Genomic DNA, 56,796 nt, shown 5'->3' on the forward strand with positions numbered 1-56,796 from the left:
GCTGCCTTTCCTGGTCCTCTTCGTTGTCCTGGTGTTCTCCAGGCGCGGCCGACTGACCGCACAGCCCCTGCGGCCTCCGCACCGGGCTTCGTGGCGAGCGCCGTGGCCGGTGCAACTGGCCGGAGGCGCGGTCCTGCTCGCCCTCCTGCTCGCCGTCCCGGAGTTCGCGGATTATCACATCGCCGACTGGACCCTTTTCCTGACGGCGGCGATCGTCTTTCTGTCGCTGGGCCTTCTGGTCCGGACCTCCGGGCAGGTCTCGCTGGCGCATGTCGCCTTCATGGCCATAGGAGCGGCTGCCTTCTCGCATCTCACGGAGGGCGGCGGCGTCCCCTGGGGGGCAGCGCTGGTCATCGCCGGTCTCGTCGCCATCCCGATCGGCGCCCTGCTCGCGATCCCCGCAATCCGGCTCTCCGGGCTCTACTTGGCCCTCGCCACGTTCGGCTTCGGCATCCTGCTCGCCTTCATGTCGTACACCCAGTCCTATATGTTCGGCGAAGAAGGCATCGGACTGACGGTGCCCCGGCCTTCGCTGGGGAACCGAACGCTCGACGATCAGCAGTACTACTACCTGGTGCTGGCGTTGGCGCTCGCGGTGACGCTGGGCATGGTCGCGCTCCACCGCAGTCGGCTCGGACGGCTGCTGCATGCGCTGGCAGACAGTCCGCAGGCACTGGCCACCACCGGGACATCCGTCAACGTCACCAGAGTGCTGGTGTTCTGCCTGTCCGCCTTTCTGGCAGCCGTCGGCGGCGCACTGGCCGGTGCCGCACAGGGCAATGTGTCAGGGGACTCATATCCTCCGCTGCTCTCCCTGACCTTTTTTGCTCTGGTGGTCATCAACCCGGGCGGAGTGCCTTGGTTCGCCGTGCTCGCCGGCGCCGGATACACGCTGATCCCGTCGTACTTCCCCGACAGCGACACCAGCACCTACCTCGAGTTGCTGTTCGGTGTGTTCGCGCTCCTTTACGCGATCACTCCCGATGAGATGCGCGGAGTCCCCGACCGACTGGCCCGGCTCGTCGACAGGGCGGCCAGGCCGACCACGGCGCCCGCCGCGGAGCACGGAGCCGAACCCAGCGTGCTCACCAATGCCGCGGCAGGTGAGGAGAGGTGACGATGGAACTCAAGGTGACCGACCTGCAGGTCAGATTCGGCGGCGTCATCGCGGTCGACGGGGTGTCCCTCACCGTGCGCACCGGGAGCATCACCGGACTCATAGGCCCCAACGGGGCGGGCAAGACCACGACATTCAACGCGATCTCCGGCCTGCTCCGGCCCTCGTCCGGGCGAATGACCTTGGCCGGTCGTGCCCTCGGCCGACTCGGCCCTGCCGCCCGGGCGAGGCGAGGGCTCGGTCGGACGTTCCAGAAGATGGAGCTCTTCGACTCGCTCACGGTCGCCGAGAACGTACGGCTCGGCAGGGAGGGGTCCTACGCGGGCAGTAACCCGCTCAGTCATTTCCTGCCGGCCAGGGGACAGCAGGAACAGACCCACACGGCCGCCGCCGAGGCCATGCGGCTCTGCGGGATCGAAGAGCTCGCTCATGAGGTCGCCGGTTCCCTCTCGACCGGGCAGCGACGGCTGGTGGAACTCGCCCGCTGTCTGGCGAGCCCATCGCGGATCATGCTTCTCGACGAGCCTTCGTCAGGGCTCGACCGCGCGCAGACCGGGCGGTTCGGAGAGATCCTGCGGAAGGTCGTGGAGGAACGCGGCCTTGGCATCCTCCTCGTGGAACACGACATGTCGCTCGTGACGAAGGTGTGCGACTACATCTACGTGCTCGACTTCGGCAAACCGATCTTCGAAGGCACGTCGCCGGAGGTCATGTCCTCGCCGGTCGTACGGGCCGCTTACCTCGGCGACGAGGAAGCGGAGGATGCCGCCGACGGGGCCTCGGGAGCAGCGGCGGACAGCGGCAGTGCGGCGGGAGCCGCCACGCGCAAAGAGAGGTTGTCATGACCGTACACACCCAGCCGGCGGACGCCGAGACGGACGGCAGGGCAGCGGGCCCTCCGCCATCCGCGGTCCTTGAGCTGGACCGGATCACGGCCGGATACCACCGGACGACCGTGCTGCGTGACGTCAGCGTCGTCGTGCCACGCGGCAAGGTGGTGGCCTTGCTGGGGCCGAACGGAGCCGGGAAGACCACACTGCTGCGGACCGCCGCCGGTACGCTCCGGTCCCAGCGCGGCACTGTGGTCGTGGACGGAGCGGACATGACCCGCACCGCACCGCACCGGCGGGCTCGGCAAGGTCTGTGTCTCGTACCGGAGGGCCGCGGCGTCTTCCCGGCACTCACGGTCCGGGACAACCTGCGGATGTTTGTCCCGCCGTGGTCGGCGGACGACTCCGCGCTGGAGCGCGCGATCTCCGCCTTCCCCGATCTGGGCCGGCGCCTCGGCCAGATCGCGGGCAGCATGTCAGGAGGGCAGCAGCAGATGCTGGCGCTGTCCCGCGCCTGGCTCGCACGGCCCCGCGTCGTGCTGCTGGATGAGGTGTCCATGGGGCTGGCCCCACGGATCGTCGACGAGATCTTCATGGCCCTGCGCCGCCTCGCGGCCGAGGGCACCGCCCTGCTGATCGTGGAGCAGTACGTCAACCGTGCCCTGGAGATCGCGGATCACGTCTGCCTGCTGGAGAAGGGGAAGATCAGCTTCAGCGGCCCCCCGAGTGCACTGCGGCAGGACGCGCTGCTGAGCGGGTATCTCGGCTTGGAGGACAAGGGTGGCACTGGGATGACCTGAGCGGTCCGCCCCAGTGGATGGTCGGTCCCCGTCTTGCGCCCTGCCGGCGCGGACGGGGACTTTCCGCTGTGTGAGCGTGGGCGCATCGCCCGTGCCGCCCGGGGCCGGGCTCAGGCAATGGTGGGTACCAGGAGCATGACGGGGATAAGCCGCTCGGTTTTGCGCTGGTAGTCGGCGTACTCGCGCCAGACCGCGACCGCTCGGCCCCACCACAGCGCGCGTTCATCGCCGGTGAGTTCGCGTGCGGTCATGTTCTGCTTCACGGCGCCGTCCTGGAGATCCGCCACGGGGTGTGCCAGGAGGTTGTGGTACCAGGCGGGGTTGCGCGGCGCTCCGGCCAGGGACGCCACCGCGGCGTAGCATCCGCCGTGCTCCACGCGCATGACGGGCGTCTTGCGCAGCTTCTTCGAGCGCGAACCCACGGTCGTCAGTACGACCACTGAGACGCCGTCGACCGTCGTTCCCCTCGTTCCGCCAGAGCTCTCATACAGCTCCACCTGGCGGCGGCTGAACGCGGACCCGCTCGGTTCGTACTCCCCGGACAGTGGCATGAGGCTCCATCCTTGGCATCCTCGGCCGGAACACCGCCCGTCCGCACGGGTCAGACGGGCAGCGCCGCGCCGATCTTTCTGGCCCCCTCGGTGAGGGTTCGGGCGACGCCCGGTACATCGTCGGGCTGCACGCGGGACAGGGGTGCAGCTATGGCGAGCGCGGCACGTACCCGGTTGCGCCCGTCCGTGACAGGCACGGCCACAGCGCTCACCTCGTCCTCGCTCTCGCCGAAGTTGGCGGCATAGCCCTGGTCGCGCACGGTCTGCAGTTGCTCCTCGAGTTCCCGGCGGCTGGTCACCGTCCTGGTCGTGCTTGGGGCGAGCCGGACGCCGGGATACAGGGACCTCAACTGCTGCTGGTCGAGCCCTGCGAGCAGCACCTTTCCCGAAGCCGTGGCGTATGCGGGCATCCGCTTTCCGGTGCGTGCTCCGATCCGCAGGGATCGTGTCGACTCGATCGAGTCGACGAAGAGGATGTCGGTCCCCTGCAGGATGCTGATGTGTGTCGTCTCCTCCAGGGCACCGACCATCTCCTCCATGATCGGCCGGGCCGCGGTCCGCAGATCGAGACCACTCACCACCGAGACCGCCATACGGATCAGCTCAGGGCCTGCCTCGTACGCTTTGGACGCCGAGTCCTGGACGACAAACCCGTGATAATTGAGCATCTGCATCAGGCGGTGAGCCGTGGAGCGGGCCACACCGATCTCCCGGCCCGCTTCCGCGACCCGGACGGACCGGTACTCGCCGAACATCCGGAGCAGGCGCAGCGCGTTGTCCACCGATCCGATCGGGTAGTTCGGTGAGTCATCCGACCCGGGGGGCTTCGCGGCCCCGTCGCCGTTGTCGATCAGTTCGGAAGCCATAGCGCGCGAACGCCCCCACATCGATTCCAAAGACAGCAGTGACGCAGGAGTCTAGCACGCAGAACTGCTTCCCTTTCTGTAGAACACCGGGCAGGTCATGGGATGAGAGTCAGCCCCGTGGTGTCAGCCCTGCACAGCGGCCGCAGCCGCCTCGGCGATCGCCACGTCCTGGTCCACCGTTCCCCCGCTGACCCCCACGGCCCCGAGAAGGACGGCACCGTCGAACAGCGGGACTCCGCCCCCGACAAGCGTCACTCCGGGCTGGGATGGAAGCGCGGCCAGCAGGGCGGGAACCTGGGAGACGAATTCGAAGGTCTTCCCCGTCGGAGCGCCGCCGAGGGCCACCGCCGTGTACGCCTTGCGCGAGGCGAGGTCCACGGCGATCAGCGCGGAACCGTCCATCCGCAGCAGGGCCTTGAGGGTTCCGGCCGCGTCGACGACCGCGATGACGCCCGCGACACCGAGCTCTCCGGCCTTCGCCGTTCCCGCAGCGATGACGGCCTGCGCTCCCGCCGCACTGACGGTCTTGAGTTCGTTGCTGTTCGTGGTGGCGGTCATGTGTTCACACTCCCGTGTCGGGTCAAGGGTCCGGATGGTCGGAAAGGAGGGGGCGGAGAGGGAGGAAAGGACAGGGAGAGGGGTGCGCCTGGGTCACGGGGCGTACAGCCAGTCGAGGTGGCGCCGATCCGCCGGGTCGCGATCCCTCAGCATGGTGTTGCGCAGGGTCCGTGCCATCCCGTCGCAGTGCCACAGCTCACCCCAGAAACGGGCCCGCTCCTGCACCTGAGCGGTGCGCGATGCGCGTGCCTCGTTGTAGGTGCGCAGGATCGTGTCCCATTCGAGGGGCTCGTGATCCGTCGAGGCCGCGGACTGCTTCGTGGCCAACGTCGCCAGGCAGTGCGCGTCCTCCAGAGCCTGGCACGCACCCTGGGCGAGATACTGGAGCATGGGATGGGCGGCGTCGCCAGTCAGCGCGAGCCGGCCCTCGACCCACCTGCTGATGGGCAGGCGGTCGAACATCGGCCACTTCCGGTCCCGCCACAGGGCCGTCAGGGCGGAGCGCACCTGAGCGCACATCCCTGCGAACGCCTCGTCCAGTTCGTCCGGGCCACCCCACTCCGGTGCCCCGGCCAGCGCGGTCGGCGAGCGGAACACCGCGACCTGATTGAGCATCGCTCCCCCGCGCAGCGGGTACTGCACCAGGTGGCACCCCGGTCCCACGTAGACGACGACGTCGTCGGCGGACAGCCCGTCCAGATCGCCCACGGCGGACATGGGAAAGGCGCCGCGGTAGGCCACGTACGCGGAGTTGACCGGGGTGTCCGCACTGAGCCTGGCCCGAAGGCCCGACTGGAGCCCGTCGGCGGCGAGTACGAGCGCGGCCGGGTGCCGGTGCGCTCCCTGCACGGCGGTCGCCCCGATGTCGGTGACCTCAACGTCGTCCACATGCGCGTCGGTCACCAGCTCGACTTCGGCCGCACGGCAGGCATCGACGAGGATCGCGTGCAGATCGCTACGGTGGATCACGACGTATGGGGCGCCGTACTGCCGGGCGGCCCAGGCCAGGTCCAGATGGGTGAGCTCCTTGCCGTCCACGGCGTCGCGCAGCACCAGCCGGCGCGGCAGCACTCCGCGGTCGACGACCTCGTCGAGCAGCCCCCACTCCCGCAGGATGCGCGTCGCGTTGGGTGCCATCTGTAGTCCAGCACCGACTTCGCCGAACGCGGGCGCCTGCTCCAGCACGCGCACCCGCTGGCCGGCCCGGGCCAGCGCCAGCGCACTGCCGAGCCCACCGATCCCGCCGCCGACCACGACGACGTCGTGGTCGGCCGACGAGACGGCCCCGGACTCCTTCGCGGGAGTCATGGTCCACCTCCTTCACTCCTTGGAAAACCGCTGTGATGGGTCACAACCAGCGTGGAAGCACCGGGAGCCGGTCGCCGTGATCGACGCGGACACCGTCCTCACCGCGCCCGACGAGCCATCGGGCCAGGTCCGCGGCCGTTGCCCGGACCTCGGTGGCGGTATCCGCGCCCCCCACCGTCCACGTGCGCTCGGTGTCCGTGGCGTACAGCCGCACGGCAGGCCCGGACGCCAACGCCGACCGGTGACGGACGACGTCGTCGATCAGGGCGAGGCAGAAGTCGTGCGGCAGGTCCGCGAACTCGACTCCGGCGGCCAGGTCGACGGCGTGCACCCCCGTCTCGCGGGAGCGCAGCCACGGCAGCTCGGTGCACGGCACCGTTCGGCCCTGGATCGTCACGACCTCTGCCCGCCAGGCTTCCGGCGACAGCGAGTCGAGATCGGCGTTGAGTCGCTGCGCGGACGTGACAGCCCAGCGGCGCAGGTCCGCGACCCCCAATCGTGCTCCCCGCTCGATGTCGGCGTCGCGCTGCTCCCGAGAGGCGTACATCGGGGTCGGCTCGCCTGTCCGGGCCCACGTCGCCAACCGTTGCAACGCCTCGGCGTTCGACGCGACGTGCGCGACGATGTGGCGGCGGGTCCACCCGGGCAGGGCGGTGTCCGCGTCCATGTCGTCGTTGTCCAGACCGGCGAGGGCTTGGAGGAACAGGGCGGTGCCGCGTTCCATCCATGTGCGCGCGGTCGGCGCCGTGTTGCTGCTGACGCCGGTGCTCCTCATGCCGGTGCTCCTCGCTGTGCCGGCTTTTCGGCTTCCGCGGAGTTCTCCAGCCGCCCGATATGGCTGATCTCGGTGACGAGCCTGCTGCCGGCGGTGAGGTAGCGCGCCGGAGCGCGGGCATGCCCGACGCCGCCGGGGGTGCCGGTGGCGATGACATCCCCGGGGCGCAGGGTGAGAACGGTGGACGCGTACCTCACCAGCGCGACCGGATCGAAGACCAGGTCGGCTGTCGAGGCACGCTGGACGGTCTCGCCGTCCACCGACGTGGTGAGCTCCAGTGCCGGGCGAGTCCCGCCGGGTAGTTCGTCGGGAGTCACCAGGTGCGGACCGAACGGCGTGCTGGCCTCGAACGTCTTGCCTTGCAGCCACTGGGCGGACCGGTACTGCCAGTCGCGCATGGTGACGTCGTTGAGGACGCTGAATCCGGCGATCGCCGCCGCTGCCTCGGCCTCGTCGGCGCGTCGCACCGCGGTGCCGATGACCACCGCCAGCTCGCCCTCCCAGTCGACGGCCGCCGATTCGGGGGGCAGCAGGATCGGGTCGGCGGGGCCGATCAGCGACTCGGCGAACTTGGCGAAGAGCGTGGGATGCTCCGGCAGCTCACGACCCATCTCCAGGATGTGGTTGCGGTAGTTGAGACCGACGCACAGGATCTTCCGCGGGTACGGGACGAGCGGCGCCAGGTCCGCGCCCGCCCGGTCGTGGGCCGGTCCGTCGGCGGTGGCCGCCCGACGCCAGTCCGGCCGGGCGAGCAGTGCTCCCACGTCCGGCGCACCGACCTCGACGAGACGGTCCTCTTCGACCCGTACGGCTCGGGTGGCGGAGGCGACCCGGATAGTGGCAAGTCTCATCGGGTCGGCTCCTCTACCAGTACACGGTCGGCGTGCAACCGCTCCATCACCGGAGCATCGCTGAATCGGAAGAGATCAAGTGGTTCGTCGGCGGCGAGCACGAGCGGTACCCACGAGGGGACGACGAACACGTCGCCCCGCTCGACACGGTGTTCACGGTCGCCGGTCCAAACCGTGCCGCGGCCGTCGAACACCTGCCACACCGACGAACCGACCTCCCGGCGGGACGCTGTGACGGTACCGGCCCGCAGGCGGTGGAACTCGGCCCGGATGGTGGGCAGCACATCACCGCCGGTCGTGGGGTTGGTGAAGCGTACGGCGGCGTGGCCGGGCTCGACGGTCCCGGGATGCCCTTCGGCCTCCAGCGCGAGTTGGTCGGCCAGCGCGGCGTCGGTGTGCTCCCAGCGGTAGGCCGACAGCGGGGAACTCGTCCGCGGGCGTGGGCCCGCCACCGGGCGCAGACCGGGGTGGCCCCACAGCCGCTCGGCACGGGACACGGCGGGGGTCGAGGTGTCCTCCAGCGTCTCCGGGCCGAACTCGAAGAATGCCGAGCCCAGGGTGTCCACCAGGGGGATGTCGAGACCGTCGAGCCACGCCATCGGCTCAGTGCTTGTGTTGTGGTGACCGTGGAAGCACCAACCGGGGGTGAGCAGCAGGTCTCCCCGCCGCATGGCGACCGGGTCACCGTCCACGACGGTCCACACGCCCTCGCCCTCGACGACGAAGCGGAATGCGTGCTGGGTGTGCCGGTGGACGGGCGCGACTTCGCCTGGGCCCAGGTACTGGATCGCCGCCCACAGGGTGGGTGTGGCGAAAGGCGCCCCACCCAGTCCGGGATTGGCGAGCGCGATGGCGCGCCTCTCCCCGCCACGGCCTACCGGCACCAGGTCTCCGGCCTGCTGGGCGAGCGGGAGCAGCGAAGCCCACGACCAGCGGTGGGGCAGTGCCGCCGGCCGGGGGTGTATGGGCATCAGATCGCCGATCTCGGTCCACAGCGGGACCAGTGACTCCCGCTCGAAGTCCCGGTACAGCGTGTGCAGCTCCGGTGTCGGCTCCGGCTGGCCCGGGCCTGCTGTTCCGGCCGCCAGCCTCACCGGGCTTGCCGGCAGGTCGGAGATGCTCATGGATGGCGCTCCTTGTCCGTCGTCCGGTCGTCCCCCCGACCCGTCCCGCGGGGCGGGTCGGGGGGACGACCGGAAGAACCCGCTTGTCAGGTACGAAGGTAGCCAATTGATCTGCATAGCGGTCTATTATTCTGCTATGAAGAATCGTCCGGCCTATGCGATCGCGTCTGTCGACCGTGCGCTGCATCTGGCGCAGCTGCTGCGGCAGGAGGGGCCGTTGCACCTGGCCGAGGCTGCGGAGCGGCTTGGAGTGGCCCGTTCGACCGCCCATCGACTCCTGGCGATGCTGGTGTACCGGGGCTTCGCCGAGCAGGACGACGACAGGCGGTACGTCGCGGGTGCGCTGCTCGGGCCGGCCGCGATCAACCCCGAACCCGTGTCACTTCTTCGCAGTGCGGCGTTGCCTCATCTGAAGGCGCTGGTGGACGATGTCCGCGAGACTGCGAACCTCGTGATCCGCGTGGGCGACGAGGTGCGCTTCATCGCGTCGGTCGAGTGCGACCGGAGTCTGCGGGTCGGTGATCGCAGCGGACAGACACTTCCCGCGCATCTCGCCTCCGGCGGGAAGGCCCTCCTGGCCACCCTGCCGGACGACGAAGTCGATCGGCTGCTCGCGCGTCCGCTGGCCGTCGACGAGCGCCACGCGCTCATCCGTGAGCTGAGGCTGGTCAGGCGCAGAGGGTTCGCGGTGAACGACCAGCGGACCGAGAGCGGCGTGACCGCGCTCGCCATGGCCGTGCGCGGTGGCAGCGGCGCGCCCCGGGCGGCGATATCCCTCGCGCTGCCCACCGTTCGTTTCTCTCCGGCCCGGATGCTGCACCTCGCGGAACGCCTGGCGGTCGTGGCCAGGGCCGCCGAGCGGGACATCGACGCGGTCGCCCCGTCCCTGGCGGGTGGATGCGGCGACGGTGAACACCCACTGTCGTTCCGCGTGCAGGGCCCGCCCCGGGATTGACCCGGTGCTCTACCTGCAGTACGTTTCGCGTGTTCTTTACTGTGGGCAAGTGTTCTGCTCGCCGTGACGCCGCCTCGTTTTGGTGACCTGGCTGTTCGACGTCACGTGAAGATTCTGCTGACCTGCTGGGTGCACGGCCGGTCTGTTCCCATGGAGATAGCGCGATGTTCAGTTCGCAGTTGTCCGCAAACCCCACCCGGCGGAGCCCCGGTGATGAGTGAGCAGCCCGTGTTCGCCGAAGAGGTCGATGTGATCGTGGCCGGGTCCGGGGCCGGTGGCCTGGTCGCTGCCCTCGCCGCCCACCACGAAGGGCTCGACGTGCTCGTGGTGGAGAAGTCGCGTTACTTCGGTGGGTCGTCGGTGCTGTCCGGGGGCTCGATCTGGATTCCCAACGCCCCCGCGATGACCCGCCGCGGGTACTCGGTCCCGCCCGAGAGCGTGGTGGAGTACCTGCAGGCCATCACCGAGGGGAAGGTGTCCGCGTCACGTATAGAGCGGTTTGTCCATGCCGGACCCCAGATGCTCTCCTTCCTGGAAGGTCTCGGACCGCGGCTCCGGTTCATCTGGCGCCCCGACTACCCGGACTACCACCCCGACGCTCCCGGAGGCTCCGCCACCGGACGGTCGATCGAGGCGATTCCGCTCGATCGCCGTGATCTGGGTGTCGACGACCACAACATGCGTCAGCCGGTGCTGCGTATTCCGCGCGGGATGTGGATGACCTCGGCGGACTTGCACTCGCTTCTGCGGCTGCGCCGCAGTTGGAGGGGCAAGGCCACCTTCGTCCGGCTGCTGACAAGGATGGTCCGGGGGGTTCTGACGGGAGCCAGAGTGGCCACCCGTGGCGAGGCACTGGTCGGACGGCTCCGCCTGGCCCTGCGCGACGCCGGTGTGCCGCTGTGGCTCGGCACGCCTCTCAGCGGACTGATCGCCGAGGACGGCGCGGTCACCGGCCTGGTGGTCGAGCGCGCGGGTGTCCCTGTGCGGATCAGGGCCCGCCGCGGTGTGGTTCTTGCCACCGGAGGCTTCGATCACAACCTGGAGCTCAGACGGCGCCACCAGCCCCTCGTCACGCATGACTGGAGCATGGGCGCGCCGGATGACACGGGCGACGGCATCCTCGCGGGTCTTGCGGCCGGTGCCGACAGCGAGCTCATGGATGACGCCTGGTGGATGCCCGCCATTCCGTGGGGCGGGGGCAAGCTGGGACTGCTGCTGTTCGAGCGCCAGATCCCCGGACAATTCGTGGTCAACGGCGCCGGTCGGCGGTACACGAACGAGGCCGGCCCTTACACCGACTTCGTGCACGACATGCTCGCCGGCCAGGCCGCCGGAACCACGCACATTCCGTCGTGGCTGATCATCGACGACCGATCGTGGCGGCGGTACATGTTCGCCGGGCACCTCCCCCTGCCGAGACTGCCCGGTGCGCCGGTTCCCACCGGGCGGCGGTTGCCGAAGGAGTGGGCGGAGTCCGGGTCGGTGCAGATCGCCGAGACGTGGGCCGAACTGGCGGCTAAGATAGGCGTTCCCGCCGGGGAACTGGCGCGGACCGCCGCCCGCTTCAACGACTTCGCCCGGCAGGGACGGGACGACGACTTCCACCGGGGCGAGAACGCGTACGACAACTACTACGGTGACCCCTCCTATCCGAACCCGAACCTGTGCGAGGTCGTCACCCCGCCGTACTACGCGTTCAAGATCGTGCCCGGGGACCTGGGGACCAAGGGAGGACTGCGCACCGATGCCGACGCACGGGTCCTCGACCGCGCCGGTGCGCCGATCCCCGGCCTGTACGCGGTGGGGAACGCGGCGGCGGCCCTGACCGGGACCAGTTACGCCGGGCCCGGCGGGACCATCGCCCCCGCGATGACCTTCGGCTACATCGCGGCCAAGCACATCGCAGGGCAGTCGTCGGCGGATCCCGGAACGCCGGACACGGGGCGGCCGGCAGGCGGCACCAGCGGACCCGGCTGAGGCTCGCCGAGCCCGCGGCGCAGCGGACGGGCGCCGCGGGACCCTGGCCTGAGGAGCCGGGCAGAGGACGGCGCCCTCCGCCCGTGTCGGACCTCGAATCCGGCCTCACCATCATCTGCTCACGCGTCCCGGCCGGTCGCGTCCAGGAACCGTCGTCAAAGAGCGAGACCCGCCCGAAGGGCGGGTCTCGCGGTATCCGGTGCGGTGCGTCGCACGGCGGAGGATCGTCCTCGTAGCGACAGGGCCCAAGGCGCGGAGTCCCGCCGCGTACCGTTGAGGTCCGGCGGGACCGCCGCCGCTGCCCGGCAGGGTGGCCGTGGTCCACCGCCGCCCGATTCCGCGGATCAGACGAGGAAGGACTCGCGCACCTGGGGCGGGAACAGGTCCTCCGGTGCCAGCAGACGCGGAGCGAGTCCCTGCTCGTGGGAGTAGCGCAGGAACGCCTCGATCGTGGTGCGGTTGGGCTCGATGCCGTAGGGCCACGAGTCACGGCCGAACACCCGCTCCGCGGCACGGGCGTGCTCGGGCCCCCAGGGCAGAGGGAAGTGTGGTGCGGTCGGGTCCAGCAGCCGGGCGAGGCTGCGTTCCTTGGCCTCCGTAAAGGCTTTGAGCAAGCTCATCGCCGCCCATGGATGGCGCTCGTGGACATCCGCGCGGAGCACGACGAGGTGCATGATCGGGAAGATCCCCGTGCGATTGTAGTAGTCCTCCTCCACAGACCGGCTGTCACTGAAGAGCTGCACGATGCGCCCGGACCGGTCCTCGAAAGCCGAGGGCGGATGCGGGACGCAGATCGCGTCGAGGTCTCCGTCGAGCAGCATCTGGTTGAGCGAGCGGACACGCTCCGGCCTGACGCGCACTCCCGCGGGCAGGCCCACCGGCAGCGTCTCGACGCGTCCGGGTTCGTTGATGCCACCTTGGACCCAGTCCACCCCGGCCAGGTCGATCCCGTACTCGTGCTGCAGCAGCGCACGCTGGTACACCGTGGCGGTGACGGTCCACTCCGGGATGCCGATGCGCCCGCCCGCCAGTGCGGAGGGGTCGTCCACGGGACCGTCCTCGCGGATGAAGATCCCGGAGTGCCGGAACGACCGGGACAGGAAGACCGGGATGCCGACGAGGGAGTCGTCGCCGCGGGCGCGCAGGGCGCAGTACTTGCCGAGCGACATCTCCGAGACCTCCCACTCACGGAACTTGGTGAACCGGAAGAAGATCTCCTCGACCGGGAGGAGGAGGCAGGACAGCTCGGCGCCGTCCACCGGGACCCGGCCGGTGACCAGGTCACGCACCTGGTCGGAGTCGTTGACCGCCAGGGTCAGTCGCAGAGGGGAACCTGCGCCGCTCACAGGAAGTTCATCCCCCCGTCGACCACGATGCTCTGACCGGTCACCGCCCTGGCCGCGTCGGAGGCGAGGAAGACCGCTGCTCCGGCGATATCCACGGGTTGCAGACGGCGGGGCAGTGCCTGCCCGGCGATGATCTGCTCGGCCTGCCCCGGCCGGACGGAGTCGCGCGGGATACCGGTGTCCACCGAGCCGGGCATCAGCGTGTTGACCGTGACGCCCACGGTGCCCAGTTCCCGTGCCAGGGCGCGGGTCAGGCCCACCACACCGGCTTTGGACGCCACATAGTGCAGGTAGTTGGGGCGTCCGCTGAGCACGGTGGAGGACGACACGTTGATGATCGAGCCGCCACCGCTGCGCTGTTTCATGTGCCGGCCCACGGCGCGGCAGCACAGGAAGACGCCGGTGAGGTTGACATCGAGCACGCTCCGCCACTCGGCGGCGTCGATCTCGTCGAACGGTTTCATGGCGAGCGTGGAGAACACCGCGGCGTTGTTGACCAAGACGTCTATCCGGCCAAAACGTTGCAGGACGTCCGCCGTCATCGCGTCCACGTCGTGCTCCTCGGCGACGTCCACGGTCACCGCGGTGGCTTCGTGGCCCCTGCCGCGCAGGTGCTCCGCCGTCTGCTCGGCGGCCGCGGAGTCGCGGTCTGCGGCTACGACGTGCGCGCCCGCCCTTGCGAACGCTTCGGCGAAGACCCGTCCGATGCCCTGGCCGGCGCCCGTGATGATGCTGATCCTGCCGTCGAGGTCGCGCCCGGTACCGAGCGCCGACAGTGGGTGGACTGACTCCGTGATGGTCCCCAATGGTCGCTCCTAGTCTCTCGCTTCCTCGTCGATGCGAGGTCCGTGACGGGGCCCTTGACTGCGGTCCCCGGGGCTGCCTAGCATCGCATGTGTTCTGCTGAATGGGCTAGCGTTCTTCAAGCAAGAATCTCTGGTCGAATCTTCCGGCGGATGCGCGAGAGGTCCACTGCCGTCATGGCGGCGATGGCCATCTCTCGTCACGAGGGGGCTCGTCTCCTCCCCAACACGTTCCCAACGCTGATCCGCCGCCCTGCGCGCGGAGGTTACGGAGGCTGTGATGTCGTCATGCGGAGAGTGCCCGGGCTCCCGGATCCGCCCAGCGGTTGAGGCGTCTGCCCACCTCGACCAGCCGTTCCGGTGCAGCGGGCGCCAAGGATGACGATGACGGCGCAGGCTGACGCGGCGGTGGTCGTCGACCGCGACTGGCGGATGATCATCGGCGGTCGGCGGGTGTCGGCGTCGGACGGGGCGGTTCTGGACGTCGTAAGCCCCGCGACCGGGAAGGTCATCACGACGATTCCGGCCGGCAATTCGACCGACGTCGACCGCGCGGTCGACGCGGCACGCGGCGCCTTTCCCGGCTGGCAGAAGACCTCGGCGGCCGATCGAGGCCGTCTGCTGCATCAGGTGGCCGACGCGATCGGCGAGCACGCTGAGGAACTGGCCCGGATCGACGCGATCGACAACGGGTCGCCGATCAGCATGCTGCGCAACGACGTCCGGCTCGCCGTCGACCAGGTGCGCTACTTCGCCGGGCTCGCGTTGGAACTGCGCGGCCAGTCCATCCCCGTACCGCACCAGGGAGAGCTGAACTACACCGTGCACGAGCCGTTCGGCGTCGTCGGACGGGTGGTGCCGTTCAACCATCCCCTGATGTTCGCGGCCGCGAAGATCGCCGCGCCGCTCATCGCCGGGAACACGGTAGTTCTCAAGCCTTCCGAGCACACGTCGTTGTCCGCCCTCTACATCGGCGAGCTGTGCGCCCGGGTCCTGCCGCCCGGGGTCGTGAACGTGGTCACGGGGCTCGGCGCCACGGTCGGCACCCGGCTCACCACCCATCCGGACGTTCCGCGGGTAGCCTTCACCGGGAGCGTCGAGACCGGGCTGCTCATCCAACGGCAGGCCGCGAGCGGTTCCGTCAAGGTCGTGACCCTGGAACTCGGCGGCAAGAACCCGCTGTTGGTCTTCCCCGACGCGGACCTCGACGCCGCCGTGGCGGGTGCGGTCCGCGGCATGAACTTCACCTGGCAGGGGCAGTCCTGCGGTTCGACCTCGCGGGTCTACGTGCATCGTTCACTGTGGACCGAATTCCTCGCCCGGCTGGCGGTCGATGTGGACAAGCTCCAGGTCGGTGATCCGCTGAGTGAGGACAGCGATGTCGGGGCGGTCGTCACCCGGGCCCAGTTCGACCGTGTGGCCCGCTATGTGGATATCGGGCTCGCCGACCCGCGGGCCAGGCTGGTCGCGGGCGGACCGCCGGCCGATCCCGCCCACGGCTTCTTCGCCCGGCCGACGGTCTTCGCCTTCGAAGACGGCGCGTGCGACTCGCCGCTCCTCCTCGACGAGATCTTCGGCCCCGTCCTGTCGGTGCTTCCCTTCGATGACTACCGCGATGTGATCAGTCAGGCGAACCGGCTGCCGCTGGGCCTGACCGCGAGCATCTGGACCTCGAGCCTGCAGACGGCGCTCCAAGCGGTCCAGGACCTCGAAGCCGGTTATGTCTGGGTCAACGACAGCTCCCGGCACATCCCGGGAGCGCCCTTCGGTGGGGTGAAGAACAGCGGCTTGGGCCGCGAAGAAGGCGTGGAGGAGCTCTATTCCTACGCCCAGCAGAAGAACGTTTTCATCCGATTCGACCGGGGAGCGCACTCCGCATGACGGCCTACGACGGAATCATCATCGGATCGGGGCAGCACGGCCTGATCCTCGGCACTTACCTCTCCAAGCTCGGCCTGAAGATCGCGGTACTGGAGCGGCGGATGATGTACGGCGGGGGACTGAGCACCATCGAGCCCGGGCCGCCCGGCTTCTACCAGAACCCGCACTCGATCAATCACTTCAACATCACCGAGACCCCCTGGTACCGCGACCTCGGGCTGTCCGCGACCGTCCGGTACGCGACGCCTCGCTTCGACTTCGCCCAGCCGCACGCCGACGGCACGTCGCTGGTCTTCTCCCGCGACGTCGATGAGACCTGCGCCTCGATCGCAAGGTTCTCCGAGCGGGACGCGAAGACCTTCCGGGAATGGAACCGCCGCGCTGATGCCATCAGCGAGGCGATCTTCCTGGCCGAGCGGTACTCCGAGCCGCTGGCGGAGGACGAGCGGAACGAGCTGCTGTCCCTCAGCGCCGTGGGGCGCGACTTCATGGAGATCATCTCGCGGCAGCCGCTCGACTTGATCAACGAGGTGTTCGAGAACGAGCGCGTCAAGCTGCTGATGCTGTTCAAACTCTCCCTGTTCGGAACCGTGCTGTACGACGCCGTCAACCAGCGCAGTCCCATGGGAGCGGCGCTCCGCGGATTCGACCTCGCAGCCGGATACCAGGTGTGTGTCGGCGGCAGCTGGAACCTCGCCCGGGGACTGATGGAGAGCTTCATCAGAGCCGGCGGCACCTATCTCAATCACGCCGACGTCGCCCGGATCGTCGTCGACGACAACCGGGCCACCGGTGTCGAGCTGACCGACGGCCGCAGTCTCACCGCCCGGAACTTCGTCGCCAGCACGATCGACGTTCCGCAGACCTTCGGCAAGCTGGTCGGCCTGGACCAGCTCCCGGCCGACTACCGAGCCAGGGCCGAATCGTTCAAGCAGACCGCGTGGACGCTGTTCGGGGTGCATCTGGCCCTGAAAGAGGCGCCGGACTACATCGGCTCGGACTTCGACCCGAACATCAACAAGGCGCTCAAGTACAACGTGGGGTGCGAGTCGCTGGAGGAGCTGTTCGCACTCCACGACGAGGTCGCGGCCGGCAAGATCCCCGAGCGGGTGTCCTTCGGTACCGGCCACATCACCCAGTTCGACCCGTCGCAGGCCCCGCCCGGCAACCACACCGCCTACGCCTGGCACGCCATGCCGTTCGATCCGGGCGGCGACCCGAACAACATCGAATCCGTCAAGCAGGATTTCACCGAACGTATCCTGGCAAAATGGCGAGAATACGCACCGAACATGACACCTGACAACATCCTGCACTCGTTCACCTACACGGCGAACGACTACTCGCGCGAGCTGATCAACATGGTGCGTGGCGACATCTTCATGGGCTCCTTCGCGGGTGACCAGACGATGTGGAACCACTTCGGCTACCGCACCCCGATCGAGGGGCTGTACATGGCGGGCTCTCCGACCCACCCCGGCGGTGCGATCTCGGGCGGCGCGGGCTACATCGTCTCGCGGATCATTGCTGAGGACCTCGGCCTCACCCCCTGGTGGCAACCGGTGGACGTGCGTGCGGCGCTGCGGGACGCGGCAGCGAGCGGGCCCCGCAATGGCTGACAGCGCGACGCGGCCCGGCACCCGGGCGATCCGCCGGTTCATCGAGCCGCGGTCGGTCGCCGTCGTCGGGGCCAGCGAATCCTCGCCCCGGCACGCGGTGCGGGCTCTGCTCGACAGCGACCTCGACGTCTTCCTGGTGAACCCCCGCCACGCCACGGTGTTCGGCGCCCAGGCCCACCCGGATCTGGCATCCATCGGACAGCCCGTCGACGCGGTGCTGACCTTGGTCAACGCGCGGGCCGCAGTCGATGTCGTCGCCCAGGCGGCACGCCTCGGCGCCGGTGGCGTCGCGGTCAACGCCGCGGGGTTCGCCGAGACCGGCGCGGACGGCGCCGAACTGCAGGCCAGGCTGGTCGCTGCCGCCGGAGGGATGCCGGTCCTGGGCCCGAACTGCAACGGCTTCGTCAACGCCCGCAGCGGCGCCTTCCTCGCCGGAGCACCGCAACTGCCCCTGCGGCCGGGCGGAATCGGCGTGATCACCCACAGCGGGGGGTTCATCACCGACCTGTCGGTGAGCGCGGTCGACCGCCAGATCGGCTTCAGCAGCCTGATCTCCACGGGCAATGAGGCCGTGACCGATCTCGTCGACTACCTCGACTACCTGATCGACGATCCGCAGACCCGGGCGATCGGGCTGGTGGTCGAGAGCTTGCGCAGACCCGAAGAGTTCTTCGCGGCCGTGCGGCGCGCCCATACCGCCGGCAAGCCGGTCGTCGCCGTCAAGATGGGACGCAGCCGCCGCGGCCAGGAAGTCGCCGCGTCGCACACGGGAGCCATGATCGGCGACGGATGGGTGTACGACGCTGCCTTCCGGCAGTTCGGCGTCCTCACCGCGCGCGATCTCGGCGATCTGCTCGACCGGCTCATGTTCTTCGACCAGCTGCCCACCGAGCGCTGGACGCCGGTTCGGGGAACCGCCGTCGTCAGCGTGTCCGGCGGGGCCGCTGCCCTGGCCGGCGACGTCTGGGAGGACGAGGACCTGCACCTGCCTGCGCTTGAGGACCTGCGCGCGCCGATCGCGGAGGTCCTGCCCCGGGCGGGCAGCACCAATCCGATCGACCTGACCGGGTTCGCCATGGGAAAGCCGGACCTGGTCGAGTCGGTGCTGCAGAACTACACGGAGTCGCCGGATGTCGACGCCGTGGTCGGGCTGTGGACGCTGGGCCTGCGCAGCCGAGGGTTCGCCGACTCGTTCCTGCTGCCCTTCGTCAACGCGGCCAAGAAGACAAGCAAACCGATGGTGCTGTCGGCCATTGCCGACGCCCGGGTGAGCGACTGGGCGGCGGAACTGGCCAGGGACGGAGTGGCCGTGGGGCACGGCCTGCGGGGCACCGTCCGCGGGCTCACCGCACTGCGTGACTTCGCCGCCGCCCGCCGCCGTATCCATGCACGGCCGGCGGAATCAGTACCCTTGGAACGTCCGCCGGGGGAGGCCATCGTCCGCACTCCGGACGGGCCGATCCTCAACTTCACGGCCACGATGGGCCTTCTGCGCCGCTGCGGTGTGCCCGTGGCACCCTTCGCGATCATCGGGGCCGACCAGCATCCCGGAGAGAGCGTCGCGGACCTCCTCGAGCCCTTCGTCGTCAAGCTCGCTGACTGCCCCCACCGGACGGACATCGGCGCCGTGCGTGTGGGGATCTCCTCCGACGCCCTCCCCGAGGTCGTGACCGATCTGCGTCGCCTCGCCGCAGAGCACGGCTTGCCGCCCGACGTCGTCGTGCAGCCGCAACTGAAGGCGACCAACGAGTTGTTCATCGGCGCCCAGGTCGAGAGTGGGCTCGGCCCGATGACGGTATGCGGGCTGGGCGGGATTCACGTGGAGGCCATCAGAGCCGTTGGCGGGCTGCTGGCCCCGTTCGATCGCGGCGAGGCGCTGGACCTCATCGAGGAGATCGACACGATCGGCGCTTTCGACGGGGCCAGGGGAGCCGAACCGCTCAACCGCGACGAGTTCGCCCGGATCCTGCAGGCTGTCGGGTCGCTGGTGGTCGGCGCCCGTGACTGGCTGGTGTCCTTGGACATCAACCCGGTGCTGACCGGCGCGGACGGCTTCGTCGCCGTCGACGGCCTGGTGTATGTCAGTGACTGAGCGGCGGCGCGCGGGAGCGATGCGGCAGGCGTACGCGTCAGGCGCGTCCGCTTCCCTTCCCCGTGACTGCCCGCCTGCGTCAGCCGCCCAGACAGGTCCGTCCCACCGCTCACGCACTTCCCGGCCCACCTGATGCCGTACGACCCACCCCGATCAGCCTGACACCCACCCGTGGAGCGCTCATGCCCGACCAGTACACGCACATTCGGTACGAAAAGCGCGACAACGGCGTGGCGGTGCTGACACTGGACGAGCCGGACCGTCTCAACGCGATCGACCATGGCCCGGGCAGCATGGCCGATGAGTTGCTCGACGCGCTGGCCGACGCCGACGCCGACGATGCCGTTCGCTGCGTACTGCTCACCGGGACCGGCCGGGCGTTCTCCGCGGGCGGCGATCCCGGCGGCCGAACCCTGGACGATCCGCTGGAGTGGTACGAGTTCCTGCAGAGCAATGTGCGGGAGACGGAAAGCATCCGAAGCCTGCGCAAGCCGACCATCGGCGCGATCAACGGCCTCTGCTACGGCTTCGGGCTGATCCTCGCCACCCACCTCGATCTGCTGGTGGCCGTGGATACCGCCCGGTTCGGATTGATCGAAACCCGGTTCGGCTCAACGGGGGCGCAGACCCTGCCCTTCCTCGTCGGGCCGCAGTGGGCCAAGTTCCTGGCGTTGAGCGGCGAATTGATCAGCGCTGGGAAGGCGAAGGAGATCGGTCTGGTTCTCGAGGTCTTCCCGGAGGACGTCTTCTGGGACAAGGCCCTCGACCTCGCCCGCCGAGTCGCGGCCATGCCGCGCGAGGCGGTGATGCTCAACCGCCGGGTGGTCAACGGCGCACTGACGATGATGGGCTGGGACGGCCAACGTGAACTCTCCCTGGCACTCAACACGGTGACGAACCTGCTGGCCAAGAACGCCCGGGCCGCGGACGGCCGCGTCCTGGCCGACGTACGCCGCGACGAGGGATGGAAGCCGTACAAGGAGGCCCGTGACCAGGCCTTCGCCGAACCGTGGCTCGACACCTAGGGGTCGTGTCGTCACCGTAGTGAGGTCCGCCGGCAGGGCGGTCTCGCGGCGTCCGGTGCGGTGCATCGTAATGCGGAGGATCGTCCTCGTAGTGGGCTACTCGGACGATTCGACAACGCAGCGAGGTGCCGTGTCATACGCCGTGAGACAGGCGGGACTTCGACGACAGGGCCCAGCGGTATCGCTCGCGATCCGTCTGCTGAACCGAGGTACAGGGGAGGAGGAGCATGGAACGGTTCGCTCGCGTCGGGGTGGTCGGCGCCGGACTGATGGGTTCTGGCATCGCCGAGGTGTGCGCCCGCGCCGGTCTGGAGGTCCGGGTCGTCGAACTCAACGATGCCGTGCTGGGTCACGGGCGCTCGCGCATCGAGGCATCCATGGCCCGGGCAGTCCGCAAGGGCAAGCTCAGCGAGAAGGACGCGTCCGCATCGCTGGCCCGACTGTCGTTCGGCACCGGACTCGCCGAACTCGCCGACCGGGACATCGTGATCGAGGCCATCGCCGAGGACGAGACAAGCAAGATCGAGCTCTTCGCCAAGCTCGATGCTGTCCTCGAACGGCAGGACGCGATCCTGGCATCGAACACCTCGTCCATACCTGTCGCCAAACTGGCCGTGGCCACCAGCCGCCCCGCCTACGTCATCGGAATCCACTTCTTCAACCCTGTGCCGGTGCTCCCGCTGGTCGAGCTGATCCCAACCCTCCTCACCGGCGAGAACACCACTGCACGGGCGGAGGCCTTCGCCGTCGAGCAACTGGGCAAGACCGCGATCCGCTGCGTGGACCGCGCCGGCTTCGTGGTCAACGCACTGCTCATCCCGTACCTGTTGTCCGCCGTGCGCATGCTGGAGTCCGGCCTCGCCACGGCCGACGACATCGACAACGGCATGGTCCTCGGCTGCGCCCATCCCATGGGCCCGCTGCGTCTCGCTGACCTGATCGGACTCGACACGGTCAAGGCGGTGGCCGAGTCGATGTACCAAGAGTTCAAGGAACCCCTGTGGTCGGCGCCACCGTTGCTGTCCCGGATGGTTGACGCAGGACTGCTCGGAGTGAAGACCAGCCGGGGCTTCCACCAGTACGAACGCTCATCGACCGCGGACCCTGCCGTCCAGCACTCGGGTACGCAGCTCTGACGGGTGCAACGCGGTCGGCCGGGCACCACGCCATCGGTTGCCCGACCCACTGGCGATAAGCATCGGCGGTCGCCCGGCCACACGGGCGAACCTGTGCATACGGCTCCGGAGGCGCTGTCCTTCCCCGCGTCTTCCCACGTCACAGCATTGCCTGACGGCCTGTCGGTTCCGTTGGCAGCCGACCGGGACGCGACTTGCTGCCGCCGGACTGGTGCATGTGTCCCCTAGGGGATTTCGCGACAGGCAGCAGATCAGGGTTCTGGAATGCATCCCGGACGGCGCGCTCTTCGATCGGAGCACGCAGCCGGTCTCGCCGGCCTTCCTCGGCACCCGGTTCCTCACGCCTACCGGGTCCTGCGCGCCGCCGAGGGCGCGGAGGAGGCGGTGCGGGACCTGATGTCGTCCCCGGCGGACCGACTCCGGATCGGCATCGTCGACCACGGCTTCCACGACATCCTGCATCCGGCGATCCCGCAGCCTGCGGCGGAACAACGCGGTCGCGCATTTCCCGGTCCGTCAGACGCCGTCGCAGGCCCAGCCCGGAACGGGTCGACACGACGAGGTGGACGTCATGATCAATCGACGCGCCGTGGATGGGCAGTGCGGGCGACCTCACCGTCCGGCCGCCGCGCCCGGACCGGCTGATCGCGGCGGCTAGCGAGGGTCATCCAGCCGTTCGCGACGGGGTGGTCCAGCTGGCGGATCCCGCGGGGAGCGCTTCACCAGCTTCCGCCGCAGCTCGATGCCGCTGGTCTACGACTGGTGTCTGGCGGCCTGCCACGCGGCGGGCTTCGTGCCGAAGATCGGTGACTGATGCGACGATCCTCTGACCCTCGCGCTGGCGGTTTCGGTGGTGCAGCGGCCCGGGAACATGCTGCTGCTCGCGTGTGTGGAGAGTGTCGTGAGCGCGGCCACGTCGTGAGAGTCACGCGCTCTCACTGACGTCGGGTCGCCCGGGAGAATCGCACCCGCGGGCTCCCGCGGAACGGAGCGTGACAATTTTTCGTCACTCTGCCCTTGTCAGCCTGATCACCAGAAGCATGGCGTCCGTGCCCAGTGGGCGAAGAGCCTTGTGTATCGGCGGGTAATGCGCTGCCAGTACCGATTGGCCTTCTTGAACGGCCGTAGTGCCCTAGGAACACCGTCCGTCAGCCGACGCGGCGTAGGATTGGAGAATGCGAATCCGCTGCAACCGAGAACCGAGATGACCCCGTGTGCCGACCATACAAGCGGTCGGATGTCTCCTCTCGACACCATCGCGATCGCCATGCTTGACGGCGACTGCAAGGTGCTGCAGTGGTCTCGGCCAGCGGCGGAACTGCTGAATCTCGAATCCGAAGAAGTCTGTGGTCAGCCGGTCTGGAGCTTGCTCGCCGACGCCGCAGACCATCCGCCTGGGAAGACCCGGATACCAGCGGTAGGTAGAGCACGGCTACGACACGGCTCTGGCAGCACGATCGATATCACCTACCGGGTGGTGCAGCTGGAGCTCACCCGCGGGAGCCTGGTCCTGGCAGTTCCCACCCGCCATGTGACGCAATGGGAACAGAGCCTTTCTCTGATGGGCACGCTGTTCTCCCAGGAGAAGATCGGCTTCAGCCTCTACGACACTGACCTCAGGCTGATGCGTACCAATATCAGCCCTGAGATGGTCGGCGGGCGGGTCGTTCCCTTGGGCAGCCGACTGCGGGAAGTGATCCCCTCAGAGGACGCTGACGATATCGAAGCTACTCTGCGTGACGTGCTGGAGACAGGTGAACCGGTCGTCAGGAAAGAGCAGCCGGTGCGGTCCGCTTCGGGCCGGCGGACCCTGTCCCTGTCTGCCTTCCGCTTGGAGGACGCGGAGGGATGTCCAACCGGTGTTGCGACGGCCTTCTTCGACGCCACCCAGCAGCACCGGGCACGCCGCCACCTGGAGCTGTTGCACGAGGCGTCTACCCGGATCGGCAATAGCCTCGACGTCATCCGCACCGCCCAGGACTTGGCGGATGTCCTCGTACCGGCAATGGGGGACATCGTCGCGGTAGAGCTGGCGGAATCGGTACTCACTGGCGAGGAGCCCTCCAAGCTTTTCGGCGGCGGTCAACTGCACCTGCGCCGGATCGCCGTTGCCTCGGCCAGTGGCGCTTGGCCGGATGGCCTTCTCAAACCGGGCGAGACGGTACCGGCGATACCGGACTCTTCGAACCTGCACACCCTGCAGCACGGCGGAATCGTCGTCGGCGATCGCGAACGCGTGGTCGCCATGCTCAGCGACCCGCAGCTGATCCAGGCACTCGTCCCAGAGGGCGGGCACTCGCGGGCCTCGGCTCCCCTGTTCGCACGCGGCCTCATGCTCGGCGTCCTCCAGGTTTGGCGTACTGAGCAGCCGGATCCCTTTGACGAAGAGGACGCGAAACTTCTGAGTGAGATCACCACCAGGGCCGCGCTCAGTGTGGACAACGCCCGCCGCTACACCCGTGACCACCGGGCCGCCCTCGCTCTGCAGCAACGCCTGCTGCCTCCTTCGGGTACAGACACCGCAGCGGCGCAAACTGCTGGCTTCTACATCCCCGCAGGTGGCGGAGCGGAGATCAGCGGGGACTGGTTCGATGTTCTCCCCCTGCCCTCGCTACGAGTCGCCCTCGTCGTCGGGGATGTCGTCGGCCACGGTTTGCACGCCACCGTCACCATGGGCCGTCTGCGCGCAGCGATCCGGACCCTCGCTGACCTGGAGCTGGATCCCGAAGAACTGCTCAGCCATATGAACAGCCTCGTCCAGCGTCTCGGGGACGAGGCCCCCGCCGAGACGCGCGACACTGTGGGCGCCACCTGCTTGTACGCCGTTTACGACCCTGTCACCTGTAGTTGTACGCTTGCCAGCGCCGGCCATCCGCCGCCCGTCGTCGTCCGGCCCGCAGGCACCGCGCAGCTCATTGAGATATCCCCAGGTCCCCCTCTCGGCGTCGGAGAACTGCCGTTCGAATCAACCACCATCGAGCTGGAACCCGGCAGCGTCCTCGCGCTGTATACCGACGGACTGCTCCTCGGCGATGACCACGACATCGCAAGCGGACTGCTGCGGCTGACAGATAGCCTCGCGGCGCGCTGTCGGCCGGACCGTGCCCTGGACGAAACCGGGGCCGCTCTCCTCCGCGAGCTGTACGTCTCTGCGCCCCGCGACGACGTCACGCTGCTCCTCGCCCGCACAGACGCGATCCCCACAGAGCAAACGGTGCAGTGGGAGTTCCCGGCGGACCCCTCGATCGTGGCCGACGCAAGGGAGGCGATCACCAGCCAGCTTGCCCTCTGGGGGCTGGCTGAACTCGCCTTTTCCACCGAGCTCATCGTCAGCGAGCTGGTCACCAACGCGATCCGCTATGCCGGCGGCCCTGTCGTGTTGCGACTCATCAGGGAGAACGCGCTGGTCTGCGAGGTCACGGATCCTAGTGCCACTCAGCCGCGTCTGCGCAGGGCCCGTTGGACCGACGAAGGAGGCCGCGGGCTGTTCTTGGTAGCGCAGCTCAGCACCCGCTGGGGCTGCCGCTACGAGCACCCTGGAAAGACGATCTGGACCGAGCAGCCTATCGCGGTATAGGGCACCGCCGGATACCCGGGGTTCTCCAGTTGATGCAGCGGGATGGTCCGTGGATTTGGTGGTTGACGTGCGGAAACGCGCCGTCGGTTTGTGGACGGCGCGCATCTAGGGTCGGTACTTCGGTCCACTCATGCTGGTGCAGACGCAGCACGGGGCGGACGAACATGTGCCGCGAGCTCGGCAGGACCATCACGAACGCCCAGATCGGGTGCCGTTTGCCGGTGCGCGGGTTGATCCGCTGCCCCAGAAACCCGTAGTCGATCCGGGCCTCCGAGCCCGGCTCGACCTCGTTTCGCAGGACGGTTCCCTGCGATCTTCTCGGAGTATCGGGCATCGTGGCACGGACCCAGCGCCGCAGCGAGGACAGCGACACCTCCAACTTGTGCTCGTCCCGCAGCCGTTGATGGATCGTGGAGACGGTCAGCGTTCCCAGCAGGCTCTCGATGAAGTCGCGGTGCAGGTCAATCTCCGACAATGTCACCTGCCGTAGCCGGGAGTTGAGCAGTTCCGGGAACCAGCCCCTGATCAGTCTGGCCCAGTCCGTGTCGCTCATCGGCGGCCCGCCCGGGACGATCCCGGATACCTCCGCCGGCGCCAAATACTTCCTGACCGTCTCGCAGTCCACCCCAGCGAGGCGGCCAGCTCACTCTTCGAGCGGCCCGCGTACCAGTGGACGGAGATCTCGCTGATGTCGACCACGATGAACGCTCTCTTTGCCATCCGGCCTGCCATCGGCCTTCCGAACCACAGGTCGAAGGACATGCACAGCGCCGTGATGACCAGGCGTCCCTCGATCCCGAACGCCGCCGCACCCATGGTCAATTAGGAGAATTTATGATGGGGAACTACGCGATGCTCAAACCACCTCAGATGGAGAAAAATCTAACCATCGACGGCGTGAGGGCGGCGCCGATGACCCGCGAGGGAACGCCCGTGTGGCGCTCATGGATTCGGGTGCGAAGGCGGGATCGGCCATCGAATCATGGCAACGGCGGTAGGAATCCTCTAGCTGTTCGCGGCGTTCCTGCGCGAGGGCGCCAGCCGACGATGCGATTGGCGGCCCGTCGGCGCGCCGCTGCTCGATATCCACGGCGTGGCGGGCGACGGCTCGTTACTGATCAATCACCCAGCGACGATGCGGCGTACGGCTTCGACGAGCGCGGCGCGGTGGGAGGCCAGGCGTTGTGGAGACTGGGGATCGGATCCGTCGTGGGTCAGCAATTCGGCGGGAGTGTGTAGCCATGCTCCGGCCATGCCCTGCACCAAGATGAGGAGGTCGGTGGGAGGGATCGCTTTCGCGGTTTCGGAGAGGTCCGGTGCGCGGATGGCGGCTACCTTCTGGGCGTAGATGTCGGTGGTCTGTGGGCCCGTCGTCGGACGTTCGAGCTGGCGCCATGCCGCGATGCGCACGGCTTCCGGGTGTTCGATGAGGTAGTCGAACATGGAGCCAGCGTAACCGGGCAGATCGTTGTGGTCCGGTGTGACCGCGCTGACGAGCTTGGTGATGACTTCGTTCAGCGTCGCGGTGAACAAGCCCTCTTTGTCCGTGTAGTAGACGTAGATCATCCGCTTGTTCGCGCCGGACCGTTCGGAGATGCGCTCGATACGCGCTCCGGAGAAGCCGACCGCTGAGAACTCGGTGATGGCTGCTTCCAGGATGCGGGCGCGGGTGGCTTCTGAGTCTCGGGGCACCCTTGCAGTGTAACTAACCGGTTGTTGACAAAGCTAGGCTTCTCCGTGTTGACTGAGTAAGTCAAAGGTTAGTTACTTAGGAGTCGATATGCGTCAGTGGAAGCTCAACCCGGGTGTCACCTCAGCTCAGGGCCTCGTCCTGGAAGACGTGGCGACACCGCAACCCGGGCGGGGACAGGTGCGGATCCGAGTGAGCGCCCTCTCGCTCAATGCCCGCGACCAGATGATCCTCGCCGGGCCGTTCGGCCGCCCGGAGGGCAAGGCCATCGTCCCGCTCTCGGATGTGGCGGGGACGATCGAAGCGGTGGGTGAGGACGTCGCGGGCTGGTCGGCCGGTGACCGAGTCATGACAGCCCACGTGCCGACCTGGCGTTCCGGCCGGGCCAAGGTCTTCGGTATCGGGCCGGGCAGCCTGGAGGATCCGGGGGTGGCCGCCGAGCAGATCGTCGTCGATGCCGGCCGCCTGATCGCCACACCGGAGAACCTGTCCGACGCGGAAGCCTCGACCCTGCAGGTGGCCGGAGTGACCGCCTGGAACGCACTGATGGCCGGCAAGCCCGTCGGCGCGGGCGACAAGGTCCTGGTGTTCGGTAGCGGCGGTGTCGCACTGTTCGCCGCGCAAATGGCCCACGCCCTCGGCGCCGTCCCCTACGCCGCGGTGCTCACCCTTGCGGATGACCCGCGCTGGCAGCAGCTCGGCGTCGCCGGCGTCCTCACCACCGACGGCGAGTGGAGCGCGAAGGCGTTCGAGCTCACCGGCGGCGTGGACAAGGTCATCAACACGGTCGGCATCGGCCTGGTGAACGAGTGCATCGCCATATCCGCGGGCTCGGGCGAGATCGCCGTCGTCGGGCTGCGCGCCACCGACGTGCCTGAACTTGATATGACCGGCCTCACGCTCAAGCAGGTCAGTGTGCGCGGCGTCGCGGTCGGTAGCGTTGCCATGCACGAGGAACTCGCCCGGTTCACCGCCAAGCACGATTTGCACCCGGTGATCGACCGGCGCTTCGCCTTCGCGGATCTGCCTGCGGCCTACGAGGCGCAGAGTTCCCCGGACATCTTCGGCAAGGTCGTCGTCGAGGTCGCCTGAGCAGATCGCTTGACGCCTGTGCTGGTGACGCACTGTCACAACTACTCAGGCCCTCAACAGCCCCATAGAGCAGTGTGCATCGTGAAAAGTGCACGTCAGATGGTCTGGTGTGCGTAGGCGTCGGGAAGCTCGGCCAGGTCCGGGGCGGTAGTCCATCGACAAGGTCACCGGTCATCAGCGGGCGACTTCCTGGTTTGTCAGCACCAGCAGGGCCCGCACCAGCGCGGTCGCCCACCTCGGATCCGTGCGGACCTTGCCCAGGACCCTCCAGTTCTTCAGATGGGCGAAGCCGTGCTCGACCGGGGCGCGGACCGCGGCCAGTGCCTTGTTGGACAGCTTCTGACCGCGGGTCAAGGGCCGGTTCCGGCCTGCCTTGTAGGCGTCGGTTGGGCGAGGGCTGAGTAGCCCGACGAGAGGACGATGGAGCATGCGGTCAAGCTGCCGAAAGTCGCCAGGGCTATTCGGCGGACCGCGCGTATTCGAGGATGTGTTGCTTCCTGTCGCGGCTTCCGTTGCATAGTCGACCCTCCTGGAGAGTGACACGTAGCGTCGTCAGCCAATGACGCTACGTGACATATCTGGAGGCGTCTTTTCGTGCTAGCCCAGATGAGGTCAACGGTTTGAGCGGGCGGATCTGCAGGCAATCCACTGATCCTCAGCGGAGCCAGTCAAGGCCCCGGTTCTGTCAGCGAAGATGCCATGGCTGGGATCCCCTGATTTTGCCGCCTGACTGCACCTGAGGAGTCAGGGGCGTTGGAGGCCACCCCGGCCCGCGCCGGGGAACGTGCACCTCGCGGCCGCTCATTCCTCCCCGCCGTCATCATCGTCGTCCAGCTCGTCAGCGACCCGCTGGCCGTGAACGGCACCCCTACGAGCGCGGCCAGGCGGCCGCAGCCTCGGGTAGGGGGTCTGCATCGCCCTTCCGCGCACGTCCTCGGCGCGCAGGGCGGCCAGTGCGAGGGAAGCGACGTTCACCCCGGTGCGCCGGTGGCCGGCGGCGTGGACCGCCATCTCCGGGTGGTCGAGGATGGAGGCCAGCGCCCCCGGCCCGGCGACCGTGTAGGCCAGCACCAGGTCCCCGCGCTGGAGCATCACCTGCGCGCCCGGCTCCATCAGCCCGCCGTCCTGCTCCGACACCGTCGACAAGGCCACCTTGCCGATCATCGGGCCCGCGCGAGACCCCAAGTCGCGGCATTGAGCGCCACGACGAACTCACGGGTTGTTGCACATTGACGCCGGGGCCACGCCTGGTTCGGGCGGGTGACAGGAGACTCGTCGTCTTCGTCCGCGCGGTCAGAGTTCGTCGTCGCGGTCCGCTGCCCCGTCGGCCGACTCGCTCTCCGCCTGCTTGGCCGTCACCTCCGGATCAAGGTCCGACTGTTCGCCCATGGTGCCGTCGATGGACATCAGCCGACCGCTGTCGGAGGCCTCTGCAGCGGCTGGCGGTTCGACCAGCCAGTCCGGATTGGTCTGCTTGTCCCACCACTTCCACAGGGCGTAGGCACCACCGGCCACCACGCCTGCTACTGCGATGGCACCCGCAACCTGCCGGGTCCTGGAGCGCCGCGCCTGCTTGCGGGCCAGCTTCTCGATCTGACGCGGGGTGATCTGGCCCCTCAAGGCGGCCTCAGCGGCCTGCCGGACCGCCCTGCGGATTGCCCTGTCGGCAGTCGCTCGATTAGTCCCCTTGCGGGGGTTGCCTGGCTCGGGCGCAACGTGCTCGTCTGGTGTGGCCATCTTCCCCTCGACGCTTTCCTGTTACCTGGAGACCAGCGAAACGGCCACTGCGTACATAGCTTCCAAGGCAAGCAATGAAACGCCGAAGCTGTACACGATGCTCCGCTTCTGGAGTGTGTGTTCATTCTCCAAAACGGCCTTATGCATTCCCCGTGCCTGCGACCATCTCAGGAAGTCATCGTTAGGCTGGGTAGACGTAAGGATGTCCTCAACATCGGGTCCGTAGAGCCAGTCTTTCATCGGTCGCAGTACGTACACGGCGCATGCGACAATCAACAGAACGAACGCGATCAAACGCAGCGCAAGCGGCCAGGGCAGTGGATTGTCCTTTGTTCCCACACCGAAAAAGCCGGTGAACGAAGCGATCAGCGTGGAGATAGTCACGAGCCCCGATGCTCGGTTCCTCAGCCCGCCCAAGGTACCGTCCTGCTGAGTCAATGCGTGTACTCCAGCGTCATATGCAAGTTTGTACCTTTCGGTACTTTCCGCCTGTGCTGGAGTGTGTGTCTCTTTCCCAGCAAGGGGCCGCGGATGAGTAAGCCAGCGAAGGAGATTCCATCCCCTTCTTGGACGTGCTGGTTCTGGTGGGGACGGAGTCGGATCATTTGAGACCAGCGAAGTGGAAGGGCTGGGCTGAGTTCCGATTTTTTCTCGTTTTCGGGCCACGCCAGCTCCATCACCAGATGAGTCCAAGGCTTGCCGCTAAGGGTTTCGTCGATCTCATCATCTGCACGTATGCGTGCGTGTGCACCAACAGACATGCAGAAATCACGCCAATGCGGCACCGTGCTAAGACTTGTCCCGTAACTGCTGGTCAGGGATGAGATGATCTTGTCGTGGCTGGTGTGATCACGGCGTCGGAGCCGTCCTGGATAGCCCCGTTCACCGGGCTGAGTGCGCGTCAGTTCGGGAAGCTGATCACGGCGTTGCGACGCGAGGGGGCAGATCCGGTGCGCAAGGGCCGGCCGTGGAGCCTGCCGCTTGAGGACCGGGTGCTGCTGGTCGCCGCGTACTGGCGGACGAACCTGACGCTGCGCCAACTGGCGCCGCTGTTCGGGGTGTCGAAGTCGGCCGCCGACCGCATCATCGACCACCTCGGACCCGCGCTCGCCCTCCAGCAACGCAGGCGGTTCCGCAAGGACGCCGTGCTGATTGTGGACGGCACCCTGGTTCCCACCCGCGATCACCAGGTCGCCGAGCAGTCGAAGAACTACCGCTACTCGACCAACCACCAGGTCGTCATCGACGCCGACACCAGGCTCGTCGTCGCCGTCGGCCGCCCGTTGCCCGGCAACCGCAACGACTGCAAGGCGTGGGAACTGTCCGGCGCGAAGGACGCCGTCGGCAAGACCACGGTCATCGCGGACGGCGGCTACCGCGGCACCGGCCTGGTCATCCCACACCGCCGCGAACCCGGCCAGGCCGAACTCCCGGCGTGGAAAGAGGAACACAACACCTCCCATCGCAAAGTACGTGCACGCGTCGAGCACGCCTTCGCCCGCATGAAGACCTGGAAAATCCTCCGCGACTGCCGCCTCAAAGGGGCCGGTGTCCACCACGCCATGCTCGGCATCGCCCGCCTGCACAACCTCGCACTCGTCGGGTGACGGAGAAACGGCAGGTCATCCAGCACATTAAAGATCATTTACGGGACAACGCTTAGCCCACTCGGTCCCCTGGCGGAAGCGGACGAGGCTCACCCCGCGCGGCGCCTATCACGACTACATCGCCGACTTCCGCAAGGACAAGCGGGTCAAGGACGTGCGGCAGTTTCTGGCGGGCCGCCCGTCCCCTGACGGCTCGGCCGCTCGGCCGCCACGCTAGAGATCTTCAATGGCTGGGGTTACGGCGGTTGGAGGTCGAGTCCGGTCTTGGCGATGAGCCCTTCGATGAGGTGGGGCCGGTACTGCATCCGTTTCAGCCGGGTCCTGACCAGTGCGGTGAGCTGGTCGAGGCTGTGTTTGGTGAGGTTGGCCAGCGATCTCTTCAGGTGCGACCACACGCCCTCGACCGGGTTGAACTCCGGCGCGTACGGGGGCAGCTGGTAGACGGTCAGCCATAACCGTGCGGCTATCAGCTCCCCCATGGTGTGGCTGACGTGCGTGTTCAAATTGTCCCAGACCAAGACAATGGGACCGCCGAGCTGCTGGTGTGCGGCATCGAGCAGGCGGGCGTAGTCGGTCTCGGTGAAGCCCTTGCGCCGGCCTTTGGCGGGGCCGCGGTCCAGGTGGATGCGGTAGATGAGCCGTGGCCTGCGGCCGGCCTTCGTGCAGATCAGCGCCGCCATGGAGACGCGTTTGGTGCCCGCGGCGGTGACCTTCACGACCGGCGTGCAGCCCCGGCGGCCCCAGGTGCGGCCCTTGGGCGGCCTCAGGCCCTGACCTGCCTCGTCCTCGAAGCAGAGCCAGGCGCCCAGGTCCGCCGCCCTCTTTTTATGACGGGCCACTGCTCGTCCTTCCAGGCGGCGATCTGCGCCTCGTTGCGCTCGCTGGCCTTCCGGGCCGGGACCTGCACGCTCCAGCCGATGCGGTGCAGCAGCAGATCCAGCCCGGCCAGGGTGTAATCGACGCCGAACCGGCGGCGCACGACCTCGCCGATGCGGGCCAGCGTCCAGCACTGGTCACTCCATCCGCACGTGGCCGGACCGGCCTCCAATACCGCCTCCAGAGCACGCAGTTGACCCGCGCAGAGCTTGCAGCGAGCGCCGCCGGGACCCTTGGAGACCAGCGCCTGGCGACCGCCCGAAGCCAGGGCCCGGCGCCAGCGGTTCGCCGACATCCGGGTCACCCGGAACTGCCGGGCCACCTCCCGGTCACTGGCCCCCGCCTCGATCAAGTCGGCTGCCGCGAGCCGGACTTGCTCACGCCGATCGCGCTCCTCGGCCGTCAGCCCACCGCCATCGGGATACCTCACCCCTCCGGCATAGCGCAGCCGACGCCAACCGTCACGACCAGACGTAACCCGCACCGTTAAAGATCTCTAGCAGCAGAGGTCGAGGGGGCCATCGAGGCCCACCAGCGCGAGGCGTTCCGGCGGATGCACCGGCCGGCGAAGCTGCGGACCGTCGCGAGCATGGCTCTCGGAGCAGCCAACCAAGGCCCCTGGGGCTGGTAGGTGCACATGTTGCGGTGTCGCGTATTCATCCGCAGGGTTCGCCTTGCAATCACGGTGAGTGACGGTCGACCGCCGTGCTTTGCTACTGCGCAATATCTCGTGGGTTCAACCGGGGCTTCTTCCGTCATTGCCGCAGGTCACCGAGCAGACGGACTGGCGAGCCGGTGTGGATCATGATGGAGCTTCGTGATTCACGAAGCTCCATCATGATCCACATGCAGGTACGCGGGCTGCTACCTGCGAACTACCTGATCAGACCCCAAGTCGCGGCATTGAGCGCCACGACGAACTCACGGTTGTTGCACACAAGTCTCCGCGCCACCGCCCGTCCCGGGGGCTGCGTGGGTCAGCTGGTGAAGTAGAGGTACTGCCAGGCGCCGTAGGTCGTGGTGTTCACGCTGTCGCCGGAGGCAGGATCGAGGTACGACGTGCGGACCCGGGCGCGGACGCCCGCGGTTCCGGGGTGGCCGAGGTTGACGATGCACTTGCCGTTCGTGCCGAGCGCGAAGTACTCCGAGTCGGTCGTGGACCACCTGCCGTTGGAGTAGACCTGGAGGTCCAGGCGTTCCTTGCGGCTCTTGTAGTACGTCATCGTGGTGGTCAGGATCGCGTCGGTGTTCTTGTGGTAGTAGCGATAGCGGGTCGAGCCGATCGTGCCGGTGCGGTAGTACTTGGACAGCGAGCTGGCGGTCTTGATGTGCGCGTACGCGGTGGATTTGACGGTCCGCGGGCTGTAGCGGGGATCGCCCTTGAAGACGGCGCTCACCGCGGTGTCGCGGAACATGGTGACGGTCGCCGTCAGGTTGCCGTGCGCGTCCACCTTGCCGCTCTTGATCAGCTTGTTGGGTTTGTCCGGGCCGTAGGGGTCGGCCCAGATCTCCACCGTGCGGTTGGTGTAGGTGGTGCCGAGGTGGGCGGTGAAGACGACGTTCTTGCCGTAGGTGTACGTCGTCTTGTTGTTGGTGAGCGTCAGGGCCGGTGTGGTGCGGGAGACGGCGACGGTGTCCGAGGCGGACGCCGGGGTGTGCGCGGCGTCCCCGGGATACGTCACCGTGTAGCGGACCGTGCCGCCGGCCGGGGGCACGTCGGTGAACGAGAACGCGCCGCCGGCGCCCAGCACCGTGGTGCCCAGGGACTTGCCCGTTGGGGAGAGCAGGTCGGTGCGCACGACGTTCACCGGTGTCCCGGCAGGCGGTAGGAGACCGGCGCTGAGGGTGCCCTTGACGGTGAGGGTCTTGGCGCGCGGGGCGGTGGCCGGGGCGTTGACGGCGAGTGTGGTGACGTACTTGCGTGGTTCGTTCACCGTCTGGAACTGCATGGAGCCGGATGATCCGGTCAGCACGAACAGCTTGGTGCCGTCCGCGGACCAGGAGGTGGAATGGCCGCCCCAGGGCATCCAGGCGCTCGACAGGTTGCGGACGCTGGCCGGGGCGTCGGCGCCGCCGGGGAAGACGTAGGTGTCGCCGGTGTTCTCGGTGTCCAGCGTGGTCGCTGCGATGGTGCCGTCCGGGGCGACCGTGACGGTCTCCGGCTCGTCCTTGACCGGGTACTCGTGTACCTTTGCAAGGTCGGAGAGCCGGTATTCGGTGACCGCCCGGTACCCCTGCCCGACCACCACGATCGACTGCGCGCCCGGAGTGAACGCGGCGTCCCCGTAGAAGCCGCCCTCGTCCTTCGTGACGCGGATGACCGGAGTGCCGGAGGAGACGTCGTAGACGACGATCGGCCCGGAGCTGATTCCGCCGTCCAGGGCGACCAGGGTGTCCGGGTTGGCCGGGTCGGCATACAGCATCGGCGTGCTGGCGAAGTCGTGGCCGCCGGCGAGGTCGAGTGTCACGGTTGCCGGACTCGCGGTCAGGTCGACCTCGCCGAGCCCGGAATCCCACTGGTCGCCGTAGCCGAACCAGATCCGGCCCTGCGTGAGCGCGATGTGGCGCGGCGCCGTTCCGGCGCCGGTCGGGTACTCGGCGCTCTGCGTGAGCGTCGCCGTGTCGAAGGCGACGATCTTGTCGGCGTCGGTGACCGCGGCGTAGAGGGTGCCGCCGTCGGGGCTCAGCAGGAGGTCCGAAACCCCGGACAGGCCGGTGAGTGTCTGGATCACCCTGCCGGTGTAGTCGACGACCGTGATCACGCTGTCGCCGCTGATGAAGAGGTGCTGGTGCGCGCCGTCGACGACCGTGTCGCGGACGTCGCCGACGCTGATCGGCACGCTGGTGTCGGCAGCCGCGGGGCCGGCGCCGAGCAGCACGGAACTGAAGAGGGCTGCCGTCGCGACGGCAGCCGGAAGTGTGCGCATACGCACGGGAATTGACCCCCCAAGGGTGCGGCCGGTATACGGCCGACCGGCCCTGCGACCGGTGGGTGAAGCGTAGGGCAAAGCTCTGACACACCCTGCGGCGCCTGTCGGCCCCCATCGGCACCTGGGTCCAAGATGTCGTCCTCAACCGGCTCGCCCTTGGCGACGATCACCACGTTCTCCGGTTGAAGAGGTACGAGTGCAGCTGCTCACCGACGACCCGCCCGTTCTGGAGTTCGCCGACCGGATCGTCGACCTCACCTTCACTCTGCACGAGGCGTCCGACCAGACCGACCGCGACCGGCTGGCCGGCGACGCCAGGGCCGCGCACAACACCTTCATCGCCGCCATCGGCCCGCTCGTACGTTCCTGATCACGACTTAGGTCCCGGAAACGGCGTTGAAGGTGAAGCGGGCGGGCGTGGTGGCGAATCTGGGTGGATGTCCCCGAGGTGCAGCGCGGACGGACCCGATGCCCCGTGGCAGCGGCATTCACTGTGGGGGGTGTGGCAGGTCAGGAGCAGGCGCAGAGCGTACCGGGCGTCGGTGCGGCGGACGGGGTCGCGGGCGAGGACCGCGACGGTGGTGGCCAACAACCGGGCGAGTGCCGGGGACAGGAGTACGCCGCACGCATGATGCCCACCACAGCTTGCCGATATGGAGGCTGGGTGGAGATCCGCTCAGCCTCCGGTGCGTCGACGGGCAAGCACCCGCCCGGCCGGAGTTCTGCGCAGGGTCGGTCGGAGCGGGGCGTTCCGCCGCACCGGAGACCTGCCAGGATTCAGTGCGACAGAACAGCTCTTCGTCTCACCCCGTCTCACATATTTCTCACTGACCAGAGCGAACGGGAGCGCGCGAGAGCCCCTGACCTGGAACTTTGATGTCGTCACCGACCACGGTGAGCCAGATGGACGCCCCGTAAGCTAGGGGGTATGGCCTACGAGATTCCGGTGACGCAAGCCAGGGCTGAGCTCGCCGACCTGATCAACCGGGTGGTGTACGGCGGTGAGCGCGTCGTCGTGACACGGCACGGCAAGCCCCTTGTCGCGCTGGTCTCCGCCGCCGACCTGGAGCGACTCGACGAACTCGACAAGCTGGACGCGAACGCCGATGAGCCGGTGATCAGTTCCGTCTCGCACGTCCGCGAGGTCGCGTCCGCTCCCCGCGAACACCAGCGCTTCGGCATCGCGGCCGAGCATCTGGGCCCGAACCCCTCTTAGCCGCGTGGTCGAGGGGCGGCTCTACGGGCGTAGATGTGATTGTCCTGATCACAGCTCGGTTAACTTGCTTGAAACCCGGTCCAACTAGCCTGCCGATCCACGCCACCGGGGACTTTGCCCGGGGGCCGCGGCAGCCGGACCCCGCACGGTCCGGAGCGAGGACTGTGAGGTGGGAGCGTGCAACTGACCCCGCACGAGCAAGAGAGGCTGCTGATCCATGTGGCGGCCGACGTGGCCGAGAAGCGCCGGGCCCGTGGTCTGAAGCTCAACCACCCCGAGGCGGTCGCCCTCATCACGTCGCACATCCTGGAGGGCGCCCGTGACGGCCGTACCGTCGCCGAGCTGATGTCCTCCGGGCGCAAGCTGCTCACCAGGGACGACGTCATGGAGGGCATACCCGAGATGATCCACGACGTACAGGTCGAGGCGACCTTCCCGGACGGCACCAAGCTCGTCACCGTCCACGACCCGATCGTGTAGGAGGCCTCGATGATTCCCGGCGAGATCCTGTTCGCGGACGACCCGATCGTCTACAACGCGGGGCGCGAGGTCACACGGATGACCGTCCTCAACGCCGCCGACCGGCCCGTCCAGGTCGGCTCCCACTACCACTTCGCCGAGGCCAACCCCGGGCTCGAGTTCGACCGCGCCGCCGCGCGCGGCAAGCGGCTCAACGTCGCCGCCGGTACCGCCGTGCGCTTCGAACCGGGGATCCCCGTCGACGTCGAACTCGTCCCGCTGGTCGGCGCCCGTGTCGTGCCCGGACTGCGCGGGGAGACCGGAGGTGCCCTCGATGCCTGAGATCTCCCGCGCCGCGTACGCGGACCTCTTCGGACCGACCACCGGCGACCGTATCCGGCTCGCCGACACCGACCTCCTGATCGAGATCGAGGAGGACCGTTCCGGCGGTCCCGGACTCGCCGGTGACGAGGCCGTGTTCGGCGGCGGCAAGGTCATCCGCGAGTCGATGGGCCAGGCGCGTGCTACGCGCGCAGAAGGCACCCCCGACACCGTCATCACCGGCGCCGTCATCGTCGACCACTGGGGCATCGTCAAGGCCGACGTCGGCATCCGCGACGGCCGCGTCACCGGCATCGGCAAGGCCGGCAACCCCGACACCATGGACGGCATCCACCCCGACCTGGTGATCGGCCCCGAGACCGAGGTCATCGCGGGCAACGGACGCATCCTCACGGCCGGTGCCGTCGACGCGCACGTGCACTTCATCTGTCCGCAGATCGCCGACGAGGCGCTCTCCGCCGGGGTCACCACGCTGGTGGGCGGCGGCACCGGACCGGCCGAGGGCTCCAAGGCGACCACCGTGACGCCCGGCCCCTGGCATCTGGCCCGGATGATGGCGGCGATGGAGCAGTACCCGCTCAACATCGGCTTCCTCGGCAAGGGCAACACCGTCTCGCACGACGCGATGATGTCCCAGATCCGAGGGGGAGCGCTGGGACTGAAGCTGCATGAGGACTGGGGCTCGACTCCCGCCGTCATCGACGCCTCGCTCACCGTCGCCGACCGCACCGGCATCCAAGTCGCCATCCACACCGACACGTTGAACGAGGCCGGGTTCGTCGGCGACACCCTCGCCGCGATCGCCGGACGCGGCATCCACGCGTACCACACCGAGGGCGCGGGCGGCGGGCACGCGCCCGACATCATGACCGTGGTCTCCGAGCCGCACGTGCTGCCCAGCTCCACCAACCCGACCCGCCCCTACACCGTCAACACCGCCGAGGAACACCTCGACATGCTGATGGTCTGCCACCACCTCAACCCGGCCGTCCCCGAGGACCTGGCCTTCGCCGAGTCCCGCATCCGGCCCTCGACCATCGGCGCGGAGGACATCCTCCACGACCTCGGCGCCATCTCGATCATCTCCTCCGACGCGCAGGCGATGGGCCGGGTCGGCGAGGTCATCATGCGGACCTGGCAGACGGCCCATGTGATGAAGCGGCGGCGGGGAGCACTCCCCGGCGACGGGCGGGCCGACAACCACCGCGTCCGGCGCTATATCGCCAAGTACACGATCAACCCCGCCCTCGCACAGGGCCTCGCCCGCGAGATCGGCTCCGTCGAGAGTGGCAAGCTCGCCGACCTCGTGCTGTGGGAACCGGCGTTCTTCGGCGTCAAGCCGCACCTCGTCATCAAGGGCGGCCAGATCGCGTACGCGCAGATGGGCGACGCCAACGCGTCCATCCCGACCCCGCAGCCGATCCTGCCTCGGCCCATGTTCGGCGCGATCGGACGGGCGCCCGCCGCCAACTCCTTCAACTTCGTGGCGCAGTTGGCGATCGATGACGGGCTGCCGGAACGGCTCGACCTCGGCAAGAAGTTCGTCGCCATCGAGTCCACCCGCGCGGTCACCAAGGCCGACATGCGGGAGAACGATGCCCGGCCGCGCGTCCAGGTCGACCCCGACAGCTTCGCCGTGCACATCGACGGGGAGCTCGTCGAGGCGACTCCGGCCGCCGAACTGCCCATGGCTCAGCGGTACTTCCTCTTCTGATGGCAGGGCCGCGATGAGCAGGGGAGCACTGCTGGTTCTCGCCGACGGGCGCTTTCCCGCCGGCGGGCACGCGCACTCCGGCGGGGCGGAAGCCGCCGTCAAGGTCGGGCGGGTCACCGGGGCGGCGAGCCTCGGCGACTTCTGCCGGGGGCGGCTGCACACGGCCGGTCTCGTGTCCGCCTCGCTGGCCGCGGCGGCCGTACTCGGCGTCGATCCGGTGGAGTTGGACGCGGCGGCCGACGCGCGGACGCCGTCGCCCGCGTTGCGGACCGCTGCGCGGAAGCTCGGGCGGCAGTTGATGCGGGCCGCGCGTGCGACCTGGCCGTCCGCCGAACTCGACGCGCTGGCACGGGAGTTCCCGAAGGGTGCGCATCAGCCGGTCGTGCTGGGGCTGGTCGCTCGGGCGGCCGGTCTCGGGGCCGAGGACGCGGCGTACTGCGCGGCCTACGAAAGTGTGAGTGGGCCCGCGTCCGCGACGGTGCGGTTGCTGAGTCTCGATCCGTTCGACGCTACGGCCGTACTGGCGCGGTTGGCGCCGGAGTTGGACCTTGTCGCCGATCGGGCGGTGGAGGCGGGGCGGCGGGTGCTGGACGGCGGGGTCGATGAACTGCCCTGCGCATCCGCGCCGTTGCTGGAGATCGGGGCGGAGGCGCATGCGGCTTGGGCTGTTCGGTTGTTCGCGTCGTAGGGGGGTTTCTCGCCCCCGCCACCCCTAGCCGTCCCGTCACCAGGGGCCCTGCCCCTTCGACCCCGCTCCCAGGGGCTCCGCCCCCCGGACCCCCGGGTCGGCCTGAACGGCCCCGTCCTCAAACGCCGGACGCGCTGAAGGGTGCCGGCCCGCGTTGTAAGACCTCCCAAAGTCCCGCAGGAAACCAGAAGGAGCCGCCCCATGCACCTCGACCACACCCACGACGGCCCCGCCGCCGTCAGTGCCGATGCCCGTCGTCCGGACGGCACCCGCCGTGCCCTCCGTATCGGACTCGGCGGTCCCGTCGGTTCCGGTAAGACGGCCACCGTCGCCGCGCTCTGCCGGGCCCTGCGTGACGAACTCTCGCTCGCCGTCGTCACCAATGACATCTACACCCGTGAGGATGCCGAATTCCTGCTGCGGGAGGCCGTGTTGCCGCCCGAGCGGATCAGTGCCGTCGAGACGGGGGCCTGTCCGCACACGGCGATCCGGGACGACATCTCGGCCAACCTCGAAGCGGTCGAGGACCTGGAGGACGAGGTGGGGCCGCTGGACCTGATCCTCGTGGAGTCCGGCGGGGACAATCTCACCGCGACCTTCTCCAAGGGGCTCGTCGACGCGCAGATCTTCGTGATCGACGTCGCCGGCGGGGACGACATCCCGCGCAAGGGCGGGCCCGGCGTCACCACCGCCGATCTGCTGGTCGTCAACAAGACCGACCTCGCGCCGTACGTGGGGTCCGATCTCGGGCGGATGGCCGCCGACGCGAAGGCTCAGCGGGCCGAACTGCCCGTTGTCTTCCAGTCGTTGCGGACCGAGGCGGGGGTCACGGACGTGGCCGGCTGGGTGCGGGCACAACTCGCCGCGTGGGCCGCGTGATCGCGACCGGCGTTCGGGCCACCGCGCGGATCGTGGCCCGGGACGACGGGCGCGGCGGCACCGCGCTGCCCGTGCTGGAGGGGGACGGGCCGCTCGCGCTGCGCCGGACCCGGGGGAGTGGCGCAGAGGCTCGGGTCATGCTCGTCGGGGCGATGAGCGGGCCGCTGGGCGGGGATCACTTCGCCGTCGAGGCCGATGTGGAGAGCGGGGCGCGGCTGCGGGTCGGGTCGGCCGCGGCGACCATCGCGCTGCCCGGGCAGGCGAAGGGCGAGTCGCGGTACGACGTGCGGATCGACGTTGCCGATGGTGGCGAATTGCACTGGCTGCCCGAGCAGTTGATCTCCGTGTGCGGTAGCGATCTGCACGTCACCACCCGCGTCGACCTCGCCGGCTCCGCCCGCCTGGTGCTGCGCGAGGAGCAGGTGCTCGGGCGGGTCGGTGAGGAGCCCGGGCGGCTCACCAGCCGTCTCACGCTGCGGATCGCCGGACGGACCGTGCTGGACCAGGAGTTGGCCTGCGGTCCCGGAGCGCCGGGCGGCTGGGACGGGCCCGCCGTCCTCGCGGGACATCGCGCGGTGGGGCAACTCGTCGTCGTACGGACGGAGTTCACCCAGGAGCCGCCTGCGGCGCGGATGCTGGGGGAGTGCGCGGCGCTGGCGCCGTTGGCGGGGCCGGCCGTGCTGGTGACGGCTGTCGCGGCCGACGGGCTGCGGTTGCGGCGGGTGCTGGACGAGGCATTGGCGTCGCTCGGGTGAGTATCCGCTGAGCGGGACGTGGGTTTCCGCTTATCGGATTGGTAAAGAAGGTCAACAGCCTCTGTCCTCAGACACCTCACAGCCGGGAGGATCCCCCGAGACCATTTCGCAACTGAGTACGGGGAGGGGCCCACTTGAGGTTCATCAGTCCGAGGAGCCGCGTCACGGCGTTCGGGTCGGCCGGGTTCGCCGCGGCGGCTCTGATAGCCGGCGCCGTGGTGGCACCCACGGCCAACGCGCAGACCACCCAGACCGCGGGTCACGGGCAGGACCGTGCGGCCGCCCAGGGCGCCGCGCTCGCCGCCGCCCGCGCCGCGAAGGCCGGGATCGACTGGCAGGACTGCCCCGCCGCCTGGGGCTTCGCGAAGCCGGTCCAGTGCGGCTGGGTCACCGTGCCGATCGACTACACCAAGCCGAACGGCAAGAAGATCAAGCTCGCCGTCGACCGCGCGGTCAGCACCGGCACCGCGGCGGAGCGCCAGGGCGCGCTCGTCTACAACCCCGGCGGGCCGGGCGGCTCGGGCATGCGCTTCCCGCTCCGGGTCACCACCAAGAACCCGCTGTGGGTCAACACGTCCAAGGCGTACGACTTCGTGGGCTTCGACCCGCGCGGTGTCGGCCACTCGGCGCCCATCTCCTGCATCGACCCGCAGGAGTTCGTGAAGGCGCCCAAGGCGGACCCGGTACCGGACAGCACGGCCGACAAGAACGCGCAGCGCAAGCTGGCCCGTGAGTACGCCGACGGCTGCGCCGAGCGCACCGGCCGCACCATGCTCGCGCAGATGACCACGCCGAACACCGCGCGCGACCTGGACGTCATCCGCGCCGCCCTCGGCGAGAAGAAGCTCAACTACCTGGGCGTCTCCTACGGCACCTACCTCGGCGCCGTCTACGGCACCCTGTTCCCGAGCCACGTCCGCCGGATGATCGTCGACAGCGTCGTCAACCCGGCGCGCGACAACATCTGGTACGAGGCCAACCTCGGCCAGGACGTCGCCTTCGAGGGCCGCTGGAAGGACTGGGAGGACTGGGTCGCGAAGAACGACGCGGCCTTCCACCTGGGGACCACGCGCGACGCCGTACAGGCCAAGTGGCTGCAGCTGCGCGCCACCGCCAAGAAGAGCCCGCTCGGCGGGGTCGTCGGTCCGGCCGAGCTGCTCGGCTTCTTCCAGGGCGCCCCGTACTACGACTCCTCGTGGGTGCCGGTCGCCACCGCGTTCAGCAAGTACTTCGCCGGTGACCCCCAGCCGCTGATCGACGCGGCCTCGCCCGACATGTCGGACACCGCGGGCAACATCACCTCGGAGAACGGCAACGCCGTCTACACGGCCGTCGAGTGCACCGACGCCAAGTGGCCCACCAGCTGGGCGAAGTGGGACAAGGACAACACTGCGCTCAACAAGCAGTACCCGTTCCTGACCTGGTCCAACGCCTGGATGAACCTGCCGTGCGCCACCTGGCCCGTCAAGCAGCAGTCCCCGGTCGAGGTCAAGACCGGCAAGGGTCTGCCGCCGGTTCTCATCGTGCAGTCGCAGCGTGACGCCGCTACTCCGTACGAGGGCGCCGTCGTACTGCACCAGCGCTTCAAGGGCTCCCGCCTGATCACCGAGAAGGACGCGGGCTCCCACGGTGTGACCGGACTGGTCAACCCGTGCATCAACTCCCGTGTGGACGCCTACTTCCTCACCGGCAAGCTGGACGCCTCCGACGTGACGTGCACCCCGCACGCGACGCCGGTGCCGTAAGCAGCAGGTCGTAGGCAGTAGTCCTATGTGACGAAGGGGCGGCCGGATCTCCGGCCGCCCCTTCGTCATCTCGCCAGCCAGGCGTCCTCGGCCGCGTAGTCGAAGAGGTCGCCGTACGCGGCGAGCATCTTCGGGTACGCCTCGCGCCAGTCCCGTCCGGCCAGTCGCCCCTCGATCCAGGCGATGGTCTCCGGCAGCGTCTCCGCGTACCGGGCCACCGGGCGGTAGCCCAACTCCCGCTCTGCGGCGGACATGTCGCACACCACGGGCGTCGGCACCGACCAGGGCGTCTCGCCCACGGTGGAGGACGGGGCCGGGCCGTCCACCAGCACGCTCTCCGTCTCGACGCCCATCACCGCGTCGATCGCGGCGGCGATCTCCGCCACCGTCGGCGCGTCCGGATCCACGGCGTTGAGCGCCCGGGAACCGGGCCGTGAGGCGGCCAGCCGGATCAACTCCGCGATGTTGTGGACACCTGCCGGGTGGAAGCGGCTGCGTCCGCCGTAAGGAAGGACGCGTCGGCGCCGGCCGTCCAGGTTGCGCTTGACGAAGTAGAGCTCCCGCGGAGTCCGGCAGTGCGGTCCGTGGATCGCGCCCGCGCGCAGCAGCGTGCTGGGCAACCGGCCGCCCGCCGCGAGGAGTTCGTGCTCCAGACCGGCCTTGCGCGTGCTGTACGACGCCTCGCCCGGGCGGATCGTGCGCTGGTCCTCCGTGATCGGCACCGGGTACACGGGGAAGCCGTCCGGTTCCTGCTGGGTGTCGAAGGTGCGGCCCTTGTCGTCCTCGTAGACCGACACGCTGGAGATCACCACCGCCGAGCCGACCCGGTCGGCGAGCGAGGTCAACTGCCGCGCGTGTTCCGGCCCGTAGGCGACCAGGTCCACCAGGACGTCGCACCCGTCGCCGACCACCGCGGAGAGAGCCTTGCCGTCCTCCCGGTCGGCCCTTGCGACGCGTACGTCGTCGGGCCAGTCCCGGTCCCGCTCGCCGCCCCGCGAGACGGCCGTCACCTCCCAGCCGTCCCGGGCCAGCGCGCCCACGGCGACCCGCCCGATCTGTCCCGTCGCTCCGATCACCACAGCAGGTCTCATGCCGGGACGATACGACTCGTACGGCCTTCCGCGCCCGGCTGTTCTGCCGACGGCAGAGGGCTAACTCAGCGGCAGGCGCGGGAACTTGCGTTCCTTCGCGGCAGCCGCCTGTTCCGCCTTGGCGACGGCCGCGTACTGGTCGACGTACTCCTGCTCGGAGAGCATCAGGATCGCGTACATGATCTCGTCGGTGATGGCGCGCAGGATGGCCTTCTCGTTCTCCATGCCTTCGTAGCGGGAGAAGTCGAGGGGCTTGCCGAACCGGATGGTCACCGGGTGGATGTTCGGGATGACCTTGCCGGGCGGCTGGGCCTCGAAGGTACCGATCATCGCGCAGGGGATGACGGGCACCTGGGCCTTCAGGGCCATGACCGCGACGCCGACCTTGCCCTTGTAGAGGCGGCCGTCGTGCGAGCGGGTCCCCTCCGGGTAGATGCCGAGCAGCTCGCCCTTGCTGAGGACGCCGAGGCCCTCGCGGATCGCGGCCTGGCCCGCCTCCTTGCCGGAGCGGTCGACCGGGATCTGGCCCGCGCTGCGGAAGAACGTCGCGGTGAGGCGGCCCCTGATGCCGGGGCCGGTGAAGTACTCGGCCTTGGCGAGGAACGTGATCCGGCGCTTGAGGACCGCCGGCATCAGGAAGTGGTCCGAGAACGAGAGGTGGTTGCCTGCGACGATCGCCGGGCCCGACTCCGGTATGTGGTCGAGACCCTCGATGCGGGGCCTGAAGACCAGTCTGAGCAAGGGACCCAGAATCACATATTTCAGGACGTAGTAGAACAAGGGGGGTCGCTCCTCACTCCGGCGGGTCGGCTCGACCGATCTGTTCTCGCAGGTCATCCGGTCTCTCGTGGGCTGCCAGTGTAGGGGCAGGCGGCGCCGCGTGGAACCGGTGGCGATCAGCGCGCCGCAGACACGGCCGAGGGCGGCGAGAAGGAACTCCTCGCCGCCCTCGGGACGGAACTGCCCCCGGTCCGCCGGGACTTACACGGACGCGGTGCGCGTCCTGCGGCGGTACAGCGCGAGCGCGGTGGTCGCGCCCGCGGCGGTGACAAGACCCGCGCCGATCGCGATCGCCGGCGTGTTGGAGGCGGTCCCGCCGGCGGCGACGTTCTGCGCCTTGAGGTCCTGGACGTACGCCGGGTACGGGGCCGTGGTGGCCGTCGACGACGTCTGGGAGTAGTGCGGGATCCGCTTGACCGACTGCACGGAGCCGTTCGTGTTCAGCAGCACCTGCTTGTCGTTCGGGTGCTTGAAGTCGAACATGCCGGAGAGGGTGCCGGCCCGCTGGTCGAAGGACGCGTCACCGATCCGGCCGGTGTGCCAGTTGTCCTCGATGAACTGGGTGATCGACGCCTGCTCGGTGGGCGTGTGGTCGATCCTGTTGACCTTGCTGTACGGCGAGATGACCAGCAGCGGCTGCCGGGTGCCGGGACCGCAGCGGTCCGCGTAGCCGCCCTGCGCCGCCGGACCGGACTGGCAGGCCGGGCTGTCGGTGGCCTTGCCGTTCGAGCCGACCGTGGAGTCCTTGGAGCCGTTGAGCACCTTGGAGGTCACGTGGTCGTACCAGCCGTCGGAGTCGTCGTAGGCGATCACGACCGCCGTCGACTTCCACTCGGGCGACTTCTGGATCGCGTTGATCTCCTTGATCAGGAAGTTCTGCTCGTCGGCCGGGTCCGAGTAACCGGCGTGCCCGTCCTGGTACTCGGCCGCCTTCAGGAAGCTCACCGCGGGAAGGCTGTTCGCCTTCAGCGCCGCGTCGAAGTCCGTCAGGTCGTAGTTGTGGTTCGCCCGGCCGTTGTGGCCGATCTCGGCGACGGACTTCGGCGCCAGGTGGTGCGGGTTGGACGTCGACTTGTAGTACTCGAACGGCGAGTGGTGCGGGCTGTAGTCCTCGGAGGCCGCGCCGCCCACGTTGGTGTGCGTGGTGCCCGCGCACTTCGCGTAGTCACCGCTCTTGCCGTCCCACGCGGTGCTGGGCCGGAAGCCGCCCTGGAACCAGCCCCAGGTCACACCCCTGTTGTTGAGCAGGTCACCGATGTTCTTGCCCTGCATCACCGCGAGCGCGCTGGTCGCGGTGTGGTCCTTGTCCGAGCAGTCGTCGAAGGCCGGGTCGGGGTCGTTGACGACCGTACCGACACCCTTGGCGTCCGGGGAGACCACGGCGTACGAGTCCGGGGTCGTCGTCTGCTTCGGGTTCTCGGTGCCGGAGGCCGGGTCGACCGAGATCACACCGTGCGTCTGACCCGATATCAGGTTCAGGGCGCCGGGCGTCGAGGGACCGAAGTTCGAGCTGAAGGAGTGGTCGTTCAGCGCGAACTGCTGGGCGTAGTTCCACATGCCCGTGACGGTGTTGCCGTCGTAGTAGTCCATCACCAGACCGGGTTCACCGAACAGGCCGGTGCACTTGTTGACCTCGGTGTTCTCGACGTACTTGTCGGCCTTGCCGCCGTCGGCCGCGTACTGCTCGGGGCCGTAGGAGTGGTTCTGGTCGCAGGTCATCACCTGCGAACTGCTCAGCCGGGTGGGCGGGTAGAGGTTCGGGTTCTTCTTCAGCAGCCCGGCGTTGAGCAGGTTGTCGGCCTTCGGCGTGTGCGCCGCGGCCTTGAACTCCGTGCCGTCCGTGTTGGCGGCCTGTGGGTAGGTGGCGAAGTAGTGGTCGAACGAGATGTTCTCGTCGTAGAGCACCACCACATGCTTGATCGGGGTGGCCGTGTGTGTGCTGCCGGAGGGCTGGTGGCCGCCGGAGTTCGCCGCCGCGGGGACGACCCCGCCAGCCGTGGCCAGCGCCGCCGCGCCGAGCAGGGCGCCCACGCGGGTCAACCCGCGCCGCGCGCCTGGGATTCTTTCTGTGCCGATCATGCTGTCTCGCCTTCCGGGAGCACTGTTCTCGCTGCCACGCCACCCTTGGCCGTGACGCCTACGGCCGTAGCCTGGGCAATGGTGACGGCGGGGCGGGGGAGCGGCAATGACGCGGGAGCGAACGCCCGGTCAGGAATTTCTCATGGTCTGTTGGCCTGTCCTTGACCGTGCTCTCAGGCCAGCAGGGTGCGGCCCAGCCAGTCGGCGGTGTCGCGGACCCCGGGCAGGGCGAAGAAGTAGCCGCCGCCGTACGGCGAGACGTAGTCGACCAGCGGTTCACCGGCCAGGCGTTTCTGCACGGTTTCGAACTGCCGGGCCAGGTCCTGCTGGTAGCAGCAGAACAGCAGGCCCATGTCGAGGTTGCCGTTGCTGTCCATGCCCCGGTCGTAGTTGTAGCCCCGGCGCAGAATGCGCTGGTCGGCGCTCTGCGCGGTGCGCGGGTTGGCCAGCCGGATGTGGCTGTCGAGCGGGATCACCTCGCCCTGCGGATCCTGGGCGAAGTTCGGGGTGTCCTTCTCGTGCCGTCCGTCCAGCGGGGCGCCGGTGTCCCGGGCGCGGCCGAACATCCGCTCCTGCTCGGTGATGGAGACCCGGTCCCAGAACTCCACCAACATCCTTATCAGGCGTACGACTTGATAGCTGCCGCCGGTCGTCCAGCCCGGTTCGCCACTGCTACTGCCCACCCACACGAGGTCGTTCATCGCGCGGGCGTCGGTCACCTCCGGGTTGGCGATGCCGTCCTTGAAGCCGAGGTGGTTGCGCGGGGTGCCCGAGGGGCGCGGCGGGCTGATGAAACCGTCCGTCCGCCAGCGCACCTGCATACCGCCACGGGTGTGCCGGGTGACATCGCGCAGGGCGTGCAGCACGGTGTCGGAGGTTTCGGCGCAGAACTGCACGCTCAGATCACCGTGGCACCAGGCGGAGTTGAGGTCGTCGTCGGGGAAGGCGGGCATCGCGGTCAGCCGGCGGGGCACGCGCTTCGCGAGCCCGTAGCGGTCGTCGAAGAGGGAGGCGCCGATGCCGACCGTGACGCTCAGCCGGTCGGCCGGGAGGTCCGGGCCCAGGGTGCCGGAGTCGGCGGGCGGCGCGGTGATGCCCAGATCCTCCGGGCTGCCGCCGGAGGTCAGGAAACGCGCCCGGTCGGTCAACGTCCGCAGCAGGTCGGTGAGTTCGGCCCGGTTCTCGGCGGTCGTGTCGAAGGAGACGAACGCCGTGGCACGCTGTGCCGGGGTGATGATCCCCGCCTGATGGAGCCCGTGGAAGGGCACGCGCGCACTGGTCTCCGCCGCGGCGGCCGACGCCGTACCCCGGTCGGCGGTCACCAGACCGGCACCGGCCACGGCTGCCGCGCTCGCCAGGAAACCCCGGCGGCCCACCTCGTGTCCGCGCTTCACGCGGTCCTCCGTACGTCCGTGAGGGCGGCCACATCGGCCAGCCGCTCGACCAGTCCGCCGAGGTCGGAGTCGGCCTTCTCCCTTTGCGGACGGGTGAGTTGGGCCAACGGCGTCCACTTCCCGGAGCGGCCGAAGCCGTCCAGGGTGTGCTGCGCCCGGTCCATCCGGTCGCCGAGTTCGCCGTAGCCCGCGTCCCGGGTCTTCAGCAACGGGCCCAGATATCCGAGCAGTACGCGGGTGCCGTCGAGGTTGGCGCGGGCGGTGGCCAGGTTGGTGCCGCTGCCGTAGTCGGTGCGGCCGGTCAGCTCGAACTGCACGGTGTTCTCCAGGATTTCGTGCGCGCGCAGCCCGGTGTCGGCCGGATCCATCCGCTGGGAGGGCCAGCTGCTCTCCAACGCGTGGACATCTTTGGCGAGTTGGTCCGCCGGTCCGCGCAGCTCGCTCGCCGACTCGCCGTGCCACAGCCCGTACTCGACCCGGTGGAACCCGGTGAACCCGGCGTCGCGGACCCCGCCCGCGAGCCCGGCCGTAGTGCCGTTGATCGCCCCGTCTGAGTCGCCGAAGGTGCCGTAGGCGGCGCCCATCCGCTCGTAGACGAGATGCGCGGGCAGCCACGCCCTGCGTGCCGCCGCGAGATCACCGTGATCGACCGCGGCACGCAACACGTCGGTTTTCCGGGCCAGTTCGACGGTCCGGGCCCGGATCCACTTCTGGTAGGCGAGCGTCGGCGGGATCAGCTCCTGCTGGGTGATCGGGACGGCCGCCGGTCCGCTCCTCACCTTCGACCCGGTGATCCGCACGGTGGGCCCGGTCACGGCGTCGGCGTCGTCGGGCAGACATCTGAAGGCGTACGAACCGTTCCCCAGGGTCACCCCGAGCGGCCGTACCGTCCCCGGCGCCAGCCCCTCGACCTCGCCGTAGACCGCGCCGCTCGTCGGGTCGGTCAGATACACCTCGGCCGCCGTGCTCGACGTGTTGTGCAGCTCGAAGACCTGATGCCCCGCCCGCGGGTGCGTCCAGCCGCTGCCGCAGCCGGAGGCCGCGACCTCGACGGTGGTGTGCGGCAGCCCGTCGGCAGCGGCAGCGGCCTTCCCGCCCGAGCCGGATTCCCGGGCGGTCAGCACACCCGCCGCCACGGCCGCCACGGCGACCAGGGCACCGGCCGCGAGCAGGACGGTACGGCGACGGGCCGTGGGGACCGATGCCGGCGATGGCGGACCAGGCTCGGGTTCGGTTTCGGCGCCGCGCGCGGTTTCGGGCACGCCGGGCCTCCAGGGGGAGTCGTACGAAAGGTGGCGGTACCAGCGATCTTATGAGGGCGCCAGGGCCTTCGCCGCGTCCCTTGACCCTGTTCTGACCGGAGGGCGGGCGAGAATTCGCCCGGGGTTCATCAGGGGGCCAGGGGCCACCACGGTCCGCTGCGCGGGTCTGCACGGTGGGCTTGGGACGGCGAGGCCTCGCCGCTGACCGAAGCCGAACACGAGCAGCTGCTCCTGGCGACGGTCCGGACGGGTGGCGCAACCGGGGCCCGGGAACAACCCGGGCCCGTCGGGCGCTGCTCCTGGTACCTCGCCGGGTATTCAGAGAAGGGTCGTGGACGAGATGATTCGGTCAGGGCAGGAGCCGCTCCCGCCGTCGGGTGAAACGCCGTTGGTGACCACCTGCGGCCGGCAGGTCGCGGTGAAGCGGCTGCTGCTGGCGCTCCCCGAGCGGCCGATCACCCGGGTCACCCTGGACGTGGGCCCGGTCGTGCGCGGCGAACCCGGGCTCTGGGCCTCGCTGACCGTGGACGAGGCCCGCGACCTGGCGCGTCGTCTGCTCGCGCAGGCGGCCCTGGCCGATACCGGCGCTCCCACGGGCGAGCAGTAGTTGGGACCGGCGCCTGAGCGCCGGTCCAACCACCCGCCACCTCACGCCCCTTGCGTCAGCACCCTCTCCAACGCGCCCACCGCGGACCGGAGTTCGTCCGCCGTGATGGTCAGCGGCGGGGCCAGCCGGATCGTGGAGCCGTGGGTGTCCTTGGCCAACACGCCCTCGCGCATGAGGCGTTCGCTGATCTCGCGGCCGGTTCCGATCGCCGGGTCGACATCCACGCCCGCCCAGAGGCCGCGTGAGCGGAAACCGACGACACCCTTGCCGACCAGCTCGGTCAGACCGTCCCGCAGGACCACGCCCAACTCGGCTGCCCTGCGCTGGAATTCACCGGTCTCCAGCAGCTCGACGACCGCCGTGCCGACCGCCGCGGCGAGCGGGTTCCCGCCGAACGTCGACCCGTGCTCGCCCGGGTGCAACACCCCCAGCACCTCGCGCCGCGCGACCACCGCAGACACGGGCACGATGCCGCCGCCCAGCGCCTTGCCGAGGAGCAGCACGTCCGGGAGGACACCCTCGTGCTCGACGGCGAGGGTGCGGCCGGTGCGGCCGAGGCCCGACTGGATCTCGTCCGCGATGAACAAGCAGCCCTTGCGGGTGGTGAGTTCACGCACCCCGGCCAGATAGCCCGCGTCCGGGATGATCACCCCGGCCTCGCCCTGGATGGGCTCGATCAGCACCGCCGCCGTCGTCTCGTCGACCGCCGCCTCCAGCGCCGCGAGGTCGTTGTACGGCACGATCCGGAAGCCCGGCGTGAAGGGGCCGAAGCCCGCCCGTGCCGTCTCGTCGGTGGAGAAGCTGACGATCGTCGTCGTACGGCCGTGGAAGTTCTCCGCCGCGACGACGATGGTGGCCCGGTCGGCGGGGACGCCCTTCACGTCGTAGGCCCATTTGCGGGCCACCTTGATCCCGCTCTCGACCGCCTCCGCGCCGGTGTTCATCGGGAGCACCATGTCGAGGCCGGTCAACTCCGCGAGCCGTTCGGCGAATTCGGCGAGGCGGTCGTTGTGGAAGGCGCGGGAGGTGAGCGTCAGCTGGTCGAGCTGGCGGTGGGCGGCCTCGATCAACGCGGGGTGGCGGTGGCCGAAGTTGAGGGCGGAGTAGCCGGCGAGCATGTCGAGATAGCGGCGGCCCTCGACGTCCTCCACCCAGGTGCCCTCGGCGCGGGCGACGACCACGGGCAGCGGGTGGTAGTTGTGCGCGAGGACCGGCTCCTCGGCGCGGATGAGGTCGGCGGAGGTACGGGTGCCGGCGGGTTCACGGGTGGGCGCAGTCATGATCGGATCTCCTGGGTGCAGCACTTGATGCCGCCGCCGGCTTTGTGGAACTCCGACAGGTCGACGGGGACGGGGACGTAGCCGCGTTCGGCGAGGCGCGCGGCCAGTGCCTCGGCCTGGGGCGCGATGAAGACGTGCAGGCCGTCGGAGACGGAGTTGAGGCCGAACGTCATCGCGTCCTCGCGGGTCGCGAGCACCGCGTCCGGGAACAGCCGCGCGAGCACCTCGCGGCTGCCCGGCGAGAACGCCTCCGGGTAGTAGCAGATGTTGTCCTCGTCGAGGACGAACAGCGCCGTGTCGAGGTGGTAGAAGTACGGGTCCACCAGCGTCAGGCTGATCACCGGGACGCCGAAGAACTCCTGCACCTCGCGATGGGCCTCGCGAGCCGTACGGAACCCGGTGCCGGCCAGCAGATAGCGGCCGGTCGGGATCAGGTCGCCCTCGCCCTCGCTGACCGACTCGGGGCGGTGGACGTCGTAGCCGGCCGCCTTGAACCACATGTCGTAGTGGTCGGACTCGGGGCGCCGCTCGGGCGCGTGGAAGAAGGAGCCGAAGACACGGCCTTCGACGACGACCGCCGAGTTCGCGGCGAACACCATGTCCGGGAGGCCGGGGGCCGGGGGCACGGTGTCGACGGTGTGGCCGTGCTCGCGGTAGGTGTCGATCAGTGTTCGCCACTGCTCCTGGGCGAGATCGACGTCGACCTGGGCGTCGGGATGCATCCAGGGGTTGATCGCGTACTGCACGGCGAAGTGTCTGGGTTCGCAGACGAGAAAGCGCCGCCGGCGCCGCACACGGGTCTCGGGCACAGAGGGGTTCCTCCGCTTCCTGTGATGTCGACTGGGGTTGACACCAAGGTAGGAAGAGACCAATACGCGCGACAAGCGATGAAGGCTGCGTGTCTGCGCAGGAATGCTGCGTCTTAGACGGTCTCAGCGCAGGTCTGATGCGTCGTCCGGGGCGGGGTGGGTGGCGCCCGCTTCCGGGCTTTCCGGGAGGAGGTGAGACAGCACCATCACGCTGATCGTCTTCCGGATGAACGGCTCCTGCCGGATCCGCTCCAGCACCTCTTCGAAGTGGTCCACATCGGTGGCCCGCACGTGCAGCAGCGCGTCCGCGCCACCGGTCACCGTCATCGCCGCGGTGATCTCCGGATGGTTGCGCACCACCTCCGCGAGCCGCCTGGGGGGCGCGGCGCCCTCGCAGTACACCTCCACGTACGCCTCCGTACGCCAGCCGAGCGCGGACGGCCGTACGGTCGCCGTGAAACCGGTGATCACACCCGTCTCCCGCAGCCGGTCCACCCGCCGCTTCACGGCCGTCGCGGACAGCCCGATCGACGCGCCGATCTCGGCGAAGCTGGTCCTGGCGTTCGCCATCAGCGCGTTGATGATCTTCCGGTCGAGCTCGTCGAACGGGGTGGTCCTGCTGTTCATGTCGGCACTGTATCCAGCGCGGACGTCCACGCCGGGCACATGTCCAGGCGTACGAATTCCTCCTACACTCCACGTTCATGCTGCGCGCCCTCGCCGTCGACGACGAACGCCCCTCGCTGGAGGAGTTGCTCTATCTGCTGAACGCCGATCCACGCGTCGGCAGCGCGGAGGGCGCGGGCGACGCGACCGAGGCGCTGCGCCGTATCAACCGCGCCCTGGAGTCCGGCCCGGGCGGACCCGAGGCCATCGACGTCGTCTTCCTCGACATCCAGATGCCCGGCCTCGACGGACTGGACCTGGCAAGGCTGTTGACGGGGTTCGCGCAGCCGCCGCTCGTCGTGTTCGTCACCGCGCACGAGGACTTCGCCGTACAGGCCTTCGACCTCAAGGCAGTTGACTACGTGCTGAAGCCCGTCCGCAAGGAACGGCTCGCCGAAGCCGTGCGCCGGGCCGCCGAACTCGGCGGCGCCGCACCGCGAATACCCGTGCACGAACCCGACCCCGACCACATCGCCGTCGAACTCGGCGGTGTCACCCGCTTCGTGGCCGTCGACGACATCACCCACGTCGAGGCACAGGGCGACTACGCCCGGCTCCACACCGACCGGGGCAGCCACCTCGTCCGCATCCCGGTCTCCACCCTCGAAGACCGCTGGCGCTCGCGCGGCTTCGTCCGCATCCACCGCCGCCATCTCGTCGCCCTGCGCCACATCGGCGAACTCCGCCTGGACGCGGGCACCGTGAGCGTCCTGGTCGGCGGCGAGGAACTCCAGGTCAGCCGCCGCCACACCCGCGAACTGCGTGACCTGCTGATGCGGAGGTCCTGACGGTGCCTCAGGAACCCACCGAACGCAGGGTCGTCGTCACCGGCCCGCCCCGCCGCACCCGACGCGCCTCCGGCTACTCCCGCCCCCGCACCGAGATCGACGAACAGACCACGCTCGGCCACACCTACGTCCGCTCCCTCATGCGCACCCAACTCCGCGCCGCCCTCACGGTGTTCGCGGTTCTCGTACTCCTCGTCGGCCCGCTGCCCCTGGTGTTCGCGGCGACCCCGGACTCCCGCCGCCTCGAATGGCTCGTCCTCGGCTTCTGCCTCTACGCCCCGCTCGTCCTGCTCGCCCTCTGGTACGTGCGCCGCGCCGAACGCAACGAACGCGATTTCGTGCGCCTCGTCGAGGACCGATGAACTCCAGCTATGCCGTACCGGCGGTCGCCCTCGTCGTCGTGGCGACCGTCCTCGTCGGCGCCTTCGGCCTGCGCATCTCCCGCACCACCTCCGACTTCTACGTCGCCTCCCGCACCGTCGGCCCCCGCCTCAACGCCGCCGCCATCAGCGGCGAATACCTCTCCGCAGCCTCCTTCCTCGGCATCGCCGGCCTGGTCCTCGTCCAGGGCCCCGACATGCTCTGGTACCCGGTCGGCTACACCGCCGGATACCTGGTCCTGCTGCTCTTCGTCGCCGCCCCGCTGCGCCGCTCCGGTGCCTACACCCTTCCCGACTTCGCCGAGGCCCGGCTCGCCTCGCACGGGGTACGACGCCTCGCGGGCGCCTTCGTCGTCGGGGTCGGCTGGCTCTACCTCCTGCCCCAACTCCAGGGCGCCGGGCTGACGTTGACCGTCCTCACCGGCGCCCCCGACTCGCTCGGCGGGCTCATCGTGGCGGTTGTGGTGGTCGCCACGGTCGCGGCCGGCGGCATGCGCAGCATCACCTTCGTACAGGCCTTCCAGTACTGGCTGAAGCTCACCGCGCTGCTCGTCCCCGCCCTCTTCCTGGTCCTCGCCTGGCAGAGCGACGGAGCACCCCGGCACGCCTTCGAGGAACCGGCCACCTTCCGCGAACAGCGCGTCGTCCGCGTCGACGACACCCTCGACCTCAAACTCGACCACCCCCTGACCGTCACGGTGAACGGCACGGTCGACGGCCGGCGCCACCGTGCCGAACGGCTCCAACTCCCCACCGGCACCCACCACATCGCGGGCGGCACCCGCCTCACCTTCGCCAAGGGCGCCACCGTCCCCGTCGCCGACCGCGGCACCAACGGCGGCATGTCGACCTCGCTCGCCGCGAGCCGCGAGGAACGCCCGCTGTACGCCACGTACGGCCTCATCCTCGCCACCTTCCTCGGCACCATGGGCCTGCCGCATGTCGTCGTCCGCTTCTACACCAGCCCGCACGGCGTCGCCGCCCGCCGCACCACGGTCGCCGTCCTCGGCCTGATCGGCGCCTTCTACCTCCTGCCGCCCGTCTACGGTGCCCTCGGCCGCCTCTACACCCCCGAACTCACCATCACCGGTGACGCCGACGCGGCCGTACTCCTGCTGCCCGACCGCGTGATCGGCGGTGTCGGCGGCGATCTGCTCGGCGCGCTGGTCGCGGGCGGCGCCTTCGCCGCCTTCCTGTCCACCGCGTCGGGACTGACCATGGCCGTCGCGGGGGTCCTCACCCAGGACGTCCTCCCGGCGCGCGGGGTACGGCACTTCAGGCTCGGCACGGTCCTCGCCATGCTCGTCCCGTTGGCGGCGAGCGTCCTGGTCGGCGGGCTGCCCGTCGCCGACGCCGTGGGACTCGCGTTCGCCGTATCGGCCTCCTCCTTCTGCCCGTTGCTGGTCCTCGGCATCTGGTGGACGCGGCTCACCCCACCCGGCGCGGCGGCCGGGATGCTGGTCGGCGGCGGTTCGGCGTTCGTCGCCGTGGCCGCGACCATGGCGGGCTTCCCCGGCACCGGCGCCCTGCACGCCCTGCTCGCCTGGCCCGCCCTCTGGTCGGTACCGCTGGGCTTCCTCACCATGGTGCTGGTGTCACTGGCCACGCCGGGCCGGGTGCCGACGGGGACGGCGGCGATCCTGGCGCGCTTCCATCTGCCGGAGGAACTGCGGGCGGAGGTGAAGGCGTGACAGCGCCGCACGTGACGGAGGCGGGCGCATGAGTGGATTCCTGGCCGGCCTCTGTGTCGCCGTACTCCCGCTGCTCGCCGCCGGGTTCTGGCTCGGGCGGCGCACTGCGCGCCCCGAGAGCCTCGGCGGACTCGGCACCCCCGTCGAGCACGCCACCTTCCAGACCCTGCACACTGCCTCCCTCGCCGCACCGCCGCTGCGCGCCGGCCTCACCGGGGAGACGGCCCGCCGCTCGGCCCGCAGACTGCGCACGCTGCTCGGCACCGACGCGCTATGTCTGACCGACCAGAAGCAGGTCCTCGCGTGGGAAGGCGTCGGTGACCATCACCGGGCCGAGATCATGGAACGGCTCGCGGGCCCGCTGGAGACCGGCCGCGGCGAGGCGTTCCGGCTCAACTGCGACGCCCCCGACTGCCCGTTGCGCTGGGCGGTGGTCGCCCCGCTCACCGTCGACGACCGGGTCCACGGCGCGCTGGTCGCCTGCGCGCCGCGCGAGTCCGCCGTCCTCGTCCGGGCCGCCGGAGAGGTCGCCCGCTGGGTCTCCGTCCAACTGGAGTTGGCCGACCTGGACCAGTCCCGCACCCGGCTGATCGAGGCCGAGATCAAGGCACTTCGGGCCCAGATCTCCCCGCACTTCATCTTCAACTCGCTCGCCGTGATCGCCTCGTTCGTCCGCACCGACCCCGAGCGCGCCCGCGAACTGCTCCTCGAATTCGCCGACTTCACCCGCTACTCGTTCCGCAGGCACGGCGACTTCACCACCCTCGCCGACGAACTCCACGCCATCGACCACTACTTGGCACTGGTCCGGGCCCGATTCGGCGAACGGCTCTCCGTCACCCTGCAGATCGCGCCCGAGGTGCTCCCGGTCGCGCTCCCGTTCCTGTGCCTCCAGCCTCTGGTCGAGAACGCCGTCAAACACGGCCTGGAGGGCAAGGCTGTGAATGCCGCGGGCAAGAGCCGCATCAGCATCACCGCGCAGGACGCGGGCGCCGAGGCGCTCGTCGTCATCGAGGACGACGGCGCCGGCATGGACCCCGACCTGCTG

Annotated in this window: 52 protein-coding genes and 1 pseudogene (2 of these 53 cut by a window edge); 27 read left to right on the forward strand and 26 right to left on the reverse strand. The window is 69.1% G+C overall.

Annotation, left to right across the window (positions count from 1 at the left end; all coding sequences use genetic code 11):
- The 3 genes in view from OH768_RS44615 to OH768_RS44625 are tightly spaced (at most 2 nt apart) and all read left to right on the forward strand, a layout consistent with a single transcriptional unit that may run on beyond the window.
- Positions 1-1,117: the 3' portion of an ABC transporter permease subunit gene (locus tag OH768_RS44615; RefSeq protein ID WP_406462422.1), read on the forward strand. 800 nt of this gene lie to the left of the window's left edge; only the last 1,117 of its 1,917 coding nucleotides appear in the window; the start codon falls outside the window, past its left edge; its stop codon occupies positions 1,115-1,117.
- 2 nt (positions 1,118-1,119) lie between these two features.
- Positions 1,120-1,962 (forward strand): ABC transporter ATP-binding protein, encoded by an 843-nt coding sequence (locus tag OH768_RS44620; RefSeq protein ID WP_406462423.1) that lies wholly within the window; start codon positions 1,120-1,122, stop codon positions 1,960-1,962.
- Positions 1,959-2,747, forward strand: coding sequence for an ABC transporter ATP-binding protein (locus OH768_RS44625; protein ID WP_406462425.1), 789 nt, complete (start codon positions 1,959-1,961; stop codon positions 2,745-2,747). The genes OH768_RS44620 and OH768_RS44625 overlap by 4 nt, the downstream gene beginning before the upstream one ends.
- A 110-nt stretch (positions 2,748-2,857) precedes the next feature.
- Here the strand turns inward: OH768_RS44625 and OH768_RS44630 are convergent, their stop codons facing one another.
- From OH768_RS44630 to OH768_RS44660, 7 genes are all read right to left on the reverse strand, one after another.
- The gene (locus OH768_RS44630; RefSeq protein ID WP_406462427.1) at positions 2,858-3,298 is read right to left on the reverse strand and encodes a nitroreductase family deazaflavin-dependent oxidoreductase; all 441 of its coding nucleotides are present in this window, start codon (positions 3,296-3,298) and stop codon (positions 2,858-2,860) included.
- 50 nt (positions 3,299-3,348) lie between these two features.
- Positions 3,349-4,164 carry an IclR family transcriptional regulator gene (locus OH768_RS44635; RefSeq protein ID WP_406462429.1) on the reverse strand — a complete coding sequence of 272 codons (816 nt, stop codon included), beginning with the start codon at positions 4,162-4,164 and terminating at the stop codon, positions 3,349-3,351.
- Between the two features lie 123 nt (positions 4,165-4,287).
- Positions 4,288-4,722, reverse strand: a complete 435-nt coding sequence (locus OH768_RS44640; RefSeq protein WP_406462431.1) for a heme-binding protein — start codon at positions 4,720-4,722, stop codon at positions 4,288-4,290.
- Between the two features lie 93 nt (positions 4,723-4,815).
- Positions 4,816-6,030: an FAD-dependent monooxygenase gene (locus tag OH768_RS44645; RefSeq protein WP_406462433.1), complete on the reverse strand. Its 1,215-nt coding sequence runs from the start codon at positions 6,028-6,030 to the stop codon at positions 4,816-4,818.
- 40 nt (positions 6,031-6,070) lie between these two features.
- Entirely contained in the window at positions 6,071-6,805 is a 735-nt protein-coding gene (locus tag OH768_RS44650) for a maleylpyruvate isomerase family mycothiol-dependent enzyme (RefSeq protein ID WP_406462435.1), read from the reverse strand.
- Entirely contained in the window at positions 6,802-7,656 is an 855-nt protein-coding gene (locus tag OH768_RS44655; protein ID WP_406462437.1) for a fumarylacetoacetate hydrolase family protein, read from the reverse strand. The genes OH768_RS44650 and OH768_RS44655 overlap by 4 nt, the downstream gene beginning before the upstream one ends.
- Entirely contained in the window at positions 7,653-8,780 is a 1,128-nt protein-coding gene (locus OH768_RS44660) for a cupin domain-containing protein (protein WP_406462438.1), read from the reverse strand. Before OH768_RS44660 ends, OH768_RS44655 begins: the two co-directional genes overlap by 4 nt.
- A 136-nt stretch (positions 8,781-8,916) precedes the next feature.
- Between OH768_RS44660 and OH768_RS44665 the strand changes: the two genes are divergently transcribed.
- Entirely contained in the window at positions 8,917-9,735 is an 819-nt protein-coding gene (locus OH768_RS44665) for an IclR family transcriptional regulator (RefSeq protein WP_406462439.1), read from the forward strand.
- A 213-nt stretch (positions 9,736-9,948) separates the two neighbouring features.
- Positions 9,949-11,712: an FAD-binding protein gene (locus OH768_RS44670; protein ID WP_406462440.1), complete on the forward strand. Its 1,764-nt coding sequence runs from the start codon at positions 9,949-9,951 to the stop codon at positions 11,710-11,712.
- Between the two features lie 344 nt (positions 11,713-12,056).
- Here the strand turns inward: OH768_RS44670 and OH768_RS44675 are convergent, their stop codons facing one another.
- Together OH768_RS44675 and OH768_RS44680 are read right to left on the reverse strand one after the other, a co-directional pair.
- On the reverse strand, positions 12,057-13,058 hold the full coding sequence (locus OH768_RS44675; RefSeq protein WP_406462442.1) for an ABC transporter substrate-binding protein: 1,002 nt from the start codon (positions 13,056-13,058) through the stop codon (positions 12,057-12,059).
- Positions 13,055-13,864 carry an SDR family NAD(P)-dependent oxidoreductase gene (locus tag OH768_RS44680; RefSeq protein ID WP_406462444.1) on the reverse strand — a complete coding sequence of 270 codons (810 nt, stop codon included), beginning with the start codon at positions 13,862-13,864 and terminating at the stop codon, positions 13,055-13,057. Before OH768_RS44680 ends, OH768_RS44675 begins: the two co-directional genes overlap by 4 nt.
- Before the next feature lie 381 nt (positions 13,865-14,245).
- Between OH768_RS44680 and OH768_RS44685 the strand changes: the two genes are divergently transcribed.
- From OH768_RS44685 to OH768_RS44710, 6 genes are all read left to right on the forward strand, one after another.
- Positions 14,246-15,742 (forward strand): aldehyde dehydrogenase family protein, encoded by a 1,497-nt coding sequence (locus tag OH768_RS44685; RefSeq protein ID WP_406462446.1) that lies wholly within the window; start codon positions 14,246-14,248, stop codon positions 15,740-15,742.
- On the forward strand, positions 15,739-17,361 hold the full coding sequence (locus OH768_RS44690) for a phytoene desaturase family protein (RefSeq protein WP_406462448.1): 1,623 nt from the start codon (positions 15,739-15,741) through the stop codon (positions 17,359-17,361). Before OH768_RS44685 ends, OH768_RS44690 begins: the two co-directional genes overlap by 4 nt.
- Positions 17,354-19,453 carry an acetate--CoA ligase family protein gene (locus OH768_RS44695; protein WP_406462450.1) on the forward strand — a complete coding sequence of 700 codons (2,100 nt, stop codon included), beginning with the start codon at positions 17,354-17,356 and terminating at the stop codon, positions 19,451-19,453. The genes OH768_RS44690 and OH768_RS44695 overlap by 8 nt, the downstream gene beginning before the upstream one ends.
- Positions 19,454-19,635: 182 nt before the next feature.
- Entirely contained in the window at positions 19,636-20,478 is an 843-nt protein-coding gene (locus tag OH768_RS44700; RefSeq protein WP_406462451.1) for an enoyl-CoA hydratase/isomerase family protein, read from the forward strand.
- Positions 20,479-20,705: 227 nt separating this feature from the next.
- On the forward strand, positions 20,706-21,614 hold the full coding sequence (locus OH768_RS44705; RefSeq protein WP_406462453.1) for a 3-hydroxybutyryl-CoA dehydrogenase: 909 nt from the start codon (positions 20,706-20,708) through the stop codon (positions 21,612-21,614).
- Positions 21,615-22,851: 1,237 nt separating this feature from the next.
- Entirely contained in the window at positions 22,852-25,191 is a 2,340-nt protein-coding gene (locus tag OH768_RS44710) for a SpoIIE family protein phosphatase (RefSeq protein ID WP_406462455.1), read from the forward strand.
- Here OH768_RS44710 and OH768_RS44715 read toward each other — a convergent pair.
- Both OH768_RS44715 and OH768_RS44720 read right to left on the reverse strand, forming a co-directional pair.
- Positions 25,178-25,816, reverse strand: a complete 639-nt coding sequence (locus OH768_RS44715; RefSeq protein ID WP_406462457.1) for a hypothetical protein — start codon at positions 25,814-25,816, stop codon at positions 25,178-25,180. The two genes, OH768_RS44710 and OH768_RS44715, sit on opposite strands and share 14 nt — an antisense overlap.
- Positions 25,817-26,313: 497 nt before the next feature.
- Entirely contained in the window at positions 26,314-26,883 is a 570-nt protein-coding gene (locus tag OH768_RS44720; RefSeq protein WP_406462459.1) for a TetR family transcriptional regulator, read from the reverse strand.
- An 88-nt stretch (positions 26,884-26,971) separates the two neighbouring features.
- Here OH768_RS44720 and OH768_RS44725 point away from each other — a divergent pair, with 88 nt between their 5' ends.
- The gene (locus OH768_RS44725; RefSeq protein WP_406462461.1) at positions 26,972-27,973 is read left to right on the forward strand and encodes an NAD(P)-dependent alcohol dehydrogenase; all 1,002 of its coding nucleotides are present in this window, start codon (positions 26,972-26,974) and stop codon (positions 27,971-27,973) included.
- Between the two features lie 174 nt (positions 27,974-28,147).
- On the opposite strand, the gene OH768_RS44730 is transcribed toward OH768_RS44725, so the two are convergent.
- The 4 genes and pseudogenes from OH768_RS44730 to OH768_RS44745 all read right to left on the reverse strand — a co-directional run bounded on the left by OH768_RS44730 (position 28,148) and on the right by OH768_RS44745 (position 30,094).
- A complete protein-coding gene (locus tag OH768_RS44730) occupies positions 28,148-28,402 on the reverse strand; it encodes a transposase family protein (protein WP_406462462.1) in 255 nt (84 codons plus the stop codon).
- Positions 28,403-28,774: 372 nt separating this feature from the next.
- Positions 28,775-29,125 (reverse strand): hypothetical protein, encoded by a 351-nt coding sequence (locus OH768_RS44735; RefSeq protein WP_406462463.1) that lies wholly within the window; start codon positions 29,123-29,125, stop codon positions 28,775-28,777.
- Between the two features lie 141 nt (positions 29,126-29,266).
- Positions 29,267-29,638: pseudogene (locus OH768_RS44740) on the reverse strand (DUF5324 family protein); the annotation flags it as partial.
- A gap of 93 nt (positions 29,639-29,731) precedes the next feature.
- Entirely contained in the window at positions 29,732-30,094 is a 363-nt protein-coding gene (locus tag OH768_RS44745) for a hypothetical protein (protein ID WP_406462464.1), read from the reverse strand.
- Between the two features lie 452 nt (positions 30,095-30,546).
- On the opposite strand from OH768_RS44745, the gene OH768_RS44750 reads away from it, so the two are divergent.
- Positions 30,547-31,317, forward strand: a complete 771-nt coding sequence (locus OH768_RS44750; protein WP_406462465.1) for a transposase — start codon at positions 30,547-30,549, stop codon at positions 31,315-31,317.
- 236 nt (positions 31,318-31,553) lie between these two features.
- On the opposite strand, the gene OH768_RS44755 is transcribed toward OH768_RS44750, so the two are convergent.
- The 3 genes from OH768_RS44755 to OH768_RS44765 all read right to left on the reverse strand — a co-directional run bounded on the left by OH768_RS44755 (position 31,554) and on the right by OH768_RS44765 (position 35,120).
- The gene (locus OH768_RS44755) at positions 31,554-32,156 is read right to left on the reverse strand and encodes a transposase (RefSeq protein WP_406448759.1); all 603 of its coding nucleotides are present in this window, start codon (positions 32,154-32,156) and stop codon (positions 31,554-31,556) included.
- A complete protein-coding gene (locus OH768_RS44760; RefSeq protein WP_406448757.1) occupies positions 32,081-32,677 on the reverse strand; it encodes a winged helix-turn-helix domain-containing protein in 597 nt (198 codons plus the stop codon). The genes OH768_RS44755 and OH768_RS44760 overlap by 76 nt, the downstream gene beginning before the upstream one ends.
- 493 nt (positions 32,678-33,170) lie before the next feature.
- Positions 33,171-35,120, reverse strand: coding sequence for an Ig-like domain repeat protein (locus OH768_RS44765; RefSeq protein WP_406462467.1), 1,950 nt, complete (start codon positions 35,118-35,120; stop codon positions 33,171-33,173).
- A gap of 199 nt (positions 35,121-35,319) precedes the next feature.
- On the opposite strand from OH768_RS44765, the gene OH768_RS44770 reads away from it, so the two are divergent.
- The 9 genes from OH768_RS44770 to OH768_RS44810 all read left to right on the forward strand — a co-directional run bounded on the left by OH768_RS44770 (position 35,320) and on the right by OH768_RS44810 (position 42,921).
- Positions 35,320-35,493 carry a hypothetical protein gene (locus tag OH768_RS44770; protein WP_406462469.1) on the forward strand — a complete coding sequence of 58 codons (174 nt, stop codon included), beginning with the start codon at positions 35,320-35,322 and terminating at the stop codon, positions 35,491-35,493.
- Positions 35,494-36,051: 558 nt separating this feature from the next.
- Positions 36,052-36,339: a type II toxin-antitoxin system Phd/YefM family antitoxin gene (locus OH768_RS44775; RefSeq protein WP_406462471.1), complete on the forward strand. Its 288-nt coding sequence runs from the start codon at positions 36,052-36,054 to the stop codon at positions 36,337-36,339.
- 177 nt (positions 36,340-36,516) lie between these two features.
- Positions 36,517-36,819: an urease subunit gamma gene (locus tag OH768_RS44780; protein ID WP_010988499.1), complete on the forward strand. Its 303-nt coding sequence runs from the start codon at positions 36,517-36,519 to the stop codon at positions 36,817-36,819.
- Between the two features lie 9 nt (positions 36,820-36,828).
- Complete coding sequence (locus OH768_RS44785) at positions 36,829-37,140, forward strand: urease subunit beta (RefSeq protein WP_388110198.1); 312 nt, start codon at positions 36,829-36,831, stop codon at positions 37,138-37,140.
- Positions 37,133-38,854 (forward strand): urease subunit alpha, encoded by a 1,722-nt coding sequence (locus tag OH768_RS44790; protein WP_406462473.1) that lies wholly within the window; start codon positions 37,133-37,135, stop codon positions 38,852-38,854. Before OH768_RS44785 ends, OH768_RS44790 begins: the two co-directional genes overlap by 8 nt.
- A 13-nt stretch (positions 38,855-38,867) precedes the next feature.
- Positions 38,868-39,542 (forward strand): urease accessory protein UreF, encoded by a 675-nt coding sequence (locus OH768_RS44795; RefSeq protein WP_406462475.1) that lies wholly within the window; start codon positions 38,868-38,870, stop codon positions 39,540-39,542.
- Positions 39,543-39,743: 201 nt separating this feature from the next.
- Positions 39,744-40,421 carry an urease accessory protein UreG gene (gene ureG / locus OH768_RS44800; RefSeq protein ID WP_406462477.1) on the forward strand — a complete coding sequence of 226 codons (678 nt, stop codon included), beginning with the start codon at positions 39,744-39,746 and terminating at the stop codon, positions 40,419-40,421.
- A complete protein-coding gene (locus OH768_RS44805; RefSeq protein WP_406462479.1) occupies positions 40,409-41,176 on the forward strand; it encodes an urease accessory protein UreD in 768 nt (255 codons plus the stop codon). Before ureG ends, OH768_RS44805 begins: the two co-directional genes overlap by 13 nt.
- A 134-nt stretch (positions 41,177-41,310) precedes the next feature.
- On the forward strand, positions 41,311-42,921 hold the full coding sequence (locus OH768_RS44810; protein ID WP_406462481.1) for an alpha/beta hydrolase: 1,611 nt from the start codon (positions 41,311-41,313) through the stop codon (positions 42,919-42,921).
- A 65-nt stretch (positions 42,922-42,986) separates the two neighbouring features.
- Here the strand turns inward: OH768_RS44810 and OH768_RS44815 are convergent, their stop codons facing one another.
- The 5 genes from OH768_RS44815 to OH768_RS44835 form a co-directional block, all read right to left on the reverse strand.
- On the reverse strand, positions 42,987-44,012 hold the full coding sequence (locus OH768_RS44815; protein ID WP_406462483.1) for an NAD-dependent epimerase/dehydratase family protein: 1,026 nt from the start codon (positions 44,010-44,012) through the stop codon (positions 42,987-42,989).
- Between the two features lie 60 nt (positions 44,013-44,072).
- Complete coding sequence (locus tag OH768_RS44820) at positions 44,073-44,792, reverse strand: lysophospholipid acyltransferase family protein (protein ID WP_406462485.1); 720 nt, start codon at positions 44,790-44,792, stop codon at positions 44,073-44,075.
- 201 nt (positions 44,793-44,993) lie between these two features.
- Positions 44,994-46,871: a phospholipase C gene (locus OH768_RS44825; RefSeq protein ID WP_406462487.1), complete on the reverse strand. Its 1,878-nt coding sequence runs from the start codon at positions 46,869-46,871 to the stop codon at positions 44,994-44,996.
- Between the two features lie 173 nt (positions 46,872-47,044).
- Positions 47,045-48,265, reverse strand: coding sequence for an iron uptake transporter deferrochelatase/peroxidase subunit (gene efeB / locus OH768_RS44830; RefSeq protein ID WP_406462489.1), 1,221 nt, complete (start codon positions 48,263-48,265; stop codon positions 47,045-47,047).
- A complete protein-coding gene (locus OH768_RS44835) occupies positions 48,262-49,527 on the reverse strand; it encodes an EfeM/EfeO family lipoprotein (RefSeq protein WP_406462490.1) in 1,266 nt (421 codons plus the stop codon). The genes efeB and OH768_RS44835 overlap by 4 nt, the downstream gene beginning before the upstream one ends.
- 340 nt (positions 49,528-49,867) lie before the next feature.
- Between OH768_RS44835 and OH768_RS44840 the strand changes: the two genes are divergently transcribed.
- On the forward strand, positions 49,868-50,134 hold the full coding sequence (locus OH768_RS44840; protein ID WP_359610656.1) for a hypothetical protein: 267 nt from the start codon (positions 49,868-49,870) through the stop codon (positions 50,132-50,134).
- A gap of 41 nt (positions 50,135-50,175) precedes the next feature.
- Here the strand turns inward: OH768_RS44840 and rocD are convergent, their stop codons facing one another.
- The 3 genes from rocD to OH768_RS44855 form a co-directional block, all read right to left on the reverse strand.
- Positions 50,176-51,414 carry an ornithine--oxo-acid transaminase gene (rocD, locus tag OH768_RS44845; RefSeq protein WP_359610389.1) on the reverse strand — a complete coding sequence of 413 codons (1,239 nt, stop codon included), beginning with the start codon at positions 51,412-51,414 and terminating at the stop codon, positions 50,176-50,178.
- Positions 51,411-52,223: a dimethylargininase gene (ddaH, locus tag OH768_RS44850; RefSeq protein WP_406462492.1), complete on the reverse strand. Its 813-nt coding sequence runs from the start codon at positions 52,221-52,223 to the stop codon at positions 51,411-51,413. The genes rocD and ddaH overlap by 4 nt, the downstream gene beginning before the upstream one ends.
- 123 nt (positions 52,224-52,346) lie before the next feature.
- Positions 52,347-52,850, reverse strand: a complete 504-nt coding sequence (locus tag OH768_RS44855) for an Lrp/AsnC family transcriptional regulator (protein WP_406462494.1) — start codon at positions 52,848-52,850, stop codon at positions 52,347-52,349.
- A 77-nt stretch (positions 52,851-52,927) separates the two neighbouring features.
- Here OH768_RS44855 and OH768_RS44860 point away from each other — a divergent pair, with 77 nt between their 5' ends.
- The 4 genes in view from OH768_RS44860 to OH768_RS44875 are tightly spaced (at most 28 nt apart) and all read left to right on the forward strand, a layout consistent with a single transcriptional unit that may run on beyond the window.
- Entirely contained in the window at positions 52,928-53,677 is a 750-nt protein-coding gene (locus OH768_RS44860; protein WP_406462496.1) for a LytR/AlgR family response regulator transcription factor, read from the forward strand.
- Between the two features lie 2 nt (positions 53,678-53,679).
- Entirely contained in the window at positions 53,680-54,039 is a 360-nt protein-coding gene (locus OH768_RS44865) for a hypothetical protein (RefSeq protein WP_019070928.1), read from the forward strand.
- Entirely contained in the window at positions 54,036-55,748 is a 1,713-nt protein-coding gene (locus OH768_RS44870; protein WP_406462498.1) for a cation acetate symporter, read from the forward strand. Before OH768_RS44865 ends, OH768_RS44870 begins: the two co-directional genes overlap by 4 nt.
- 28 nt (positions 55,749-55,776) lie before the next feature.
- On the forward strand, positions 55,777-56,796 hold the 5' portion of the coding sequence (locus OH768_RS44875) for a histidine kinase (protein ID WP_359610381.1). 198 nt of this gene lie beyond the right edge of the window; 1,020 of the gene's 1,218 nt are visible here — the first part of the coding sequence; its start codon is at positions 55,777-55,779; its stop codon lies off the right edge, out of view.

The organism is Streptomyces sp. NBC_01622, assembly GCF_045209635.1.
GTDB lineage: Bacteria > Actinomycetota > Actinomycetes > Streptomycetales > Streptomycetaceae > Streptomyces.

What these genes read in the sequence shown, in the direction of transcription:
- OH768_RS44645 (WP_406462433.1), bottom strand. Translation starts at nt 6,030, where the DNA reads ATGACTCCCGCGAAGGAGTCCGGGGCCGTCTCGTCGGCCGACCACGAC.
- OH768_RS44870 (WP_406462498.1), top strand. Translation starts at nt 54,036, where the DNA reads ATGAACTCCAGCTATGCCGTACCGGCGGTCGCCCTCGTCGTCGTGGCG.
- OH768_RS44690 (WP_406462448.1), top strand. Translation starts at nt 15,739, where the DNA reads ATGACGGCCTACGACGGAATCATCATCGGATCGGGGCAGCACGGCCTG.
- OH768_RS44635 (WP_406462429.1), bottom strand. Translation starts at nt 4,164, where the DNA reads ATGGCTTCCGAACTGATCGACAACGGCGACGGGGCCGCGAAGCCCCCC.
- OH768_RS44825 (WP_406462487.1), bottom strand. Translation starts at nt 46,871, where the DNA reads ATGATCGGCACAGAAAGAATCCCAGGCGCGCGGCGCGGGTTGACCCGC.
- OH768_RS44650 (WP_406462435.1), bottom strand. Translation starts at nt 6,805, where the DNA reads ATGAGGAGCACCGGCGTCAGCAGCAACACGGCGCCGACCGCGCGCACA.
- OH768_RS44655 (WP_406462437.1), bottom strand. Translation starts at nt 7,656, where the DNA reads ATGAGACTTGCCACTATCCGGGTCGCCTCCGCCACCCGAGCCGTACGG.
- OH768_RS44790 (WP_406462473.1), top strand. Translation starts at nt 37,133, where the DNA reads ATGCCTGAGATCTCCCGCGCCGCGTACGCGGACCTCTTCGGACCGACC.
- OH768_RS44765 (WP_406462467.1), bottom strand. Translation starts at nt 35,120, where the DNA reads ATGCGCACACTTCCGGCTGCCGTCGCGACGGCAGCCCTCTTCAGTTCC.
- OH768_RS44620 (WP_406462423.1), top strand. Translation starts at nt 1,120, where the DNA reads ATGGAACTCAAGGTGACCGACCTGCAGGTCAGATTCGGCGGCGTCATC.
- OH768_RS44700 (WP_406462451.1), top strand. Translation starts at nt 19,636, where the DNA reads ATGCCCGACCAGTACACGCACATTCGGTACGAAAAGCGCGACAACGGC.
- OH768_RS44795 (WP_406462475.1), top strand. Translation starts at nt 38,868, where the DNA reads ATGAGCAGGGGAGCACTGCTGGTTCTCGCCGACGGGCGCTTTCCCGCC.
- OH768_RS44815 (WP_406462483.1), bottom strand. Translation starts at nt 44,012, where the DNA reads ATGAGACCTGCTGTGGTGATCGGAGCGACGGGACAGATCGGGCGGGTC.
- ureG (WP_406462477.1), top strand. Translation starts at nt 39,744, where the DNA reads ATGCACCTCGACCACACCCACGACGGCCCCGCCGCCGTCAGTGCCGAT.
- OH768_RS44685 (WP_406462446.1), top strand. Translation starts at nt 14,246, where the DNA reads ATGACGGCGCAGGCTGACGCGGCGGTGGTCGTCGACCGCGACTGGCGG.
- OH768_RS44710 (WP_406462455.1), top strand. Translation starts at nt 22,852, where the DNA reads ATGTCTCCTCTCGACACCATCGCGATCGCCATGCTTGACGGCGACTGC.
- OH768_RS44785 (WP_388110198.1), top strand. Translation starts at nt 36,829, where the DNA reads ATGATTCCCGGCGAGATCCTGTTCGCGGACGACCCGATCGTCTACAAC.
- OH768_RS44705 (WP_406462453.1), top strand. Translation starts at nt 20,706, where the DNA reads ATGGAACGGTTCGCTCGCGTCGGGGTGGTCGGCGCCGGACTGATGGGT.
- OH768_RS44840 (WP_359610656.1), top strand. Translation starts at nt 49,868, where the DNA reads ATGATTCGGTCAGGGCAGGAGCCGCTCCCGCCGTCGGGTGAAACGCCG.
- rocD (WP_359610389.1), bottom strand. Translation starts at nt 51,414, where the DNA reads ATGACTGCGCCCACCCGTGAACCCGCCGGCACCCGTACCTCCGCCGAC.
- OH768_RS44670 (WP_406462440.1), top strand. Translation starts at nt 9,949, where the DNA reads ATGAGTGAGCAGCCCGTGTTCGCCGAAGAGGTCGATGTGATCGTGGCC.
- OH768_RS44855 (WP_406462494.1), bottom strand. Translation starts at nt 52,850, where the DNA reads ATGAACAGCAGGACCACCCCGTTCGACGAGCTCGACCGGAAGATCATC.
- OH768_RS44695 (WP_406462450.1), top strand. Translation starts at nt 17,354, where the DNA reads ATGGCTGACAGCGCGACGCGGCCCGGCACCCGGGCGATCCGCCGGTTC.
- OH768_RS44860 (WP_406462496.1), top strand. Translation starts at nt 52,928, where the DNA reads ATGCTGCGCGCCCTCGCCGTCGACGACGAACGCCCCTCGCTGGAGGAG.
- OH768_RS44630 (WP_406462427.1), bottom strand. Translation starts at nt 3,298, where the DNA reads ATGCCACTGTCCGGGGAGTACGAACCGAGCGGGTCCGCGTTCAGCCGC.
- OH768_RS44730 (WP_406462462.1), bottom strand. Translation starts at nt 28,402, where the DNA reads ATGCTCCATCGTCCTCTCGTCGGGCTACTCAGCCCTCGCCCAACCGAC.
- OH768_RS44625 (WP_406462425.1), top strand. Translation starts at nt 1,959, where the DNA reads ATGACCGTACACACCCAGCCGGCGGACGCCGAGACGGACGGCAGGGCA.
- OH768_RS44775 (WP_406462471.1), top strand. Translation starts at nt 36,052, where the DNA reads ATGGCCTACGAGATTCCGGTGACGCAAGCCAGGGCTGAGCTCGCCGAC.
- OH768_RS44665 (WP_406462439.1), top strand. Translation starts at nt 8,917, where the DNA reads ATGAAGAATCGTCCGGCCTATGCGATCGCGTCTGTCGACCGTGCGCTG.
- OH768_RS44640 (WP_406462431.1), bottom strand. Translation starts at nt 4,722, where the DNA reads ATGACCGCCACCACGAACAGCAACGAACTCAAGACCGTCAGTGCGGCG.
- OH768_RS44660 (WP_406462438.1), bottom strand. Translation starts at nt 8,780, where the DNA reads ATGAGCATCTCCGACCTGCCGGCAAGCCCGGTGAGGCTGGCGGCCGGA.
- OH768_RS44725 (WP_406462461.1), top strand. Translation starts at nt 26,972, where the DNA reads ATGCGTCAGTGGAAGCTCAACCCGGGTGTCACCTCAGCTCAGGGCCTC.